Origin of the sequence: Clostridium sp. AF02-29 (genome assembly GCF_934835585.1) — a bacterium.
GTDB classification, from domain to species: Bacteria; Bacillota; Clostridia; order Lachnospirales; family Lachnospiraceae; genus Otoolea; species Otoolea fessa.
Map to the genome: position 1 here is coordinate 1 of NZ_CAKVZK010000005.1, position 57,671 is coordinate 57,671.

A 57,671-nucleotide genomic window follows, 5' to 3' on the forward strand; every position below is an offset into this window, starting at 1 on the left:
TCCTGCTGCCACCACGTTTTCTTACGGCACTTTCGGTTCCAAAAGTGCCTACCCATAAACAGTAACCTTCAAATTCTACTTTTATTTTACCAGCTTAGCACTTACACCAGATCCAGCGCCACTTCCATCATATTGGTAAACGTCTTCTCGCGTTCTTCTGCCGTCGTCGCCTCTCCGGTCACTGCCGAATCCGATACGGTCAGGATACAGATCGCATTTGCGCCCGCATAGGCAGCGTTGCTGTAAAGTGCCGCCGACTCCATCTCCACTGCCAGCACACCCATCTGCGCCCAGGTAGTTCCGGTCGGCTCAAGCGGTGGATTGTAGAACATATCGGAACACAAAATATTACCGACATGATATTTTAAATTTCTCTTTTTCGCAGACTCAACCGCCTTTTCCAGCAGCTCATAGCTGCACACGCAGGAATAATCCCCCGGCAGGCAAAACTGTTTTACATAGTTGGATGTCGTACAGGAGCCCATCGCAAAAATAAGCTCGCGCACCTTTACCTCCGGACGCAGCGCACCGGCTGTTCCGATCCGGATCAGATTCTTGCATCCATAAAAATGAATCAGCTCATACGAATAAATTCCCATCGACGGACAGCCCATGCCGGTTCCCATGACAGACACGCGTTTGCCCTGATAATAGCCGGTATAACCGTACATATTTCTCGTTGTATTGAACTGTTTTGCATCCGTCAGAAAATGTTCTGCGATATACTTTGCCCGCAGCGGATCGCCCGGAAGCAGAATTGTCTCCGCAATCTCGCCCTGCTTTGCCCCGATATGAGGGGTCGGTGTGTTCTGAAGTTCAGTCATATGAAATACCTCCTTTTTTTCTTTCTGTTTTGTTCTAGCTTCTCGCCCGGCTTCCCTTGCCGTCGCGGTGGCCTATTTTCAAACGGCTCAAATGAACCGGTTTTTCTTTATACATAACGATCGGATCGTCCTCGGTGCCGTCCAGCAGATGGATTGCCTCCAGCGACTCGGTACGTCCCAGCTTGATGCCGCGCACACCTTTCGCATTCTTCTTCATCTCCGATATCTCCTCGATCGGGAATCGCAGGAAGATACCGCTGGTTGTCTGGATGACCGCCTCTCTCATGCCGTCCGCCGACTGTACCGAGAGAAGCATATCATTCTCCTGAAGCTTGGTCGCCGCCACTGTCCGGTTATTTGTCTCAAATTCCCCGCCCGGCACGATCTTGATCATCGCATCTTTCGTTGCAAATAATAGCTTCTGTCCCTTTAACTGCGCCGCATTCACCACACAGACCGGACGTTCTTTGGTACCATCAAATTTACTCAGGTTATCAATCGGCACACCCTTATCGCGCAGCTTTCCAAACGGAATCTCCGTCACCTTCACCTGATGGAATGCACCCAGATCCGTAAACAATCCAATCTTATCCGTCGTATGGCACGACAGTACATACATATTCTCCGTGTCCACTGTCTCCCGGTTCCGCTCGTAGATCGACGGTTCCAGAATCTTGCAATAACCAAACTTGTCCAGCACGAACACGCCCGGTCTGGCGCTCTCCGCCGCCTCGTCATACACCGCCTCGCGTCCATCCTCGATCTTCGTCCGGCGTTCCACTGCAAACTCTTCCTTGATTGACCGAAGATCTTCTTTAATCACCTCGTCCATCGCCTCACGGCTGCCGAGAATCTTCTGGTATTCTTTGATCTTTCGAAGTGTCTCTTTGTACTCCTTCTGCAATGCCAAGATCTCCAGGCCGATCAGTTTATAGAGACGCATTTCCAGAATCGCAGATGCCTGTTTCTCCGTAAAATGAAGCTTCTTGGCGTCTTCCTCAAATCCCGGTGTGCGGAACTGTATTTTGGAAATATCGCCCTCCATCAGGCAGGCTTTCGCATCTTTCAGATTCTTCGAACCGCGCAGGATCGCGATAATCAGATCGATGCAGTCGCAGGCTGTGATCAGACCTTCCTTGATCTCCTTCTTCTCCTGCTCCTTTTCCAGAAGCACCTGATACTTGCGGGTATTATTTTCATACTGGAAATCCAGGTAATTCTTTAAGATTCCCTTTAAATTCAGCGTCTCCGGGCGTCCATTCGTGATCGCCAGCATATTGACGCCGAATGTATCCTCCAGTTTTGTCTTTTTATACAAAATATTCTGGATTTTCTCAATATCCGCATCTTTCTTGAGTTCCAGAACAATCCGGATTCCTTCTTTATTCGATTGGTTGGAAATATCCACCACATCGGCAAGTTTCTTGGACTCAACCAGATCTGCGATATCCGACAGACATTTATTGATGCCCGCGCCGATCATCGTGTACGGAATCTCCGTGATCACCAGCTTGTCCCGGTCAGAACGGCGTTTTCCAAGCTCCACCTCCATCCGGGCACGCAGCTTGATGCGCCCCATTCCCGTCTCATAGATCGCCGGAAGCTCACTCTTATTCGCAATGATGCCGCCTGTCGGGAAATCCGGTCCCTTTAAGACGCTCAGAAGCGCTTCCGTCTCCATCTCCGGCTGATCGATATACGCCATCACCGTATCGATGACCTCGCCCAGATTGTGCGGCGGAATGCTGGTACTCATGCCGACCGCAATTCCCTCGGCACCGTTAATCAGAAGATTCGGCACACGGACCGGCAGAACCTCCGGCTCTTTCTCCGTCTCATCGTAGTTCGGCACAAAGCGGACGGTCTTATCCAAATCCTTTAAATATACTTCCTCCGCAAACTTCTGGAGACGCGCCTCCGTGTAACGCATCGCCGCCGCCCCGTCGCCCTCGATAGAACCAAAGTTTCCATGTCCGTCTACCAGCGGCATTCCTTTCTTAAAATTCTGGGAAAGCACGACCAGCGTCTCATAGATCGAACTGTCGCCGTGCGGGTGGTATTTACCCATCGTATCACCGACGATACGCGCCGATTTCCGGTGCGGCTTGTCGTGCCCCAGATGCAGCTCCCCCATATCGTAAAGGACGCGGCGCTGTACCGGTTTCAAACCATCCCTCGCATCCGGGATGGCGCGGGCCGTGATGACACTCATCGAGTAGTTCATATAGCTGCGCTGCATTTCCTCTGAATATTCTGTCGTAATGATCGTTTCAGCCATTCTATTTTCTATCTCCTAAATTCCTGTCATATACTTTCATAATCGTAACTGTTCAGTGCCTTCACAGTTACTCATAATCTTTCTATTAAGCATCTATCTCCGCCTCATCCGCGTGATCGTAGATAAACTGCCGTCTCGGCGGCACGTCGCTTCCCATCAGCATCTCCGTGATCTCCGACGCCATCCGGGCATCCTCGATCTCCACACGCTTGAGCACACGGTTCTCCGGGTTTAACGTCGTCTCCCAGAGCTGTTCCGCATCCATCTCGCCCAGACCTTTGTAGCGCTGCAGGGTAAATTCTCCTGTGTGGGTTCTGCGGTAGCGCTCCAATGCTTTCTCATCGTATAGATACTCTTCTTTTCCCTTTTTCGGAATCACCTTAAATAACGGCGGCATCGCAATATATACGTGCCCGTTCTGAATCAATTCCGGCATAAAACGGTATAAGAAAGTCAGGAGCAGCGTATCAATATGGCTTCCGTCCACATCGGCATCCGTCATCAGGACGATCTTGTGGTAACGCAGCTTCGCAATATCGAAATCATTGCCATATCCTTCCGAAAAGCCGCAGCCAAACGCATTGATCATCGTCTTGATCTCGGCATTCGCCAACACCTTGTCCATCGAAGCTTTCTCCACATTTAAAATCTTGCCCCGGATCGGCAGGATCGCCTGATAGCGGCGGTTTCGTCCCATCTTAGCTGAACCGCCCGCGGAATCTCCCTCGACAATGAAAATCTCACATTTCTCCGCCTCGCGGCTCTCACAGTTTGCCAGCTTTCCGTTGCTGTCAAAGGAAAAACGGGATTTCGTCAGCATATTGGTCTTGGCGCGTTCCTCTGCCTTCCGGATCTTTGCAGATTTCTCCGCACAGGCGATGATCGCCTTTAATACCTCTAAATTCCGGTCAAAATAAAGCTGCAGCTCGTCCCCTGTCACGCTGAACACCGCTTTTGTCGCATCGGCACTCGCCAGCTTTGTCTTCGTCTGCCCCTCAAAGATCGGATCCGGATGCTTGACCGCCACAACCGCCGTCATGCCGTTTCTCGTATCCGGTCCTGTAAATTTTGTATCTTTTTCCTTCAGGATTCCCAGCTCTTTCGCATAGCTGTTGATCATCTGGGTAAAACGCGTCTTAAAGCCCGCCAGATGCGTGCCGCCCTCCTGTGTGAAAATATTGTTGCAGAAGCCAAGTACATTTTCCTCAAATGCATCGACAAACTGGAACGCCACTTCAACCTCGATCTGGTCGCTGACGCCCTTAAAATAAATTGGATCATGAATCGGCGTCTTCGTGCTGTTCAGCTCGCGCACATACGCCACGATGCCGTCCGGCTCCGAATAAGTCACCTTTTCAGCCTCGCCTGCCCGCTTATTCTCATAAAGAATCGTCAGCTTCGGGTTCAGATATGCCGTCTCATGCAGGCGGCTCTTGAGCCAGTCCGCCTTGAACCGCGTTTTTTCAAAAATCTCCGGATCCGGCAGAAAATTGATCTCTGTTCCGGTCTCTCTTGTCTTTCCAACCACCGGCAGAAGACCATCGATCAGCTCAACCGTCGGGATGCCGCGCTCATATGCATCGTGATGGATCTGTCCATTCTTATATACATTGACCTCCAGATGCGCTGAGAGGGCATTGACAACCGACGAACCGACGCCGTGCAGACCGCCGCTCGTCTTGTACGCATTGTTGTCAAACTTGCCGCCCGCGTGCAAGGTCGAGAGCACAATTCGCTCCGCTGCCACACCCTTTTTATGCATCTCCACCGGAATACCGCGTCCATTGTCCCGAACGGTGCAGGAGCCGTCCGCCTCCAGCGTCACGCGGATCTGGGAACAGGCGCCCGCCAGGTGCTCATCGACCGAGTTATCCACGATCTCATAGATCAGGTGATTCAGTCCCTTCGTTCCCACACTTCCTATATACATACCAGGACGCTTACGGACAGCCTCCAGCCCCTCCAGAACCGTTATGCTGTCCGCATCATACTGTGTTTTACCCATAGATTCATTCCTCCTGTGCCCGACCTTGGAATAATATTTACTGCCTTTTACACGTATGATGCAAACGGCAGCTTTTATTTCACTGGTCAAGCTGATTTCTTCCACTTATAATACGTATTTATTTTATGACTTTGAAATCATGCAAATAGAACATTCTAACTCTCTGGCATCACACCCGCCAGCCATTGTTTTATAGACTTTTCATTAGCGAAAAAGTAGTAAACCGTTCTCATTTACTATAAAATATTAGTAACTGTTCAGTACCTTCACAGTCACGCGCAAAAATCCATTAAAAATTGCCTGCGGCAATGGGATTTTTGCCTGCTAGCCCATGTTTTCGTACGGTCAGCGCAGTAAATGCGCGGACCTACTGAACAGCTACAAATATTATTACATAAATTCAAAAATTTTGCAACGCATTTTTCAGAACAAATGTTCGCTTTTTCAGGCAACCGGATTCCATGCCAGCACTGCCAGCTTTCTTTTATCCCAGCGCCACATCCAGAATCATCATCAGCACAAATCCAACCGCAAATCCGATCGTTCCCATATCGGAATGACTGCCCTGCGCCGACTCCGGAATCAGCTCCTCCACAACCACGTAAATCATCGCCCCTGCTGCAAGCGCCAGGAGAACCGGCAGAACCGGTTCCAGATAGCGGTACGCGGCGATCGTCGCAAGCGCCCCGATCGGCTCGACGATACCGGAGAGTGTTCCCATCGCAAACGCCTTTTTCCGGCTCATCCCCGACTCACTCCGAAGCGGCAGGGAAATGATCGCTCCCTCCGGGAAGTTCTGAATCGCAATTCCAAGTGAAAGTGCCAGCGCCGCTGCAAGCGTGATGCCGCTCTTTTCTGCTAAGAATCCGGCAAATACCACTCCGACTGCCATGCCCTCCGGGATATTGTGAAGTGTGACCGCCAGAACCAGCATCGTTGTCTTCTTGAGCCCGCACATATGTCCCTCCGGCTCATCACTTCCCAGATGCAGATGCGGAATCAGGCGATCCAGCAAAAGCAGCATCAGAATACCCACCATAAACCCAATGGATGCCGGCAGAAATGCCAGACGCCCCATCGCTTCGCACATATTCATCGATGGAATTAAAAGCGACCAGACCGACGCCGCCACCATCACCCCCGATGCGAACCCCAAAAGCGTTTTCTGGATGATCGGCTTTAACTCATTTTTCAAAAAAAAGACGCAAGCTGCTCCCGCCGTCGTACCGACAAACGGAATCAAAACCCCAAGTAGCGTATTATGATCCATATTCATTCCCTTCGCTTTCTTTTTTAATATCTGAGCGGTTCTTTCCCCGGAACCTTGTTTTTTTTCTTCTATTTCTCTTTGAGGTACCGGTTTGATCAAAGAAGTCATCTCAAGTTCCTCTGATTGAATATTCCTATTGTAGCATATGCACCTTTCTTTTGCACGGTTCCTTTTTATCATTAAGCCGATTTCATCCGCCAATCCCGGCTCAAATCCGATTCAAACAACCCTCTGTTTCGGCACCGGCATTCTTTCATATGTTTCGTTTACAAACGTTTTTTCACAAAACAAAAAAAGAACCAGAAACCAGGCTGTCCCTAATTTCCAGTTCTCTTTTCATTCTTTGAATACAATGATTTATCACTTTGTAATTTATTTCTGCTCAGAATTCTGTTTGATAAACTCATGAACATCGTTTACGCTTAAATTGCTCTCTTCGATCGCATCCAGTAATTCGCTTAATTCAGCTTTACGAATCTCAGCCGCTAATTCCTTTTTCTCTGCTTTCAGAGCTTTAACGGTTTCTTCTAATTTAGCCAGCTTCTCTTCTACCGCTGCCAGCTTCTCTTTGTTTACTTCTAATGCAGAACGTTTTGGTCCTCTCGGCATAATACATACCCCTTTCGTTTTCTTTGAGAATAGCACAAATCTCTTATTTGTGCAATATCGAACTTCCTTTTTTGAATGTCTTTCTCTCTGGACAAATTTCTTTTGCTTTATTATAATATCAGGTTGTATCCAAACGCAAGAAAAAAGGAGTTTGTATGAGTAATTCCAATACACAGAACGATTTCTCCAAAGGAAGTATCGTTAAAAATATCATGAATCTCGCAATCCCGATGACGCTGGCGCAGCTTATCAATGTCCTGTACAACATCGTCGACCGCATCTATATCGGGCGCATTCCCGATCACGCCACTCTATCTTTGACCGGCATCGGGCTTTCACTGCCAATTATCACGCTCGTCATCGCATTTGCCAACCTGTTTGGCATGGGCGGTGCGCCGCTCTGCTCGATCGAACGCGGGCGCGGGGATATCAAAGAAGCCGAGGCAATCATGGGAAATTCCTTCTCCATGATGCTCATTTCAGGTGTGCTTCTGACCCTTCTCTGCCTGATATTCCGCAAACCAATGCTGTATCTGTTCGGCGCCAGCGACGCTACTTATCCATATGCGAATGCTTACATTACGATCTATCTGCTCGGCAGCCTGTTCGTGATGGTCGGACTTGGCATGAACTCGTTCATCAATTCACAGGGCTTCGGGCGCATCGGCATGATGACCGTCCTTTTAGGCGCTGCCGCCAATATCCTGCTCGACCCGATTTTTATCTTTGTGCTTCACATGGGAATCCGCGGCGCGGCGCTCGCCACCATCCTGTCGCAGCTTCTCTCCGCTATCTGGATTCTGCGGTTTTTAACCAGTGACAAAACGATTCTGAAACTGAGACGTTCTTCCATGCATCTTTCCGCGCAGAGAGTCCGGAAAATCGTCGGTCTCGGTCTGTCCGGTTTTACGATGGCGATCACCAACTGCACCGTCCAGATCATGTGCAATGCAACCTTACAGGTATACGGCGGCGATCTCTACGTCGGCGTTATGACCGTTATCAACTCCATCCGTGAAATTGCAACTCTTCCAGTAACCGGCGTTACCCACAGCGCCCAGCCGGTGCTCGGTTTCAATTATGGGGCAAAAGAATACGGACGCGTTAAAAAGGCGATCGCCTTTACCTCTTTTATTGCAATTTTATATACGACCGGTATCTGGCTGATCGTCGATGGGTTCCCGGCATTCTTTATCCGCATTTTTAATCAGGATGCAGAACTCATCGCGGCAGGTATCCCAGCGATCCGCTTATACTTTTTCGGATTCTTTATGATGTCGCTCCAATTCTCCGGACAGTCGATTTTCGTCGGTCTGGGCGAATCCAAAAAAGCGATCTTTTTCTCTATTTTCCGAAAAGTCATCATCGTCGTTCCGCTGACAATCCTGCTGCCAGGTATGTTCGGAATGGGCACCAACGGCGTCTTCGCCGCCGAACCGATTTCCAACTTTGTCGGCGGAATTGCCTGCTTTGGAACGATGCTTTTAACGATTTGGAGGGAATTGACGAGGTTGCAGAAAGGGAAGAATTCTTAAAGATAGAGAGGTTATTTATTTAAATGAAAATGGCTAAAAGTTTGTGTGACGGGCTTTTAGCCATTGCTGTATATAACGATAGTTTTTACTATGTCAAAAATATACATTAATTTTTTCCATATGCTTCAATTCGACACGTATGTTCCTTACTTACCTTATCGTAATTAATTCCAACCAATAAAATATTTCCCGTATAATTTAAAATCGATTCTGGATAGTTCTTTTCTTTGATTTGCTGCAGCGCAGTCTGTGCATTCTGATTCCATTTAAGTTCAATTACCAGCGCCGGATAATCATTCTTGTACTCTGGTTTTGGTATAAATACAAAATCCGCAAATCCACGTCCTGTCGGTAGTTCCCGAACTGGTTTAAAATAATATTGCATCGAACTCAGATAAGCAATCGCGAGAACACTACTCAAAGAATTTTCATTATGATATTGAATAACAGATACATATTCATCATGAATCTTCCCGATCTGTGATGCTACTACTTTCTCATCCAAATCCAGTGTTGCATCCAACAACCTCTCCGACTCTTGCTGAAACAGAAACATCTCATTCCAGCGTTTACTTTCTACCGCCCTGGTCAACTCCTGCCGAATTTCTTCATTCGGAACAAACGCCATCCTTTTCGTCTGATCATAGCCTAAATACCCCAAATGAATCATATATGTCAGCACATCGTCTTTACTCTGAATATTCGAAATATCATTTCCAAATGTTGATGTATCTACCTTCACTTCAACTCCAGACAGCATTTCGATAATTGCCGTTTTCAGTCCGTCATAATCCATATTAATGAGCGGCACAATCGCCTCATAAGACGCGGTTTCCGACCAATAGCTCTTAAATTCACCATCTAACATGACACTCACAACTGCTTTGGGATTATAAACCTGACAATTTCTTAGAACATATCCATCATACCACGCCTTTACCTTATCAAATTCCATCTGATAGCGTTCTGAAAGTTCTTTCACCTCCGCCTCCGTAAATCCAATATACGGAGACAAGCGACCCGCGCTCAACATCGTAAATTCGTCAAAATTGTTCAGTGCCGACTGGGTTTTCTCTTTTTTAATAGGAAGAATGCCCGTCAAATAAGCAAGTTGAATATATTTGGTCGGTTCCGTTCCCTTAAACAATCCCCTCAGGAAACTTATATATTCATCCTGAATTTTCGAATTCGCCGCCATATCACGAATCAGAACATCCCACTCATCAATAATTACAACAAACTTATTCTTCGTTGCATTACAAATAAATGACAGTGCTTCTGGAAGCGAACACGTGTCACTCGGTATTGCTTCTGAATAGTATTTTCTTAATTCCTCAATCGTTTTCTCTGTAATATACGATACAACCCTGTCGGCACCCCCAGCAGCTCCTATACACCACTGGATATCCCAGTGAATCACATCATATCGGTTTAGATGTTCCTTGAAATCCGGGCTCTGACTAATTTCAAGTCCAGAAAACATATTCCCTGAATCGCAGCCCTTACTGTAATACGCTGTCAGCATATCCGCCGTAATCGACTTTCCGAACCTTCTGGGACGGCTATTGCAAATATATCCCTGCAATGTATTCATCACCTTATTGGTATACGTCAACAAACCTGTTTTATCAATATAGATTTCCGAATTCAACGCAACTTGAAACGCTGAATTATCCGAATTCACAAAAATCCCCATATTGACACACTCCTTTCGAAGCTGTTGCTTTGCCTGTTCATAATATTAATCATATTTATATGATTAATATTAACATTTGATAGTTTGAATGACAAGATCATCATTCAAAACGTTCCTCTACTTCTCAGCCATCCGAATCAGCAACTCCAATATTTTAATTGCCATCTCTTCTTCCCGCATCCAGCCATTATAAACATCCTTCATGTCCTTCAAAATTATGCTTTCATCCGCCATCTCATAAAAGCGTTCATTTACTTTTTTTATGACAGCTTCATCCGGCACATCCTCTTCCATAAAATACATACTCTCTCCATAAATTCCCTTCCTTTTACCACTCATAACATCCCCTAATACCACACTTCCAAAATTTTCTATTCTGCAAGGTGGCAGTTTGAATTCCTCTAAAACAGAATCAAGAATTCTCTTCACTTCATCCGATGCCCCTTTTCGTTTCGTCAAATAACCAGCCAGCGCTCCAAACAGGCGTTCCATTTGTCTCTTCAACTCCGCCGGGATCTGAAGATAACGGCTGTCCAATTCTATCTTCCGCCATTCAGCATACTGTGGATGCGGTTTCATCGTCTGATGCCCCGTCCTGAATTTAATAAGAGAAGGATATGGATTTTCTTTCAATATGTTTTTATGGATATTTACAAGTTCATCATAAAGCGGTCGATAAATTTCCTGCGCTCTTTTCCTATTCAATTCTTCTTTTCGCTGCTGTGCGTTGACCCATATAGACCCAAGCAATGAAAAAACAGCACCGACAACTGCTCCAAGCAATGTTCCGATTATACCTAATAGGGTTTGAGAATCTGCCCGCGTGAAAAGATTCACTTGTCCTAACAATGTCACAAACGTAAACAAAACAAGAATGACTCCACATATATAGATGCAGATTTTGAATTTACTGAAATAATATTTTAGCTTTAAAAATATCATAAATCCTCACTTCTTTTTGCAAAGATTTTTCTTGTATTGTATCATTTCAAAAAAGAATTTGCAAAGATTTACCCAATCTATTTTTCAACTTCTTTTCTTCTTGCATCCTCCCCTTACATATGCTATTCTATGAAAATAGCAATTCCAGCAAAGCGGTCACTTTATAAAAAAGAACGGCTGAGTTTTTACTCCTTAGTCGCTCTTTCATCCACACACATTTCCCGTCCGCTCATCCCCGCCATCACAATCAAAAACCAGAAAAATGACTGTCTGCAATTCATCAGCGTAAAACTTTCCGCCAACAATGCCAGCACCGCCGCGCGCTGTGCCCGATCACATCGAATCACATTTCGTACAATCCAATATACAAGCACCGCCGCCGGAATGATACCATACGAAAACCAGACATCAAAAAAACTCGAATGAATCTCATTCACATGAAATACGTCAAACACGCCCGGACTCAGCAGCTTCTCAAACCCATCATATGGAATAAACCGCTCAAAAAAGCCCTCTCCTGCCCCATATAATAAATACTGCGGTTCCAATACCAAGCGTTCTGCACTCCGATCATAAAGCAGATCATAAAGATTGCCATTTGCCAGTTTCCAAATCTTCTGCTGAATCCGCGAAAGAAGCGTGTAGCTCGTCTGGGAAACATCAAAATCAGCCCCTGGCAGGAGCCTATATACCCCAACAGCCAACAGCACCACAAAAACCGCGCCGCCTATCCACCACAGCTTTTTCCGCTTTGAATGGCAGCATCTGTCCCAGAAAAGCTGTCCGATAAGCACACAAAAGAATACAAGCAGACCGACAAACATCCCCGTTGATTTTGCCTTTCCTATCAAAAACACTCCCAACAGAAACATTCCCCAGAAGCCGATACGTGTTTTCGCCGTATAAATCGCTTTCCGCCGATCCCCCATAAAAAGTACCAGCATCATGGTAAAGATAAAAAATGCAAACTGGTTCGGATCATTGAAGGTTCCCATAAACCGGGCACCACCCCAGGATTCATGGAAATAACGCCCACGCCCAGAGAACAGAACAAGCAGCTGAAATACCATATTGATGCGGCAAATCCAGCACAAACCACGCATAAAGCCATCTGAATACAATGTCCGGAACATCCATATCAGACACGCGGAATAAATCCAATACATCGTATGCAGCGGGAACTCCCGATTGGAAGTCCGGATAAAATAGATTCCATTAATGATAGCGACAAAAATCAGAAAAATAACCCATGGGATATCTTCCCTGTAAAATAATTTTGTCCGGTTCTTCCATGCTCCATAAAATGTCATCACACAGGCAGCCGCGAAAAACAGATCTGCAATCCCAAGATTGCCGCTTGGAAAAATATAAAATTGTTTCAAAAAGACCGCTATGTAAAACAACCAACTTGCCACAATCTACTTCTTCCCTTTCGTAACAATTCTGCTTCTTTAATTATATCCATAAATTTTCCGGATAGCATCCAGCCGTTATCATCTGACTAAAACTTTCCTGCGCTGGCTCAATGTCTTCCTTATAAGTAATTCCAATCCATTTATCCGATGTAGAAAGTACCTTAACTGAAGCCGCTTCTTTTTCCAGCAATTCCGCTACGATATTCGGAAGGAGGTATTCCTTTTTCTCTGGATATTCACCTAGTTGATCTAGAAATCTAGGAAAACCTTCCCTAATATATTGTAAAAAATCCGGATATCCCGCCCACATATTCATCGAAACCATCGTGTCTGGTGTAATCCAGCCTTCTACTTCTGCATTATCGCACCGAATCTTGCCGTCTATCTTCTGAATCCCGGTTGTCTCAATTACTTTTTCAAGATGACCTGTATCATCCGCCACACAGACGCCTCTGGTCACAGCGCCATTCTCACTCAAAGTATTTTTCAGAGAAAATCCCGCCATCGCCAGAGCTATCTTTCCGTCCTCATGTTTTCCCGAAACCAGAAAATCATGCAGCTTGACAAATGCTTCCTTTCCATAATAGTCGTCTGCATTGATAATCACAAACGGCTCTTTCACGATATCCTTACAAGCCAGGATCGCCTGTCCTGTACCCCAAGGTTTCACACGCCCCGCTGGAACCTCATATCCTTCTGGCAGATCCTCCAACTCCTGATAAACATACTCGACCGGCATGACCTTAGACAATCGGTTTCCGATCACTTCTTTGAATTCTTTCTCAATTGCCTTGCGAATCACAAAGACAACCTTTGTAAATCCCGCTTCTTTCGCATCATAAATTGAAAAATCCATGATAATCTCCCCGTTGGGAGCCATTTTCGCAAGCTGCTTGATACCGGTTCCGAAACGGGAACCGATGCCGGCAGCCATGATGATGAGGGTTGTGTTCATTTTTTCCTCCATAGAATTTCTCTATATCTTAGTAAGTTATTTATTCTCTTCCTCACAGATAGTTGTCTTAGTATACGTTCTATCACTAATAATATAGCGAGGTCTGGCTTTCACTTCTAAGTATATCTTTCCAATATATTCACCCAAAATACCAAGACAAAGCAGTTGGACACCTCCTATAAAACATATTAAACTTGTCATACTTGCCCATCCATTTACGGTTTCTCCGATAAAATACTCCACAAACGACCAAAGCACTCCGATAAAACTTAATACAGCAATAACAAAACCAACTCCCGTTATCATTCGAATCGGCTTAATGCTAAGACTCGTAATGCCATCAAAAGCCAGCGAAAGCATTTTACTTAGAGGATAATGGCTCTCACCTGCAATTCTCTCATGCCTTTCATAATATACGATCGTACTTTTAAATCCAACCAGGGGAACCATTCCTCTTAAAAAAATATTTACCTCTTTATAATTTGCAAACTCCTGAAGAACCCGGGAAGATATCAGACGATAGTCCGCATGATTATAAATGACCTCCACTCCCATCCAATTTAATAGCTTATAAAAAGACTCCGCTGTAAACCTTTTGAAAAAAGTGTCTGTATCCCGCCTGCTTCTCACACCATATACGATTTCATTTCCTTTTAAATATTCTTCTACCATAGAATCCATGGCATTGATATCATCCTGACCATCACAATCAATCGATATTGTAATATCACATTGATCCTTTGATTCCATCAAACCTGCTAAAACAGCATTTTGATGTCCTCTATTACGGCTTTGTGATATACCAAGAAAGCAATCATCTTTCTTTGCCAATTCACATAAAATATTCCATGTTTGATCTTTACTTCCGTCATTCACAAACATAATTTTACTCTTAACTGATATAATGTTTCTATTGATTAATTTCATTATTTCCTGTTTGAACAACGGCGCCGTAATAGGAAGCACTTTTTCTTCATTATAGCAAGGGATTATTATATATAAAACAGGTTTATTTTTCATTATTTTCACTACTTTCTTTTTGCTTCACATTTTTTTGCAAGCGATCGTATAAAGCAAATAAAACACAGCCTACTGCACTTAAAGATATTCCAACTTTAAAGGGTGTATATTCGTATCGAAACTCTATTATATTTTCTCCTTTTTCAACTGGTATTGCTATTAACCCATTGCAATTATACATTTCTGCATCATATCCATTGACCTTTACTTTCCAAAAGCGATCATACGGTATGCTATAAAATGCAAATTCTTTCTTATCGGCTTCCAGTCTAATATTTAAAGTATTTTTTTTAGTTTCAAAATTAGAATTAGGATTTTTATTTTGTATCGTTCTTTTTAGCAGCTCCTCCCCCGCCAATTCAATATATTCCGGCGCATGTTTTAATTGTTTCTCTACTTTTTCTACATCCTGATCTTCAATTACTAAAGTATGAAGCATGACCAAAGCCCGTAGTTCCGCAGAAACTTTGTTAAATTCTGACTTTGTTATATATGAATCATATAAAGTTCCCATCGGAAGCGCCGCTTGATTTGCATATATATAAAAATCTTGATTATTCGCATTCTTTATATGCTTTATCAATTTCAGATTGCTTAATTTTTTCATCGTAACGATATATCTGGCACCCAATAATTCCTGCATTCCGACCGGACCAGCCGGAGACATATTTCCTCTGTTGATTCCAAGCGCACGATAAAAATCAAAAACAGAAGAATGGCACGTACTTATAAAAGAATTCGTTGATGGGAGTTCATTTGTCATACTAAGATTATAGTATGTATATCCAATTCCCTCATCAAAATAATATCTGTAGGGCAATACATTCCTTTTCAAAAGTGATGGAATCTCCGTCAAATAAGTAGAAACATTTTTAGAATACTGATTTGATTCAATACGGAAATTTATCCCAGTATTATCCAGCGCCCCATTCTGATAATCAAAAACACTTACTCCCAACAAACATACACTAAAAAAGATAGTAGCACCTTTATATATTTTTGTGCACTCGCTACGCTTGTTTTTGATTATGGCTGCAAGCACCACCACTCCCAAAACAGCACTCATTATATTAAGCACAAATCGGTGAATCCGAAAAATTTCTATACCGTCATAATGTATCCGTTTTAAGCAGCATAGCGCTATTGTAAACGTCAAAATGACACCCATAGAAATTATCAATCCATATTTTAAAGAATCTCTATATTTATCCGCTTTTTCACAAACTACGGCCGTTGCCAAAGACAAAAGTAAGGAAAACATAAACAGCCATCTTCCATATCTATCTGGTGAAAATGCTATAAATACGCTATTCAAAATTGGAATCACTGCCATTACAAAACAACATTTAATCAAAGAACTCAGCCAATTTTTCTCATGAAAAATATATGTCAATACAAAAGCCAATCCGAACAATGGTAAGTAAATTCCCCAGCTTCCCCAGTCATTAGACACAATTGCAGAATATGAATCCATTGATTCCGCTGGAAAAAAGAAAGCCCCTACTTCAATCAGCCATTCTTTTACCGTCATTAAAAACCAGTCCGATATTGGTAAAACAGCAGTTGCCCGCTTATTTCCCATCATGGACAAAAATGTCGGAACTACAATCACACCCGAAATCAGGCATCCCAAAATTCCTTCCCAGAAACAAGTTAAAATATTTTTTATCTGTCCTTTTTCACGCAAATTTGGAAGTAAAAAACGGAAAATATAATATAAAACTGTAAAGCAGGTAGTGCCCCAGAAAAATATCGGATTACATAACAAATTCACGGCACATGCCAGTGCAAAACATCCCTTCTTTTTATCCAATATCATTTTGTCCAAGGCAGCCAGCATAAATGGGAACAACGCTATCACATCCTGGAAATGATAAAAAACAATATTAATACATTGTGCTCCCGAAAATGCATATAACATCGCGCCTATCAATATAGCATCTTTTTTATGTAAGTATCTTTTCATCCACAATGCAGATGAATATCCTGCGACCGCAATCTTTAATATAAATAGCCATCCTATTACCCGTGGATACAATTCTGCCGGGAACAAAAGGGAAATCCAGTAAAATACACTTCCAATATTATAAAAGCCAAATGATTCTAGTAGATTTCCTCCCAAATCAATTCCCCAGCTCCAAGTTTCTCCCGACTTGATTGCCCTGTTCATCAGCATTCCAAACGGAATTTCCTCTGCCGAAAAATCATTTGACAGTGCAAAATATCCATGATTTAAAATCATTGCCGGGATCATAATGATTCCGGCAATCAAAGCACACATTATAAATGCCTCCAGCTCAGGATATCTGTTAAAATCAATCTTTTTTCTTTCTTTATATGCTGTGCACATCCATGCTCTCCTTGTGCAATAAATACTTTTCTAGTCCCTTTGGAAAATATCTCTTGTATAAACCTTTTCTTTCACATCATCCAGCGAACTGTCATAGCGATTTGCTACAATCGCCTGGCTTAATTGTTTGAATTTACTCAGATCATTTACAACGAGTGACCCAAAAAATGTCTCTCCATCCTTTAAAGTCGGCTCATATACGATCACCTTTGCCCCTTTTGCTTTAATCCTTTTCATAACTCCCTGAATCGAGCTCTGTCTGAAATTGTCGCTATTACTTTTCATTGTCAACCGGTAAACTCCGATAGTCACATTCTTTTCTTTCTCTTCTTCGAATTCGTTATCATCCTCATATCCATAATATCCGGCTAATTTCAATACCTGGTCGGCAATAAAATCCTTCCGGGTCCGGTTGCTCTCTACGATCGCTTCAATCAAATTTTCTGGAACGTCCGCATAATTTGCCAGCAACTGCTTTGTATCCTTCGGCAGACAATAGCCTCCATACCCAAAACTAGGGTTGTTATATTGGTTGCCAATTCTGGGATCCAGACACACTCCATCTATAATCTGCTGTGTATTCAATCCTTTACTTTCCGCATATGTATCCAGTTCATTAAAATACGCCACGCGCAGTGCTAAATAGGTATTTGCAAAAAGTTTCACAGCCTCCGCTTCGGTAAAGCCCATAATCAAGGTATCGATATTTTCTTTAATTGCACCTTCCTGCAGAAGTTCTGCGAATTGCTGTGCTGCTTTCTTTAACCGATCATCCTTCAAATCTGTTCCAACAATAATACGGCTTGGATATAAATTATCATATAAGGCTTTACTTTCTCGAAGAAACTCCGGACTAAAAATTATATTTTTACAATTAAACTTTTCACGAACAGAGGTTGTATATCCAACCGGAATGGTACTCTTGATAACCATAATTGCATCCGGATTATATTTCATAACCAGCTCAATGACAGCTTCAACTGCTGACGTGTCAAAATAATGTGTTTTTGAATCATAATTTGTTGGCGCAGCAATAACCACATAATCCGCGTTACTATATGCCTCTTTTGCATCAAGCGTTGCTGTAAGATTCAATTTTTCTTCTGCCAGATATTTTTCTATGTATTCATCCTGGATTGGTGATTTTCCCCTATTAATCAACTCTACTTTTTCTGGAACAATATCAACTGCCATTACCTTATGATGCTGCGCCAAAAGAGTTGCAATCGATAAACCTACATATCCTGTGCCAGCTACTGCGATTTTTAAATCTTCAAATTTTTTCATTTTCTATTGCCTCTTCTTTTTTACAATTAATTTCATTTGAAGTCTATATTCTTTATGCTTTTCTCCAAATTTTCAATTACTTGCAATCGAAATTCAAACTCTTGTCGTTCTTTCTCTGTCAACGTTTCCAATATTAATCCTGCAAAATAAGATATAATTGCTGTCACGGCTATAAAACCAGAAACAATTAATGTCGGAAAATTAGGGACAAACCCCGTTTGAAGAAATTTAATAGCAATCGGAAGAAACAGGAGTGCTGAAGCTAAAATTAATATCGTAGAAATTCTTCCAAAGAATCCCAGTGGATGATAGTTTTTATACAGTTTTCCAATCGTTTTTAATACTTTAAATCCATCCGAATATGTATTAAGTTTTGATTCGCTTCCCTCTGGTCTATCCCTATATTCAATAATTACATTTTCAATCCGCATATTTTTATCTACTGCATGGATCGTCATTTCTGTTTCAATTTCAAAACCTTTTGACAGAACCGGAAAACTTTTAACAAACAAATAACTAAATGCCCTGTATCCTGTCATAATATCTCTGATATCCGTTTTAAAAAGTCGATTAATAGAACCTCTAACAATACAATTTCCAAAATTATGAAATGGACGCTTATTTTCATCAAAATATGTAGATGATAAACGGTCTCCTACCACCATATCCGTTCTTTTTTTGAGCACCAAATTTGCCATTTGTTTTCCGTATTCCGCTGGATAGGTATCATCTCCATCAACCATGATGTAACATTGAGCATCAATCTCTCTAAACATCCGTCGTATGACATTTCCCTTTCCTTGTGAATACTCATGCCTAACCACAGCTCCTGCTTTGGTTGCTAAATCAGCTGTATTGTCACTAGAATTATTATCATACACATATATAACAGCTTCCGGAAGCTCCCTTTTCCAATCGGAAACTACTTTTTCTATCGTTTGAGACTCATTAAAACATGGGATTAATACTGCTATTTTATCCATATCGCTCTCCTTATCTTCACGTATGTGTTTCTTGTAATATTTCACTTTTATTATTTTTTATAAAAAACACATTAAAACAAACGAACACAAATGCAAACACTGTTCCTACTTGCGAACGATATGTAAACCAAAAATGAACCCAAGAATGCCCCGGACATGCTAAAAACCATACATACGGAGCACATCCTACTAATAAACAAAATACATATTTCGGTTTTTCCTTGAAAATTCTATATAACAAAAACAACAAAATACAAATGAGCATCATAATCAATATTTTTCCAAACAATGAATTCCAAGCAATTAAGTTTATTGGAAATATTTGCTTTATCTCTTTTGAAATAAGCTCTAATACATCTCTGCCGCTTTTCATATCATACTCAGATGATTGTATTCCATATTTCTTTGTTTCCAAATAAGCATCTAAAATAATATTTTTTCTTAGGATAATTGATGATAAAATCCATTTACTCATCCACAAGCCAAGATATCCTATTCACCAAGAAGCACTACACTTTAACAAAAAGACAAACTTGTCTTTTATCTGTTCATTTTCATGTTTAACATCTCTCTTTATCAATAACATATTCATAACTAATGTATATGATGCCATTGGCGTCACTAATAAATCCAAAAAGCTAGTCACTCCACCTACAACGAACATTGTAGCCGATTCATCATAGTCTTTTTTGCAAACAACTATTATACCTATTAATGCTACAAAAAAGCTTCCAAGGAAATTACTTGATGAACATAAAACAATCATATTCACCGACAATAAAGCCATCAAAAGAGAAAATCCAATTTTTTTACCAAATGTTTTCTCACTAATTCGGCAAGTACAAAAAATCAAAATTATAAATACGGCCTGGTAAATCAATCTAATTTGAGGTAATGTAAAAAACATCAACAATGGACGAATAAACACCTCACTCCCCATCCAATGCCTAGCATAGTCTCTATATGAAACTTTCTCATTTCCATCACTCAAAATTAATTGATTTAATGCTTCCAGAGGATTCATTCCTTTGAAAGACGCTCTATAATCTCCCATCGCTAAATTTAATACATTCTTTTGATTCGAAGCATATGCTACATTTAAATAAATAGCCTCTGAATAATTATCTAAACGTTGTGCTGCACTATCTTTTCCAGAATAAAACATTCTTGGATATACTCCCTCTTCATTTATCTGTTCCATAGAATTCCTTATATTCTTCTGAATTGGTTCATTTGGAAGTATATATATTATTGTTTTCAAAAAAGTAAATACTGCACATAACAAAATAAATAGTACTATGTATTTTTTCAAAAAAGCCGATATTTTTGAGTTTTTCATTTTAATATCCCTTTATTATTCTTTTTATTTTACCTGGTAGAAACATAATGCTTTTCCCAATTTTAAATGTAATTGTATTTTTTACATTCTCTATTGCTTTTTGAATTTCTTGATCAATATTTTGTTTTATACAGTCAGCACTCCACTTCTGCGCGCACCAATCCACAATATATAATTTAAATAGATTCTTTTCTTTTAATTCAAGTCCTTCTACTGCAAATTGTTCCTCTCGAGATAACTTTAAAAATCCGTTTCTTGCTTCTCCTAATACGTTTTTTTGCAATTCGAGTACACTTTCCAAACACAATTCATTTATAAATTTATCATTCAAAAAAAGAACCATATATATATAGCAAGAAAACAATCCATATGAATGTTCAAATGTGGTCCGTGTCGTCATAATAGAATTACTTCTATAACGCCTATTAAAAAATTGATTTGGCATATGTACTACTCTTTTTGCCATTATCATACATTGATATGTATATAAATTATCCTCATGAAGAATTCCGTTTACAAAATGTATGTTATTTTCTTCTAAAAATGACTTTTTTACCATTTGAAGCGGAACACTTGTCCGATAATCCCCATTTTTTTGCATTAAAGATAATAATTCTACTCCTGTATACACACCATTATATTTTGCGCTTCTTATATAATAGTCTATTGCCGCACTAACCGTTCCTTCTAAATCATCATCAACAAAGCTCCGGCCATCAAAGCATATCATATCAAGCGAATCTTTTTCAGCTCTAAAAAACAACTTATAAAGTGCATTTTTATCTAAAATATCATCGCTGTCCATAAAATAAATATATTTTCCATTTGCCAATTCAGCGCCCCTATTACGAGTGACCGAGAGTCCCGAATTTTTCTGTGTATATACTGATATTCTATGGTCTTTACTTGCCGCTTCTAACAACAGTTCCAACGAATTATCCTTTGAACCATCATTAATACATATAATTTCAATTTCATCTAACGTTTGATTCATAATACTATTCAAACATTCTTTCAAATAATTTTCCGTATTATACACTGGTATAACAACTGAAACTTTTGGAATATTTTTTTCTTCATTTTTTAATAAAAGTGTCAACTTATTTTCTTCATAATTTCTATTTCTTTTTTCAATGCATTCTAAAATATACTTAGTTCCTTTGCATTGATACAGATGTTCTAAATTAGAATAAAACGTTTCTTCTTGTTCCAACAAATTCATCCTTGTAAAATGTTCTTGCTGCATCTCTTGATATATTTTCACTTTTGCCTCTTTTGTTTTAACTGAATTTATATTATAAACACATCCAGCTAAAGTAACCTCTATAAAACTTTTCTTTACCTCTTCATAAATTCCTTTTTCATTCAGCGCATCAAACACTTGCTCATATGCTTCAAAAAACATTTCTGGATTTTTACTTTTTACACTTTGAAGATTATTCTTTTGTCCAATTCTATAACTTATTAAAACCTCATCTATATATGTAATTTTATTCGCTAACGCTAACGATAATAATACAAAAAAAGCATCATTTGTATGCTGCAATTCCTGAAACTGCAATTTTTCTCTTTCAATAAATTTTCTACTATATAATTTTGTCCATGGACACGGTGTCGTAATATTAAATATCTTTTCCGGTATATCCTTTCGTGAAAATACTGACTTATCTCCTATATACTCTTTCCGCAAAAAATCCGGTCTTTCTTTATGTTCTCCATTATCTACATTAAAACACTCCCCTCCAAACAAAACTATATCTGCATTTACTTTTTTCCCTTGTTTATATGTTTTTTCCAATAGTCCTCTTTCAAACAAATCGTCCGAATCAAGGAATATAACAAATTCTCCATTTGCTTGTTTCAATCCATTATTTCTTGCAACTCCAGCATATAAATTTCTTTGATGTAAAATTTTGATTCTATCGTCTCTTTTTGAATATTCTTCCAAAATTTCCAATGAACGATCCGTCGAACCATCATCTACACAAATAATTTCTATTTCTTTTAATGTCTGACATATTAAGCATTCAATAGCTTCTTCTAAATATGTTTCTGCATTATATACTGGCATTATAACCGAAACTTTAATTTCACTCATTTGTATTCCTCATTAAATGTTATTTTTTAGGACTTTTTTCGGCTCCATAAAGCCAATTTAATACAGCGCGGTATATATAGCAAATATTTTCCAACTCGAAATGTTATTGAATTTTTTATTGCTTTTATTTCATTTTCCAATCTCTCATCTTCTTTTCTTTGCTTTTCTTTTAACAAAATCACTTCGTCCCTAAATCTTCTATAAAACGGATATCCATACTTCTCTTTTCTATCTATTTCTAAACAATCATACACTCGTCTGATCCACTCTTCAATTTCTGTCTCACCCTCTATAATTCCACAACAAATTATCTCTCCAAACTCCTCCGTCATCCGAAACCACGTCAAATCAACTAGTCTTTCCAGATGATTTCTAACTGCCATATCCATATCCATATAGATACCCTTCAACAGCGCTATCCGTTTTTCTCTTGTCCATTTCAAATCTCTATGACCATAACGATATCGATACACCACTTTCTTTACCGCATAAAACTTTTCGGCAGTAATCATCGCTTTTACAAAAAATGGAGGATCCTGAAATCGAATCAATTTAGGGAAATACAACTGATGTTCTAATATAAATTCCCGGTTATACAAAAACCTATGATACCCAAAATCAAACTGCCAATCCTCATATTCGATCACACCCTCATTTGGAAACACATATCCAAAATACTGTTCCGGAAACTCTGTCCTGACCTCTCCCGTTCTATCGTCGTATTCGCTAAACTCCCCACCGCATATATGACATCCGCTTTTTTCTGCTTTTTCAAAAAGGACCTCCAGAATATCCTCCTCTGGATACCAGTCATCTGGATCCATAAAAATCAGATATTTGCCGGAAGCCTTTTTTATCCCGTTATTTCTTGCTGTCGAAACTCCCAGATTTTCCTGACGAATCGGCAAAATTCTGGCATCTGCTTTCGCATATTCTGTCAGAATCTCCCATGAGCGATCCGTTGAACCATCATCAATACATACTACTTCTATCTCTTTTAAGGTCTGTCTCAAAATACTATCCAGACATTCTTTCACATATACTTCCATATTATAAATAGGAACAATTACTGATACTTTCGTCATACTTTCTCCTATCATTTCTATTTTCTTTGTTCCATATATGCATCACAGACAGTCTGTACTTCTCCCGCCATTTTAAGTACGCCATGATCCAACCACGCTGCATGATCACAAAGTTTTTTCACTGTCTCTATATTATGTGACACAAATAATAAAGTTGTTCCACCCTCCAGCATGTGACTCATGCGTTCCATACATTTCTGTTGGAAAAGGAAATCACCTACTGCCAGAATTTCATCAACAATTAAAATCTCCGGCTTTACCATCGTTGCAATCGAAAAACCAAGTCTGGCAGACATACCTGATGAAAAGTTTTTAATTGGTGTATCAAGGAAATCATGTAATTCTGCGAAATCCACTATTTCATCAAAATGGTCATCCATAAACTTTTTTGAATGTCCCAAAACAGTTCCATTTAAATAAATATTTTCCCGGGCAGTTAAATTCGAATCAAAACCGGCTCCTAACTCAATCAATGGGGCAATTTCTCCATGTACTGTAATACTCCCTTTATATGGTTTTAAAATCCCACTGATCGCTTTTAAAAGCGTTGATTTTCCCGAACCATTCATACCAATCAGCGCCCATGCTTCTCCTCGTTTTATTTTAAAAGAGACATCTTTGACCGCCAAAAACTCTTGAAATATCAATTCTTTTTTTATCAACTTAATAATGTATTCTTTCAGGTTATCAACCTTTTCACTTGCCATATTAAAGCGTATGGTCACATGATCTATTTCGATTGCATAATCTTCCATTCCAACACCTGTTCCTTAAATATATAAAATAAAATCATCCTGTTTTCGTTTAAACATCAAAATCCCAAAGAATAGCATAATGAATGCTATTAGCCAACCACCTAAAAAAACACGCGGTCCCGGAAAATGACCGTAATAAACTAAATCTCTAAATTGTGCCACATAATAGTACAAAGGATTTAATCCTTTTACTACGAAAGCGACACTGCTTGGAAGAGACTCCACAGGATAAAAAATCGGAGTTAAGTACATCCATGCTGTAATAATTGCCTGATAGATATACTGAATATCTCGGAAAAAAACATTAAACTCTGCAAGAAAAAATCCAAGTCCACAACAAAAAATATAGATTTGAAGTACTACTAACGGAAACAAGAAAAAAGTCCAATAAATCCGGGCACGTGTTACAAGCATAACAATAAAAAGGGCACCAAATGAAAAAAGCAGATCTACCATACAACTTGTCACTTTAGATAATGTAAAAATATATTTTGGCACATACGTTTTCTTCAAAAGTGCCGCATTACCCGTAACAGAAGTCATCGCCTGGTTCGTCGATGTGGACATAAAATCAAACAACATCTTCCCCGTAAACAAATACACCGGGAAATTTTCAATATTCCGGCTGAACATCGTCGAAAACACAATCGTCATAATAATCATGACAAACAACGGATTCAGCACACTCCACAGATATCCCAGAAAGCTGCGTCGATATTTCAGTTTTATGTCACGGCTTACCAGCTGTATCAGAAGATCTTTGTATTTCATAAAAACATTGATCCGGTCAATCCAAGCCCTCATTTTTTGCTTCCTTTCTCTATCTCCAAATACTGTTTCCATGCGTCCATGGATGTGAATTTTTGAATTTCCTTCTGGTACTTCTCAGCTGCTGTTTTATGCTTTTTCATCAGTCTCCATGCGTCACGGTAAAGCCCACATGCAAGCCACAACTGTTTCCACTCTCTCTTTGCTAGAACTGCTTTTCCCGAAAATGGCTCAAACAACACAACTTTTTTCTTTCGAAATGCCTGAAATGGAGACTCAACTGGCGATAAAGCGATTATTTTTTTATCCGCAGGAAGCAGCCAGCCATTAAACGTCACTTTTTTTATCAGATTCGCCGCTTTTCGCGCCGGACTGAAGTATTCGTCTACCGTTTTCACTTCATAGGAATCCCGGTAGTCATCCGCATATTGTTTAATCCGACGATAGTCTTCTTCCCCTAATTCTTCCTTCAGATTTTCAATCGGTTTCAGCGCGACCTGTTCCCGGAGCCAGTTATTCAGCTTTTCTGCATCCGTTTTATATAACCACTCCGGCCCGCGGCAGAAATCATAGAATGCCTGATACGCCAATCGCATTTCTCCGTAGCGAAATTCAATGATATCCACTGTAATACGTTTCCAAATCCATTTAAGGATCTCTGTCTGACTTCTCTCCTGTTCGTTCAAAGCTGTTGTGATTAATGTGTTTCTCACATCGTAATACGTATTTACGCCTGTAAAGGTAAGTTCAAATCCCTTATGCCATACGCCAAATCCATTTAAAAAGACAATTCCTGCTTTCTGGTTCCGAATGCCAAATTCGATATCATCATGGTGAAGGAACAGCGGAATCGGCAGGTTATCCGGGCGCACAAGATTTAAACTCATGCAGCAGCACCACCAACCGGAATATGGCATATTTTTATGAACCGCTTCACACATATATTTATCCGTACATACGTGAAAATCTCTTAAATCTGCCAGCGGGAAATCGTTCTGTACCACGAATTCTTTGAACCACTCTCCGGCTGCCTGCTGAATATACGGAAAATCCTCCCGCCACAGGCTTCCGCCCAAAGTAATATCCTCCCACTCATCCTTCCGCATCCCCAAAAATCCATATGCCCGCACAAAAAGCTCCGGATCCATCACAGCGTCATCATCCATCATCTGCACATGCGTCAGTCCCAGGCGTTCTTTCTCCTCGATCGCTTCAATCATGCCCCTCGTAAAGCCGCCGGCGCCGCCGACATTTCGGTTGGGAATGATGCGAATTGTATCTGGATGCTGGTCAGCCAGGCGGCTGATTTCTTCGTGTTCCGAGAGTGTTCTCCCATTATCCACTAGCCAATAGCAGAGATTCATTGATGCATTTTCCGGTCGCTCTAAAAAGCGGAGAACACTTTTTAAATTTCGCAGCACATACGGTTCGCGTTTAAATGTACAGACAACCGCCGCGATGCGAACCGGCTTTTCCTCCTGGCATTTTCCCTCATACCACCCAGACAGCTGCGGTACAGCTGATTTGCTGCTTATTCCTGGTTTTACTGAAAACCAGAACACACCTTTATCTATCTCCTGATACGGAAATTCCAATGTCAGCGGCTCCGGCTGTCCGCTCAATTCGATTTCACGAATCATGGTTTCGTCATGCATCAGCCGGACTGCCTGGCAATCGCCCACTTCCAGATGCAGCGTCAGTGTTTCCTGATTTGTATATTTTTTTCTTTTTTCTATATAAAAGAGATTGAAATAGCCATTGAAATCAATCCACTCACCATTCCGGTGGAAATACAGCTCTTCTTCCCTGCAAATGTCCGGTTCTGGGAACCGTATATTCTGTAATCTCATCCGCTCTTCTCCTTCTTTTGTTTCGTCAGAACTGACGTTTCTGATGTTTCAGCGCCCAAACCGCCGCCCCATACAACCGATACCGGCTCATCCGGAGTGCCTTTACCGCCTTATTCCGGTTTGCATGGTAAATTCCCGGATATTTTTCCAATAATTCTTTGTCAAACCGAACCAGCTGATTTCTCACCTTTTTATCCGCCGGAAGGCTCAAAAGGATCTTGACTCTTCCTGCCGCTACGCGGGCGATTCCGCTCTCGATATAGCGCAGTTTTTCCTCGGAGCAGTTAATTTCTCCATTCCGGCATTTCTGATAAAATGCACACAGGGATTCCAGCACCCGGTCGTAATTTTTCTTGTTCTGCACCATTTTTTCCGGGCTGACACTCTGACCTACACGTCCAATCCGGTACTGGTAGACAAAATCCGGCAGAAAGGACACGGTCCGCACCCACGGAATCGGATACAGGATGTATTCCGCATCGACGTAATAACAATGTTCGTCGATCGAAAGCGGCATCTGTCTCAAAATCTCTGTCCGCCAGGTAATCCCATGCATTTTCATATAAACCTGATCAGCGATACCATCCAAAACGTATGATTTTCCGTATTTCACACCCTTGAATGGCTCTTTCATCTCCGCCTTACTCGGAAAAGAGGATTCCTCCCCGCTTCCATTGTCAAACCGCCAGTAAAAGCCGCTGACAACCGCATCATCGCTGGTATGTGCCAATGCATCTAATAAATTTGAAAATGCCTGCGGCTCGACCCAGTCGTCGGCATCGACGACCTTTAGATACCGGCCGCGCGCCTCCCGGATGCCGCAATTAATGCCGGAACCGTGACCGCCGTTTTCTTTATGAATCACACGGACTGTATCGGGATAGATTTTTGCATATTGATCTGCAATTTTTCCGGTGTGATCTGTCGAACCATCGTCTACCACCAACACTTCCAGGCACGACTGCCCATTTTTCTGGTATCTCGCATCCGGTTCTGTCTCTCCTTTCTCCATGTCTGAAATTTCAGGTTTTTCAAGAACTAGACGTTTGTTTGTACATTCGTCACAGAGAGAGTCCAATGTGTATTTAATATATTTTTCCGCGTTATACGCCGGGATGACGACTGTCAGAAGCGTTTCCATTGTCCGCCACTCCTTCCGTACTTTCTTTTAACATCATGATCTTCGGGGTCATCAGCATCAGCTTCAGATCCAGAAGCAGAGAATAATTCCGTATGTAGGTCAAATCCAGTTTCAGCTTGTCATAGGAAGTCGTATTGTATTTGCCGTAAACCTGAGCATAACCAGTCAGTCCCGCTTTCATTTTCAGGCGATAGCAAAATTCCGGGATCTCTTCCTCTATCTCCGCCGCCAGCTCCGGCCGTTCCGGGCGCGGTCCCACAATCGACATCTCGCCTTTCCAGATATTAAAAAGCTGCGGAAGCTCGTCCAGACGGGTTCTTCGAAGGAAATGTCCGACCGGCAGAATCCGGTCATCATTTTCAGCCGCCAATCTGGCGCCTGTTTTCGCTTCTGCATTCTGAATCATCGTCCGGAATTTGCAGATCTGGAACTCTTTTCCTCCCTCTGTCAGCCTCGTCTGCTTATAAAACACTGGTCCCCGGTCGGTCAGATAGATTGACAACGCCACCAGCAGAAAAAATGGCGATAAAACAACGATTCCCAATCCTGAAAAGAATAGGTCAATCGCCCGTTTTACAAACCGCTGTCCCCCGGAAATTCCTTCATTTCTGGACAGAAGAAGCGGGCTGTCGAAAATATCCAGTTCTTCGGACGTCCGAATCAGAATGTCTGAAAGTTTCGGCACCGTATAGGTACGGATGTCCTCTTCAAAACATTTTTTCAACAGTGCATTCCGGCCCTTGGCCGGAATATCGCCGATAATCAAGGCGTCAAATGCTCCTGCTTCCCGGATGATCGCCTCCATTCCCGCCCGGATATGAATCGCTTTCGCCAGGTAATATTTATCCTCGCGCGAATTAATTTTTTCCATCAGATGAAATGCCGGACGATCGCCGCATACCAGAAGCATTCTTCTCGGCGGAAACAGCAGCCGGTACAGCCGCTGAAATAAATATGTCCAGACGATCGCCGCCAGAAGCTGTACCAGCGTCATCGCCAGCAAAATCCGCGGATCGTGAAATTTCTTATCCAGCAATGAGATTTGTATATAGGTAATAATATTTAAAAGCCCGATCGACAGTATCTGGGAGCAAAGCAGATTTCCCTTTTTCAGATATCCGATCCGGAATCCCCCATATGTATATAGGAAGAAAAACAAAATTCCTGCATACAGGGCGATCATCAGCCAGTTTCCTCTTCTCCAAAATGGAAATTCAATTAATTTATTGAAATAACCGTTCCAGACGCATCCATAAATTCCCGTCAGGACAGCCATCAAAATGACCGCGCCTCCCATTCGGAACAGCCTCTTGAATGGTTCGTATTGTCTCAAAATCGTATCCTCTCGCAACTGTCTGCTTTCTCACAGGCAAACTCCGCGTACAAATGTACGGTTCTTACCAAACAGTTACTTTCTTTCATCTTTTTTTATCCTGAACTATCAGGCGTGCATTCTTTCCCGCAACTTTTTCTGATACAAATAGCCGCGAATCCCAACCGGCAGTATGCTTGCCGCCACACGCACAGCACAGTTACTTATATATTCAGGAAATGTCAAAAATCCACTTTTATAAAAATGGGTCTGCAGACGTATATTTTCTCTCGCATACGCCAGACCGCCGCGCCGCTGCATCATGCCATTTCCCGTTCTCGCGTATACCAGCACATCCGGCAGATTTTCCGCCCGATAACCAGCCTGCAGCATCCGCACCCATAGTTCGTAATCTTCGGCACCCTTCACGGCACGATAATTGCCAACCGCTAAAACAGCGTCCCGCCGCATCATAACCGCCATGTGGTTCATCGGGTTGCGCTTGCGGGCAAATATAAGAATCTCCTCATAACCGCACGGCAGCGTCCGGGTACCGGTGATACAACAATCTTCTGGAATCTCCACCGGCTCTTTCGGTGTATCTATCGTCCACTGCATATTTGCTGCTTTTTCCAGCGAATCCATCTCAAACTCGGCAATCGCCCCGCTCGCCAGCGCCAGCGCTGGGTTGCCTCGGAACTGCACCAGCTGCTTTTCACATCGTTCCGGACAGGCGATATCGTCGCTGTCCATGCGGGCAATCAGATTATTTCGGCAGCTTTCCACCCCTGCTGCCAGTGCCGGTCCTATGCCGCGATTTTCCGGCAGACGCACGATTTTCACCTGTTCGGACCATGTTTCTTCTAATTTTCTGATTACTGCATCGAGTTCTTCCGTCAGCGGACCATCGCAGACCAGGACAAACTCATCCGGGGAAACACTCTGTTTCATCATGCTGAGCGCCGCCCGGTAAAAATAGAACGGATTTTCCTTTCGGTAAACAGGCATCAGAACGGAATACTTCATATCTAAACTTCTCATATGCCTGCCACCTGCTCCCGGTTTTCATCGCCTTTTACACGGATCGCCAGTTCGACCCGCCGTGCTGCTCCCAGCATCGGTATCTCCAGCGTCACAACCCGTTTTCGGATTCGTTTCCGCACGATCTGTCCCAGCGACTCTCCCAATATGCCTTCCGCCGACACGAGCTCTCCCGCCTCGTTTACCTGTACGAGAAATCGTCTTACCGTATGCTGCGGATCCTCTCGAAGCAGACGTTTCAGGAAATCTTCCTCCGCCTTTTCCAACGGTACTGCCTTCTCATCGAGCGGAAGCTTCGCAGAACCAGCCAAAATTCCTATCTTCTGTTCCAGTTCTCCCGCATCATCCGTATCCACAAAGATATATCCCGGAAACATCGGCTCCACACCGATGTGATAAATCCCGCCCATCCGCCAGGACCGTTCTTTAGACAGCACAAAACAGGGCTTATCCGACTCTCCCGAATAAACCCGGTTCAATTTCTCTGCCATCTCAGCTTCTCTTCCTGTAGGCGTTTGTACTGCGTACCACATACCGAGCTTCTTCCTCTCGTTTTTACAGTTTTCGCAGAATACCTAGTTCTGCGAAATTTGGAGGAAATTTCAGAGACACAAAAGGAGCTTTATTTTGACAATATTGATTTTTAAATAGTATTAATTGGAAATTTGCTAAATAATTGATCAGAAATGCGTATCTTAATAATTTCATAATAGATTCTTGGGAGAAACTTCTATTGAATTCGCTCTAAAAGCATAGTATAATGAACAAAGATTTCGCAGAACTAGGTATTCTGCGAAATCTTTATTGTTTGATTTATTTTGCAATACTATACATTATATATACACATTATCTTTATGCTCAAATTGTGTATAATTGCCCTTACTTAGTTTTTTAACATACAAAAAGCAGAGATGGATCTTTTTATGATTTCATCTCTGCTTCCCAATTTTCTTATTCTTTTATGTCCTACCGAATTTTCCGATAGAACCGTATATCCCTTAATACCGTTATCTTAGATCCTTACTTTTTCTTCACCATACACCGTTTCTTAAAAAACGAAATGCCATAGCAGAGTACCTGATCGTAGTCATCCTCATACTCCTTCGCATACATTCTGTCATCAATCTGCCACAGAGCTGTATCGCACTCACTTTCTAATTTTTCCAGATTTTTCGTATACTTTGCCTCAAAGACTGCAACCCGTGCATTGATGGAATCGTAGACGACCACATCACTGCGCCCCTCTCCATGCTCCTTATTGGAATCCACCATATACCCAGCACCGGTAAAGATTCCAGCGAGAAAAGCATGGTAAAAATCTTCCCGATAATCATGGTAACTGATCGTGCGCCGCAGCAAAGCATTCATCTCTCTTGTAATGCCCTCGCTGTCACCGTTCCAGACCGCATCAAACAGGGCATTCCGATCACATTTCCTGGTGCTGTTATCGAACCATTTGATAACGATCGTTTCAAAGATCTCTTTAATTTCCGCATTCGGAATCATAAGGGCAGACATGCCATCTGGTAGTTCATCCTTATAATCAGCTCTGTGCGCTTTCGTTAAGTATCTTGTCAGATACAACATGCTCTGTTTTTTATCGCTTATTTCAAATATAATAATTATTTCTGTCTCGCCTTAAACGCCCGGTCAATCTCCCGCTTCGCGTCCTTTTTCGCCAGATCGTCTCTCTTATCATACAGCTTCTTACCGCGTGCCAGGCCAATCTCTACTTTTACGAGACTTCCCTTAAAATACACCTGCAGCGGCACCAGCGTATATCCTTTTTCTTTGATCTTTGACATCAGGCGGCGGATCTCCAGTTTGTGGAGAAGGAGTTTCCGCACACGCAGCGGATCTTTATTAAAGATATTTCCCTTCTCATATGGGCTGATATGCATGCCGAATACATACACCTGACCGTCGCTCTCGATCTTGATAAATGCTTCCTTGATGCTGCATTTACCCATGCGGATCGATTTGACCTCGGTACCGAATAACTCGATCCCGGCTTCGAATTTATCATCGATAAAATAATCATGGTAGGCTTTCTTATTGTTCGCCACCATCTTGATTCCTGCTCCCATTTTAATTCCTCTTTCCCTCTCTACTTTTTACATCTTATTTTACAATCTCCTACTTCCAATACACCGCCGGCATAAAATCAATCGTCCTCGCATACCGGTCGCACGCAGTCACGCGGACGCGGATAGTCTGACCGAGTTTGTACGTCTTTCTCGTCATCTCTCCGACCAGCTCATAGTGTGCTTCGTCAAATACGAAATAGTCGCCACGCAGTTCATTGACATGAACTAATCCTTCAACCGTGTTCGGCAGCTCGACATAGAAGCCCCAGTTGGTGACACCGGAAATGACTCCCTCGAATTCTTCTCCGATGTAATGTTCCATGTACTGGACTTTCTTCATCTTATCTGTTTCGCGCTCGGCTTCGTCAGCGCGGCGCTCCAGGGCCGAGGTCTGGACTGCCACTTCCGGCAGGATTTTTTCAAAATGGGCAGTTTTTCGCGCATCCATATTGCCGTGCAGGCACTCTTTGATGATCCGGTGGATCTGCAGATCCGGGTAACGGCGGATCGGGGAGGTGAAATGGGTATAGTATTTCGCCGCCAATCCAAAATGACCGGAGTTCAAGGTCGAATATTTCGCCTGTTTCATGGAGCGCAGCGTCAGACGGCTGAGCAATGCCTCCTCCGGCGTGCCCTCGATCTTTTCAAGCAGCTTTTGCAGCTCTTTCGGGTGGACTTCGCCGCCCGGCATCCGCAATGTATATCCAAAGTTGTTGATGAACGTGCCGAGTTTCGCCATCTTCTCCTCATCCGGTTTCTCATGGATTCGGTAGAGGAACGGCATTTCCTGCCAATAATAGTCCTCGGCTACCGTCTCATTTGCCATCAGCATGAAATCCTCGATAAGCTTCGTCGCCGCGTTGCGCTCATACGGCTTGATCTCGATCGGGCGTCCTTTGGCGTCGAGTAAAATCTTGCTCTCTGGAAAGTCGAAGTCAATCGCACCGCGCTCCTGGCGCCTCTTGCGGAGAAGCTGCGAAAGTTCTTTCATTTGCAGGAATAAATCCACAAATTCCTTATATTTCTCCTTTGTCTCTGCATCATCATCCGTGATGATCGCATTGACCGCCGTATACGTCATCCGGCGATCGACGCGGATCAATGTCTCTGCAATCTCATGTCCGATCACGACGCCTTTGTCATTGATCTCCATGATACAGCTCAGCGCCAGGCGATCTTCGCCCTGATTCAGGGAACAGATACCGTTTGAGAGTTTATGCGGCAGCATCGGAATGACGCGGTCGGTCAGATACACGCTCGTTCCGCGCTTTAATGCCTCGCGATCAAGCGGGCTGCCCTCGCGGACATAATGGGTCACATCCGCGATGTGTACACCGAGCCGGTAACCCTGCTCCGTCTTTTCCAGCGTGATCGCATCGTCGAGATCCTTCGCTTCCTCACCATCGATCGTAACTGTCGGCAGATCTCGCAGATCCTTGCGTCCCGCCTTGTCCTCCTCGCGGACGGTATCCGGGATCTCTTCAAGCTGCGCCATGACCTCCGACGGAAATTCTTCCGGCAGACCGTATGCTTTCACGATCGATAAAATATCGACTCCCGGATCGTTCATATGTCCGAGAATGCTGGTGATCACGCCCTCCGGCTTCTTATCCGGGCCGTTTCCGTAATCCTTGATCTTCACGATGACCTTATGACCGGTCACTGCGCCCGCGTCACACCCCTGCGGGATGAAAATGTCGCGTGAAATCCGTGGATTGTCCGGGATCACAAAGCCGAAACCGCCGTTTTTCTCATACAGACCGACCAGCTCCTGATTGGCGTGCTCCAGAATCCGCACGATACTTCCCTCGGCTCTGCGTCCGCCGTCGCTCTCCTGCTCAATCACAACCAGCACCTTATCGCCGTGCATCGCGCCCTTTGTTTTTTCACGCGGAACGAACACATCCTGCTCACGTCCCTCGATTGTCACAAAACCGAAGCCCTTCGGGTGTCCCGAATAAATACCTGCCTCTGAAAATGTCTCCGGGCGTCCCAGCTTGCCCTTGCGGGACATGCTGATTTTTCCCTCTTCCAGCAGATGATCGATAACCCGCTGCAGCTCCCAGCGCTGTTCCTTCGGAATATTTAAAAGAAGTGCCAGCTCCTTCAGCTTCATCGGCACGTATGCCGGTTCATTCATGACATCCTGAATCATCTTGCAGCGGCGGGTAAACTCCTCCTCGGAAGCACCAGCATCCTCACGCTCCTTCTTGCCGCGCTTTTCGCGCTTCTTATTCATCCCACGCTCAAACTTCCGATCACGGTCTTTCTTTTCCGCTTTATCCTTTTTCCGGCGCACTGATTCCTCTTTCGGACCTTTCGCACGCTCCGGCTTTTTCTTCTTTTTTCCGTACCTCTCTTCCCACTCGCCGATCAGCCCATCCCCATCAATCTGGCGCTGTACGCTGCTCTCCCGGCTTTCTCCGGACATTTTCTCTTCCCGCGCTTCTTCTTTCCGCATCGCAAACCGCTGTTCTGCATTCTTCCGGATCGTCTCCAGCATATCATCCGAGAGCTTCATCTCCGTCTGCTGACGTTTTTCAAACGTCTCTCTTTCTCTCCTGCGATTTTCCGGCATTTTCTGTCCTTCCTCTTTCTGTGAAGCTGCCGCACTCTGCATCTGCGCCTGGCGCTTCTGCTGTTTTGCGTATTTCTGAGCCTCGCTTCTCTTTATTTTTCCCATGATTTTATCAAATATGTTCAAATTTATCTCACTTCTCTTTCTCAATATGAAAAAAAGGCTGCCACGCGACAGCCTCTTAAAGGTTCCTTACAGGAATTTCAAATTCAAAACTAATGCAAGGATCAGCCACAGAATTGCAGCATATTTGGTCAGCTTCTCCAGCTTTCCTTCCATAGAACGGCTTTTATTTCTGCCCCAGTAGCTGTCAGCCATACCGCCGATGGAACCGGACAGACCTGCCGATTTGCCCTCCTGCAGTAGGATTACCGCCGACAGGAATACACAGATAATAATAAATATGATCGTAAGGATCGTCTTGATCATCTTCGCACCTCCTGAATAAACATAGTAATCATAGCATATTTTCGGCGGAAGGACAACTGTTTTTTTCCCGACTTCAACCCGGGAATTTGCCGTATTTAAATGCGAAGCCACGGCAAATTCCGTTACCGGGCTTGATTTTATCTCCCGTCGTGCGATACAATAGAGTTCTATCACATTTACAATCAGCGAAATCCTTTTTTTCATGGGAACAGCTATTTTTTATCATAAAATGAGTCAGGAGGGTTCTATTTTGAAAAAATTCACTTCGGCGTTTGGGCGTCTGTTTCTCTCTGCCGTCCTTATTTTTCTGGTGTTCTACACCATGATGCCAGCCATCAATCTGCACGATCAGGATTTCATCGTATTCCTGATTATCTGCATTCTGATTGTACTGGCAGTCAACTTTATGGAAAGCATTCTCATATTTCTGAAAACAGTGCAGCAAAACCGCGGCGTTGAGATCGTGCGCGATCCTGTGACTGGACGGATGGTTCTGCGGCGCAAGTACGCCGACGCCTCCGGCAGTCCGTTTGCCGGTTTTAAGGCGATGGGACGCCCGTGCAAATATGGCACGATCGCGATCGCTGTCCTGATCTTCTTTTCCCTGATCGCCTCGGCGGCGGGCATCCAGCTTTTTAATGCGTCCCGCTACCGCGATCTGATCACCGTTACCGAGGGCGATTTTGCCTCAGATGTCGCAGAGCTTGGCATGTCGCAGATCCCGGTCGTTGATAAGGACACCGCCTCCCGGCTCGGAAGCAAAAAGCTCGGTGAGATGACCGACCTGGTCTCCCAGTTTGAGATTCAGGAAAATTACACACAGATCAACTACAAGGGGACACCGTACCGCGTGACGCCTTTGCGCTATGCCGACCCGATCAAGTGGCTGTACAACCAGAAGAAGGGACTTCCGGCATACATTGCTGTCAATATGGTCGATCAGAATACTGATCTCGTCTGGCTGTCCTCCGGCATGAAGTATTCCACCAGTGAATATTTCTTCCGCAATATCAACCGCTACATCCGTTTCTGCTACCCGACACGGATGTTTGAGACGGTCTCCTTCGAGATCGACGACGATGGAAATCCATACTGGGTGGCGCCGACCATCGCCTACCGGATCGGCTGGTGGAACGGCAAGGACATCGACGGCGCGATCCTCGTCAATGCTGAGACCGGCGAATCTAAGTGGTACGCCAAGGCGGATGTCCCACAGTGGATCGACCAGCTCTATGATTCGAACCTCATCATGGAACAGCTCGACGACAACGGCAGATTTCAGAATGGTTATTTAAACTCTATCTTCGGTCAGCGCGGCGTGCGTCGGACGACCTACGGCTACAACTATCTAGCCATCGATGACGATGTGTGGCTGTACACCGGCATGAGCTCTGTAACCTCAGATGAGTCGAACATTGGCTTCGTCCTCGTCAACCTGCGGACGAAAGAAACGAAATTTTACACCGTTCCGGGCGCCACCGAGCTCGCCGCAATGGATTCCGCGCGCGGACAGGTGCAGCACTTAAATTACAGTGCGACCTTCCCGCTTCTCTTAAATATTTCCGGACGACCGGCATATTTCATTTCCCTGAAAGATGCTGCAGGGCTTGTGAAAATGTATGCGTTCGTCGATGTCGCGCAGTACCAGATCGTCGGCACCGGACAGACGATCGATGAGGCGAAGCGCAATTACCGTGAGACGCTGGGACAGGAGGAAATCGAAGATCCGACTGCCAAGGAACCGGCGGCAAGCGAGAATGTCTCCGGCACGGTCGAGGCGATCGAGAATGTCGTCATTTCCGGCAACACCTACTACTATTTCACGCTGACCGATGACCGCACCGACAGCATCTACACCGCTGCGATCACCGTTTCCGAGCGGCTTCCATTCGTGCAGGCGGGCGACTCCGTTTCCTTTGAGTGCGTCGAGAATGGTTCTACAAAAGAAGTTATAACCTGGAGGTAAGATAACATTGAAAAGTGAAGATATGATTTTAAAGGCAGCCATCGTGCACATCCTTGATTCTTCGGTGGGAATTCCGGTTCTCTCCGACCAGAGCATGGAGGTCGGACCCGATTTTTCCGACTTCCTGAAAGCGCATATCGAGAAAATAACGGAAAGTGACGATGTCAAGCACTGTACATTTGCAGAAGGATCCGAGGTCAAAGAGCTGCTGCAAAACTGCACCCCGGACAATTTCGTCGAGACGAGCAAACAGCTCGCCGAGCGCCTCTACGACATCATGAATGCGAATATTGACATTCCAGCCGCCGATGTGGCGATGACCGTGTTCGGCTGCAAGGGCAAGGATTATCTGGCATTCTTAAAGATGAACTACAAGACCTCCTACACGCATCAGACCAGGGAAACGGACGGCGGCAACAGCAACGAGATCATTTTACAGCGCGCACTGCTTCCGGGACAGGGACAGCGCCTCTCCGAGGCGTTTGTCCTCGATCTCTCCGACGGCTCCCTGATTCTGGCTGAGAAAAAATATGAGGTCAACGGCGAAAAATGCTTCTATTTCTCCGAGCTCTTCCTCGAATGCCGCGCCCCGCTCTCCCAGAAATCCAAACTCGACATCGTCACCCGCGCCGTCGATCAGGTTGCCAAAAAATATTACGGCGACGAGGATGCACAGAAAAAGATGGAAATCAAAGACATTATCTGTAATGAATTAGAGGAACAGGGCGAAATCAAGGTGTCCGAACTGCGCGAAAAAGTATTTCCCGGCAGCCCGGAGATGCTCGAGGAGCTGGATGAAAAACTCGACCGCTACAACCTCTCCTACGAGACGGTCGCGCCGAAAAATGAGCAGACGATCAAGAAATTCCAGAAACAGAAGCTGTACACTGACACCGGCATTGAGATCACGATCCCGATGGAAGAATACAGAAATCCCGACCATGTGGAGTTTATCACCAACATGGACGGGACAATCTCGGTGTTGATTAAAAATATTGGGATGCTGAGCAGTAAATAGCATCTCACACAAAATTTATTTATCGGCTGATTCAAACGATTGCGATACATAATAACAGAAACATCCATCAGTCATGCCGCTGATCAAATCTTGTATACACCTCACAGAACCGCGCCGCAAACGACGGCTCGCGTCCACCCGCATACAGATGAGAAACATCCCCAAAACTGCTCATGCGGAAGGATGCGACGCCGGAGCGGCGCTCTTCTGTATAGAGCACCGTCACCGACGACGGCGCCGCACAGGTTCCGTGCCAGAGCTGCATCGGAGAGATATTTAAGAGATGGGAAAGCAGGACGCACTCGACGCCAAAATGACAGAATAAAACAATCGTGTCCTCATTCGGTGCCACGGCCCGGTAAAACAGTCCATTTCTCACATATCCGTGCCGTCTGAGCAGCCGGTCAAGCGCTCCATTCACCCAGTCGTACTCTTCTTTTACATGGGCGTTCTGAAAGATTTCTGTTTCATGCCAGTGATCCTTATCAAAATACTTCGGCTCCGCCATCCACGCATCCGGCAGCCAGTCCCAGACACAGTGCCCGGAATCCTTTCCCGGATGTACCGCCTGCGGGGCAAATTCACGCAGCCAGCTGCAGGTTTCTGCCGTGCGGCAGGCTTTTTTTAAGGTCAGGGACGCCGTGTCCTTCGCACGCCCCAGCGGCGATACATAATAAGCCGCCACCGGAATCGGCGCCAGACGGTCTGCCAGAAGCTTTGCTTCCTCCCAGCCAGCCGGGGTCAGGGAATCAATTGAGTAATCAGGATCCGCATGGCGGACAATCAGAAGGCGCATAGGAAAACTCCTTTCGTAAAGAAATGTTACAAAACCAAAAAGCGCGGTGCTCATGACCAAGGGATGTATCTGGGCGCGGGCAAAATCAGAGCATCTTCCGATACTCCTGCTTCCACCCATTTAAAAGTTCTTCCGCACTCTCCATCCGCCGGACCGGATTGCGGTCAAACATCGTCTCGACCATGCGGACATTCCCGCACTTCTCCGCGGTCTGGTTCGCCTCGTCGAGTTCCCGTTTCCAGATCTTCTTCTGTTCCGGCGTCATCGCAGCCGCATGCCGCTCCTTAAGCTCCAGCTTCGGGTCAATCAAGGCAAGCTGGTACAGGTGCTTCAGCATCTCCGGGCTCTTGTCGAAATTGTAGGCCATTTCATAAGCGGTAAACGCTTTCTCAAACCAGAAAATCCCGGCATACGCCGCCCCGATATTGTTCCAGATCTTCGCAGTAAATTCGTCAGTCAGCGATTTGACCCGCCAGTCCTCCAGAATCCGGTTGTAGTAATAGATCGCCGTCCCAAACTGCCGCAGGCGGAAATAGTAATCCGCCGTCTCCTTCCGGAACTCCGCCGCATTCATTTTGCGAAATGCCGCCAATTTCTGGCGGTATGCCGCAATCTCCTTTGCCGTATAATAACAGCACTCCTGCAGAATCACGATCGGCAGCTCGTCCTGGCTCTCGCCGCTCCGCTGCCATGCCTCCAGTTTGCCGGCCAGAAACGAAAGTCCCAGCTCCGAACGGATAAACTCAATCAGGCGGTCATCCACAAATCCATCCAGCACCAGAAGCGGATTCTGATAAATGACATAACACAGCTCCTGCGATGATGCGATATGGACGCCCAGCCGTTCTATGTAAAAAGGATGTCGAACCGGCTCCTGCCGGCAAAGTATCAGACTCATAATGAAACCTCTTGTTTAATCATCCGGTTTGTCGCCGGAAACAATTCTCCAAATCCCAAATCACGTATCATGACGATCATCGTGTCTTCCCCGGTAAATCCAAATGCCATCTCGATCCGGGTCGTCCGGTCCGGGCGTTTCGGGAATCCCTCGAGCGGAATCTTCACCGTCTTCTTTTTGCGCGGTTCCAGCGGCTGGAGTGAAAATTCTACCTCCGGCGTGCCCGACACGATAAATTCCGCCGTCATTTTCGTCTCATACCAGCTGTCCCCGGCGGATGCCAGCACCAGCTGTCCCTCTTTTTCACGCTCCTGAATCTTTAAGGAAACCGTTGTTTTCAGCCGCCCCTCACAGATACAGGTAAAATGGTACGCACTCTGCGCTTCACAGAGATCTTCCGAGCGGATCAGCGCCCCTCGGGTAAATACATCCATCTCCGCAAACACCCGGCGCCGTTTGCAGATCTGCTGCATAAAATCTGCCGCCCAATCCGTCTGTGCAAATCCCCTGCCGGTCAGGATGATCGCTGAAAACAGGCGCTTCTGCATCAGCCGTTCCGCACAGGAGGAAAGGATCCGGTCTGCCATATGGATGCCCGCGTCGCTGTCCAGCACATTTAAGTGGAATGACTCCTCCAGTTCCTCCTGATCCGCGACCACCTGCATCTGGCGCAGCCCGCGCTGCACTCTCAATTCATAATAATGAAGACCATTCTCCGAAAGTTCAAACATTCCCACCTGGTTGCTCCAGACTTCCCGTTTCTGGCTCATCACGTAATATACAAAGCTCTCCGCGTGACTGATCACATGCACCCGGCTCCGGTCGATTTCCAGAAAATCGGCACAGTACATCAGGCAGTCCACCAGCTTTACCTCAAGCTTTGGCACCGTGATCACCAGGTTTTCTATCTCTTCTTTTCCGGACGCCTGTCTGGGAATCGCAAGCACCTGCTTCAGGAACATTTTCAGCAGATATAAGCCCTCGTAGCGGACACCGTCGATCGTGGCGGTGCCGTCCTTCATCGCCAGGGAAAGCAGCTTATCTTCCACTACCATGCCCTCTAACGCGCCCCCGGCACTCTCCTCTGCCACCCGCCAGACGTCCGAATCCGGTTCTTTTCCGATCCGGGTCGGAACCGACCAGATCGTCTCCTGACCCTGACAGGATATATGTGTGCATGAATCACACAGATCCATGCCAATTATAAGTCCATTCATCTATCGTTTGTCCGTCTGTCCCTTTCCTCAGGCGATCGGGAAAAGTGCGCTTACCGCCGCATCTCTCTTCTGGTACTCCCGCATCTTTTCCCGAAGCGCCGTCTCGTTATTTACTTTTAAAGAAAGACTCATCTCATTGAGCGCCGCAAACCGGCTTTCCCGGCTGCGTCCCGGAATCTCCCGGCAGGAAATCTCTCCCTTTTCTTTCGTCTTCCGGACGCCGTCCTCTTCCTCTTCGATCTGATATTCCAGCGTCTCGCCCTCAAAAATCACCTTTTCACGAATGTAAATATCCCGGTAAACGAGACGCATTTCCTCATAGTGGAACTCTTCCTCCTGCGGCAGAATCCGCAGCCGCAGATACGGGCGCACCGCCCGGTTTCCGTGATACTCGATGATTTCTTTATCTAAAATATTGCCCGGGATATGGATAAACCGCGCCAGATCTTTAAAATAGGCAAAAATCATGCCCGCATCTAAAAGCACATCCACCACCGACTGGCACAGGCGCCGCTGTTCCTCCGAAAGCTCCGGCAGCGTCGCATAATACTTTGTCAGCGCCAGCAGATAAATATCCGGGATCCGCTCCCGATCCGAGCTTCCCTGCACAGCACCCTCCAAAAATGCGAACACCTTGTCGTCCGTCGGACGGTTTTCCAGAAAATATTCCACGCTCTTGACCGTGAAATACGCTCGCACGACAATTTCCCCTGTTTTCTTGCGTGACGCATAAAGCTCGAACACCCGGTCTAACTTTGCTGTATTGCCGGTAAAGAGCATCTGCGCCACCAGCCGTTCCTCCAGATCGTACGTCTCCACCCGGAGCCGCAGCCCCTGCATCAGGACGCGGTACATCTGATCCACCGTACCGTTGAAATGTTCGCAGAGATAATCGAGAATCACACTGTCCGGCTTCTCGTGTTCAAAGACATACCAGGTCAGATAAAGCAGGTGGTCATCCCGGTCAAAGAGATTTTGAAGCAGCATTCTCCCGCAAAGCCGCAGCAGCAGATTGACCGGCAGACCTTCCAGACCATACCGGCACACCATCTCATACGCCTCGCTGAAATGCCCGCACCGGATCAGCGTCCCGCAGACGCCGTTTCTCTCATCCCGCGTCAGCTGGTCCTTGTCAAGACTCAGAAGGTATGAAACACTTCCATCCTTTTTCTCATCCTCAATCCCATCCGCCATCCTCTTATAATACCGCACGATCGCTGACAGCACCTTTGCCCTAAACAGCGGGTGCAGCTCCATCTTCTGATCCGCGTGCTCCAAAAGGATCGCATCGTCCCCGGTCAGTACCTCCTTGCGGCAGGCTTTTGCACACGCATTCATAAAGAGGAACGGATGCATCGGATTCATTTCAAAACAGGTCTGTAAAAGTTCCTCCATATCCGTAAATACCGGCTGGATGGCGCAATTTACCCGCGCATACCGCGTCTCATTTTCATCCTGGAATAGAACCAGATCGCGCTCCGAAAACAGCGGCACATACGCCGTGCCCTCGTTCAGCACATACGCGTCCTCCGTCATCTGCTCCTCATGGCGCACCACCACGTATTTCATCGCCGGTTCCCGGCATTCTACCCGGCAGGATTTCAAAATCCCCGGCAGGACACGCGCCATCTGCGTATCGATCAGTTCCGGATAGATCAATTTCCGGTACAGGACCGCCAGGGCACCGTCTATCCGTTCCTTGAAAAGCTGATCCACCGCAAACTCTTCCATCGCCCGCTCGTACATCCGGTAAATATCCGAATCCGGCGTTCCATATGTAAGAAGGTTCGCATAAAGCTTCGCCAGTGACCCCGCATCCAAATTTGCCGAATACGAAAAGTATAAAAATACCTCACGCGACATCAGGCGGTCATAATTCTCCGGCATCGCATATAAATAATATTCATACAGGCGCGTCAGACTCAAATCTGCCTCCAGCGCCCGGCTATACCATTCAAAACAGGCTGTCTCCCGGCAGTCTCCCCGGATCAGCATTGCACAGAGCGCCTCCAAAATCTCCGTCTCCGGATACAGCCCGTAAAGTTCCGTCAAAAGGCGTCTGTAAAACTCCCGGTACGAACGGGACGCACGCATCACCCGGACCGCCGCCAGTGCCAGCTCGCGGCTGATAATTTTCCGGCGTGCCCCATAGTACAGGGCATGAAGCTCAAAATTGCCCGCATTGTCTAAAAGGATCGGATCACTCTCCAGAAGTTTCAGTCCCGCCGCATAGAGGAATGGGCTGTGACAGCCGTCCTTAAACTCCTGCTCCATGCTGATCAGCACCGTAACCGGATTTTTCTGCAGTTCCTCATCCAGACGCAGAAGCATCAAATAATAAAACAGGCTGCTGCCCGTCTCCTCCGACGCATACTGCTGCAACAGGCGGATCAAAGTGTCCTTCTGCTCGGCATTGCCGGTCAGCGTCACGTACAGATAGCGGTACAGGCAGTTAAGCTTCCGGTCGCCCGATATTTTAAGCGCCGCTGAATCCTGCAGTTCCTTTAAAATCGTCTGCGCTTTCTCGCGCCGATCAGTCAAAAGGTATAATTCCGCCTGCAAAAGCCGCAGTCCCGCGTCATAGTGCGTCATTTTCATCAGATCCAGCTCCCGCTGCATCTGGTGAACCGCCTCCGTGCCGCCGATCCCATTTTCATACGCCAGACGGGCAGTCAGATAATTTCCAAGCTCTTTCTGGAATGACATATGTGCCCGGTCGCATCCGCCCGCATCGGCAGCCGATGCCTCGATCGGGATCCGCACTGTTTCTCTGGCAGTGTGAATCAGGACGGCACCGAAATTCTTTCCGGCATGCAGCCGTTCCGCCAGAATCCGTACCGGAAGACGGAGCAGACCATCTTCAAAATCCGCCTGCGTCGCACTCTTCTTCGGCAGATGGAGGAACTCGCCGTCTGCCGTCACCTCCAGGTACACACTGCCCCAGTTATCCATCCGTATCTCGATCGTGTCCTCGGCATTCTCAGCCAGCTCGGCATATACGCGCGCCCTGCCCGGAATCGTCAGACCGACCGGCTTTTTCACGCCCAGTCCAACCAGAAATTCTTCCATAAAATTTGCCCGGCTGCCGTGCCCCTTCAGGCCGTCATAGAGTGCCCGCACATGCAGATCCTGCATAAACGGCACTTCCACAAAATCCGGGTACTCCAAAAGCCGGAGCGCCGTCTCCATATCATTTTCCGCGATGTGCAGAAAATCTTCCGCCGTTTTCAGATCACCTAAAGTCTTCCCGGCGTCTGCCACCTCGACGTGAAACTCATACGGAATCTCCTCTTCCCCGCAGTTTGTCACCAGATAAAAAGAACCCGTGATCGTGTCGCCTGCCGTCAGGAACGAAGTGTCCACTTCATATACGATCCGGCACCGGAGTCCGCCAAACGAATTGTTATCCCCTGGAATCCGCACCCGCAGGTTCGAGGAATACACAAACCCCTTCACACTTAATCCATTTTCGCTCCCGATCCATAAATTTCTCTGCATCAGGGTATTCATCCGCAGCGTCTCGTCTATCTTTTCAGGCGACCAGGTCATCTTCGGCTGTTCCGAATCGATGATTCCCTTCGCCAGCCGGTTAATTCTCTCTTTCATTCCTATCACCTGCCGTTTCATTATCCTGTCCCGGTAACTGCTTCGTCTTCCCACAGTTCCGTCGGTTCGAAATCTCGTACCTTATATCATACCATATTTTGTCTGCATTTACATCAGGGAATTGGAGAATTTCGCTGATTGCCCATCCGGCATTTTTATAGAAACAAACGCTATCGTTTTCTAATTTTTCTTAATTTCCTAATCCCAGTCGCCCACATACAGGCGTGTGCCAGTCTGCCAAGCTGTTGGTTCATAGATCGTCCAAATTGGATATGGATATGCTTTTCCTTGCAGAGAATCATCTATTGCGATCGTCTGATCAACGCCATTGGTGCCTGTTTTGGACGACAGGTCAGCGGCACCTGTCCTGGTAATACTGAAATAGCTGTCCTTTACAGAGTTGCTGTCTACATAAGGTACGCCGATGATTGCTTCGCTTAACTTCGGCAGATACCAGCATTCTTCCGGAACCGAAAGAATGCCAGCTTCCAGCTGTGCGCCCTGCCACCAGGTATTGTTCAACTGACCAATATAGTGTCCAAGGAACATTGAGGTTCCAGCCGCTTTCACACTTCCTGTTGTGTAGCAGTTCGAAAGAACCAGTTTTGCAGAATCATATTTTCCAAATAAACCGCCTGCGATGGCATTATATGTATTCGTTCCACACACATCCGCTGCACTGAAACTCTGTATTACCGAAATCGGACCATCCATCCACCCCACGAGACCTCCGGCACACCAGCCGCCTGACACATTCTTTCTATCTGACAGCACTTCCGCACCACTTTCCGTATAACCGTAAGAGCGGTTCCGTCCGCCGACATAACTGTTTTCAATGCGGAATTCTTTTCCGGCAGTTCCGCCATTCTGGTTGTTTTTCAGGTATCCATACAAACCTCCGGCGGTTCCAGTTGTATCCACATACCCAGAGAAGAAGCTGTTTTCCAACTTCATCTGACCAGAGCTCTCGGCAAAGCCGACCAGACCTCCGCTAGCATCGGTTCCCTGTATCCGTGCATTTTTTCCTGAAACATATACGTGATTCATCACTAAATCACTTACTTTTGCTTCCCCGATCAAGCCTCCGGTTTTTCCTCCACTTATTTGCAGCGTCGGTGCATCTACAACTACATGGTCGAGTGTCAGACTGCCACTATTCGTGCTTCCAACCACCGCGCCTGTTGCCAGCGTTCCAGAAATCCGGGATTTTTCTCCATATATATGGATATTTTTAATCGTTAGATAGCTGTCCGCCGAAGTGCCTGCCTGTGCCACCAGCCCTGCTGTATTCTGCCCCTGACAGGAAATGTCCGGATCCTTCAGATTCAAGTTTGATATCGTCAGATGATCCGTCTTCTGAAATAAAGCCGCACCATTCCAGGCAACAGGAGTTATCTTTAAGCCTGCAATCGTATAACATTCACCCAGTTTTGCTTTTTCTTTCTCATCCACCTCCGCATCATAAGAGATAATATCCGGGTTGTTAATCGGCCAGAAACTTCCACCTTCATACTTGGAATTTCCCGGACTGTAGATCGTCATCTCTCCGTATGCATCTTTCACCTCTTTACAATACGCTTCCGTCTGCGAGGTAATCGAATCATCCTCCTGCCAGAGAATATTATCAGTCTGGATGACCCGTGTGATCTTTAAACCACCATAGCCTTCTCCGCAGAAATTCAGATTCTGCAGATGACGTCCATTGGCAACCTTAACCGTATAGGTATCCGTTCCATCATCATTGGGTTCAATTACATCAGCAAAACAGCTGTTGAACTTATATGAGAGCTTTGTATTTTCTGTCGGTGGATAGCCATCCTCGCTCAATTTTACGATCACATTTTCTCCATTTATGTAACCGCCCGGCTGATAACCTCCCCAGGTACCCAGACTACAGAAATTTCCACCCTCACGTGATAAATCATCCAGATAGAAACGCAATTTCAACTTTTTCTCTTCCGTTATGCCTATTTCAAAACGATTTACCCTGTTTTCTGCAGCAAAGCTCGTCCAACTGCCATTTGCCTCATTTTCTGCACAGCTGGCAGCTTTCTCTTCCGTATCTACAAAACAAAATTTCGATCCCGTTCTCAGAGTATTTTCCTGCAAATCACCAGTATTGACTTGGAGAACATACCACATCGTTTTACCGCTCAATTCGCCGGTAATCGAAAATATCAGATGTATTCTCTGATTTTCTTCAAGCGGAGACGGAGAGACATAATCGATATGCAGCCTGTTTCCAGTATGCAGCGCCTCTTCGTTCTCACCCTTGTCCCAGTCCCCGACATGGTTATTCAGAAACCATGAAAATCCCTTTGAAGCGTCCTGCGCAGTAAGTTTTTCCGCTACTTTCTGGATCGTCGGCATCGGATAAATCGGTATTTCTGCCTTCTTTAATTCCGGATCATACGGATATGTATTCCGCTTTTCCTCCGTATCTTTATTTTCTTCCTCACTGCTATCTGCATTCGGATCCTTTACACCAAACAGACTTGCAAGAGCCTCGTCATATGCAAGCACATACTTCTCATTCACCTTACTGCACACATAGCACCCCGGATAAACTGATTTTTTGTTCGTTCCTGTACCACTCGTCTCCGATGGAAGTATTCCATTCGTTCTACTTGCATAATCATAGAACGCAACAAACGCAGGTGCTTTCATCGCCGGATCCTCTGTTTCATCCGCCGCCGTACCACTTCCACCTTCCGTTTCATCCGATTTTTCCTCAGCCGTCGGCGAATACACCGACGCCGATACATATGTATTCGCTATCTGACTGTCTGCCGGAAGCTGTGCGGCGAGACCCCCTGCGAATCCGCCGGTATATGCCGCTACGTTATAACGTCCGGTAAGATTCTCAAAAGCTGTATTGGCGTTTGCCCCATTCCCTGGTTTTTGGGAGGTATCAAACTTCTTGTTTGCTGTATGACCGCCGACATAACAACTCTGAATCTGCACCGTGGAACCGCTTGCGGCGGCTGCAGCTGCTGCTTTCTCAGCAGTTCCGACCAGACCGCCGGCATACATACCTTCCACATAGAGTGCCGCTGCGCTGTCGGTCAGGGAAATTTTTCCCTTTGCCGTGCCGATCAGGCCGCCCGCCGTTCCCTTTAAAGCGCGGATCCGGTATTTGCTTTCTTCCTCCAGCTTCAGATCGGCTGCTTTTTCTGTGCTGCTTCCCAGCTTATCACGGAAATGATTCTCCGCCAGCGCATCCTGGACGGTCAGACTGCCGCCCTCAAATGTGCCGATCAACGCACCGGCAGAAGCGCTGGTCTGCTCTGCCTGCACCTGTGGATATTCCACCTGCACTTTTTTTATTTCCACCGTTGGCAGCTTTATAGTTCCCCGGGAATCCGTTCCCGGCGTCACCGCGCCGATCAAAGCGCCTGCATTCGCCTTCGTCCGGACCACTGGCTGGCAGATCAGCAGGTTTTTAACACTCATATCCTGCGTTACCGTTCCAAACAGTCCGCCCGTCCCATCTACTGCTGTGATTGAACTTGCCGCCGTTTTTCCTACCTGCAGACCATCAATCCGGTATGTATTTCCCTGATAGTCCAGTGGATACGGCAGGCTAAGCGGAAGATAGCTTCCCGCCTCCGTGGTATATGTCTGTGCCGTCGGGTTCGTCCGATCTGCATTCGTTTCATCCGTCACCCGGTAGGCAATCGAGATGGTTCCCGCATTCTGATTCAAAAAATTCGAGCCAAATGCCGTATGCAGCTTCGCCACATGTCCGCAGTAACCGCTCTCGTCCGCAGTGTTTTCTCCCGCTTTCCAGGTCAAATCGCTATTCTGCATCGCCGTAACCGTTTTGGATGTAGTCACCGCTCCCGTGTACAGCTGATCCGGATCCCAGCCTGAAACCCGCTCATCCAGATTTTCCAGATGGCGGAAGCTGCCAATCCCCACGCTTCGGTCTGTACCGATCGATGCAAAGAGGCTGCTGCCTGAATCTGTATTGCTCGTCTTAACCTGCGAAAGCGCTTCATTGTTGAAAACCTGCGCGTACACAAAGATATTTTCGCCCGGAATAAAGGAGGCAAAACCTCTTTCATCCTGCTGAAATGTCATATCCGTCTGTGCCGGCTGGTTGAAATCCATAAATTTGAATCCTGTACTTCCGCCCGTGCCGGCTGGCGCCGCTATGTCATCCAAAATAACCTGATACGTTCCATCCGAATCGCCCGAAGTTCCGTACACCTTCGCCACACGCGCCGAACGGCTGCTTCCCGGGGCATTGATCTCGATGTAGCCGGTTGTACCGCTCTTTTCTCCCTTTACAAACAGGCTCAGCGAATGTTCATTTTTATTCGGATCCCCGATTTCCGCATATAAAATATCATCATTCACCAATTTCACTGTCGGTGCCTCGAATTTCTCCTCCGGCAGTTCCGGAACTTCCAGATTTCCTGATGCGTAATATCCGATCGGCAGCTTCTGATCCTTATAATTGGAGTTAGCACCCGTAAACCGCTCCCGTTTTCCGGCATCAGACGCCGCCAGAAGTGCCTCGCTTCCGATATCTGTCTGCACAAACTGATAATGATCCGAATACCACACCTCGCGGACCAGTCCTGCCTCCGGATCATAGAAAATAAGATAGCTCCCGTCTGCACGGACAGTCTCATCAATCGATCCAAACGGAAGAAGGCGCTGCCGGATCTCCTCGGTCACATTCGCAGACACCAACGCTGTCTCACCGCCAGACTCTTCTTGTTCCGATTCAGGCTGCCCTGCCTGTTTTTCCGGCACATAGAGAACCGCGTAGATATTTCCCTCTTTCTCCTCCGCCAGCACTGTATTTTCTACCGAAATTCCCAGCTTTGCCTGCTTTTGATCGTCCGAAAATTCCCCCTGTGCCTCCATATGGAGCAGACGCGGAATTGTCCCATTGGAGACTTCCAGTGTCAGATGATTCTGCGCCGCCAGAAAGATCTCCTTCGCTGTCTGATCCATCTCCAGACGGCGGAGCTTTCTCTGGTAACGAATCACCACAACAAAAGAAAGACTGGCAAGAATACCGACAATCGCAATCACCGTCAAAAATTCCGCCAGCGTAAACGCCGCCCTTCTCTTCTGTTTGTTCTGTCTCTTCTGCTCCATCTGTCCTCGTTCCTCTTTTAATTTTATTTCTGATCCAGGTTGACCGCACGCACGATCAGGTTAATCGGCTTTACCACCGCTTTCCGGGAAGTTCCCATCGTATCTTTTTTCCGGTAGATCGCCAGATTTTGAACCGTAAAGCACGCCGTCTCCTCCGAATAGGTATAGCCGTCAAATGCCGTATAATATTCATCCGAGATCGCCGCCTGCGTCAGCAGAGGTATCTTATTATACGCATCATCGTAGGTATAATCCCCATACCATTTTTCAATGCCCGTGCCAGACCAGTCTGTCGCACTAAAGTGCAGCCACAGGTGGCTGTTTCCACTCCGCAAAAGAGGTGTTACCATTTCTCCTGTTTCGGAAGTCCCAGCAGAATTTTTCACTTCCAGCGCATTGGCAAATTCATCGGTCATCAGCTGCGCCGTGAGCGACAGCGCCTGCTCTGCATCTGCCTGATCCTGCGTCCTCTGGTAAACATTTTTTACCATCATCACGCCGCCTCCAAGCACCGTGCCGATCATTCCGAGAATCACAATCGCCGCCAGCAGCTCCGTCAGCGTCATACCGTTCTTTGACCGGAGTTTTTTCTGACATACTGAAAAGAGCTTGCAGTGACCCTTGGATGCCGTCTGTTTCTGCTGCCTGCAATGCCTATTTCTGCATCCGCGGCATTCACTTCTCTCCTGTCCCATCTCTGTCTCCTCTATCGGTATCTGTAAAGCAGATCTTGTAAGTTTACCTTTTCCTCTTCTGCATCCGAATCAGCCTGGCTCACATACAGTACGATCGGATACTGTCCCGTCCGGTAATTCGTCTGTGTGCCTGTCTGGTAGGCATTTGACGCCAGGCTTTTCTTCATGCCGCCGGTTCCAGATGCCTCCAGCTCCAGAACATATCTGCCCGACGCCTGTTCCGCTGTCCGGTTGTTCTCCAGCTGATTGCGGCTGTCATAATAGCCCGCCATCTGCTCTTCGCCCTGCTGCAGCATCCTGCCGGACGCCAGAAATGCACTCAGAAACAGCGTCATTCCCAGTGCAATCACAAGAACCGATATCAGTACCTCTGTCAGCGTCTCTCCCGCATTGGCACGCAGCTTTCTTCCAGCTGCCCATTCCATTCTACTTATCATCCTGCAGCAGCTCCTTCTCTATTGTTCCGTTCTGCCAGCGGATCGTCGTGATGATGGTCGTCGTCGTGATCGTGTAGGAATCATCGTCATCCGAATCTCCGTCATCGCCCGCTACTGTGACCGTCTCACTCTCGGAGCTATGTGCTGCTTCCAGCTCCAGCCGTTTCTCGCACCGCTCTTCCTTCTTATCATCCGCCGTTACCGTATCTGAGATAACCGCCTTGATTTTATAATCATCCGTCATCCACAGGCGTACACTGGTCTTTAACGGGTCAATCGTGTTCCCGCTCGTTCCGTCTTTCTTCACTGACAGGGTAAAATCTTTGTACGCTATTTCTTCCTCCGATGCATTCTCCCCGTCTGCCAGCTTCCGATACTCATTATTTCTATAAATATCCACGATCAGTGAATTGAGAACCGCGCTATTCGCACTCTCTGCGCTTGACAAACCTGAATCCGTTCCATAGAATTTTTGCCACGTCGCCTCATTATCCGTGTTTTTCCGGCTGCCGACGTAGTAGCAGTAAAAATCATCCTCATCGTCTTCCTCGTCATCCCGGCTGTCATGCACGATCACTTCCTTGATCTTGACTATATTCTCCGTCTTCTGCAGCTCATCCCGCAAAAATGCCGCCGCCGAGTCCACCGCATACCTCTTCTGGTCCTCCCTCGGGAGGTGGCGGATCTTTCCAGCCGACGCGGAAGCGGACGCCAGAATGATCGACGCGCCCACCCCGCAAAACACAAAAAACAGGAGCGCCGCCATCAAACTGGCGCCATCCTGATTTTTCATACGCCAGAAAACCTGCCTCCAGATTTCCGGGCGTTTTTCACTGTTCTCTGCTTTTTTCATGCTTTATTCTCCCAGCGCCGCCTCTGCCGCTGTCTCAAGGTCAGAACGCTGCAGGTTCGACACATCCGCATTTGCCAGTCCCGACGGTGCCTGCGTCTCCTCCGGTTCCAGCTCCAGGCCTTCTTCTGATTCCGCATCGTAGCGGGTCTCAAAATAAGTCAGCTGGAACGCCACCGCCACTGAGTGGATGCGGATATCCTCTAACTCTTCATTTTCCAGATCTTTATCATCCTGAATGCTCAGATCCTCGATCAGACAGCGGTACGGTCCTTCGACCACCTCATGAAGCATTGAAACAGCGTGATCAAACGAATCTGCCGTAAAAGAAATATTCATCGCGCGGCGGATCTCCATTCCGTCCACCTGCGGCTCTGAATACTGGAAAGTAAAATCATACGCATTCGCAAAAATACGGTTCAGCTCCTCCGTCTCCGTCTTGAAATGATTGTAGGCCGGAACCATCGGCGCATTCGATGCCTTGTTTTCCTCGATCTCTTCCTCCATCTGCCGGATCTGCATCGCTTTCATCTGCTCCAGCTGAATCTGGGCATCCAGCTCCGCCGTGTCCGCCGCCTCAATCCGCCGCTGCACCGGCAGGTAAAATCCAGCATAGTAGCCGCCCGCGATCAGGGCAAAGACTACAACCAGCAGCACTATTTTCTGTGTTTTTGTTAATACATATTTCCCTAACGAATTCATTCTTCTTTGCCCTCTTCTGGTTCGTTAAAAAATACAGCCATTGACACTCCCACCTGCTTCAAGGATGCCAGAACTCTCTCTTCGCCATCTTTCTTCACTGTTTCCTCCAGCGAAGCGGTCACATAGCGCGCATTCGGATCCGCCTCCGCATCACGGACCAGCTGCGGAAAGAGTGTACCATTGGGAATGGTTCCTTCCAATGACATCTGATCCGAGGTGATCGAAACACTCGAAACTGCCGTCAGCGGGAAAATCTGTGATTTCAGGGAATCCAGCATCATCCGGCGGTCCGGAAGCTTACTCTCTTCCTCATTCAGATACCCATTTCCATAATGCGCGTACTCTGCCAGGACCTCACCGTACACCTCGTTGGATTTCTCCAATGTACGAAGCTCCTTCTCTGTCGCCGCATAAACCGCCTCTGCCCGGTCTGCCTCCTGCAGGGGAAGCATTACGCCAAATCTCGAAAATCCGTAGACAAAAACCATAAAAACGGCAAACGCGCCCAGCTCCGCCGCTATTTTTCCTTTTTTAGTCTGCTTCTGATACAGATTGATGCGCCGTTTTTTCGGATACTTCGGACCGCCAATCTGCATATTCGCGATTGATTTTAAATCAGCCACCGCTCTTCCTCCTTATGCAAGTAATACACCGTATGCCTGCGGGCTGTCGATCCACTCGTCTTCCTCATCCAGAGAGACCCCCGGCAGAAGCTCCGCCACACTCCGCACCGGCAGATCCAGCGTTTCTTTCAGCGCATCAATCAATTCCCCGTATCGTGCGCCTCCGCCGCAATAATAGAGGCTGTCGATCGTATTATTCACATTGTTGAAGCTATAAAAGTTCAAAACTCGCATGACCTGGACGGCGCGGGTCCGGTACTGCTCCTCCAGCACAGCCGCCATCTTTTCTTTGTCGGTCTCCTCGCGGTTTTCTTCCTCCACCTCAATTCCCAGTTCTTGCATCTTGTTCTTATCCCCCAAACGGATCTGCTCGATCTCCTCACAGCCCGGCTCCATGGTACGGGTAATATCATAAACCCCCTCACGGAAGAAATGAATCCGCAGCGCCTGGGTTCCCAGATCCAGAACAGCGTAATCCTTTCGCTCTTGTGCATACTCCAGAATCCGCTCCAGGCCAAGCACCGCCGGGACCAGGCCGACGAGCTTCAGGCGCGCCATCTTTGCCAGCTTTTCAAACTGCTGCGACAGCGTCTTCGTGCACGCCGCACCAAGAAGATCCATCGTCCTCTCTTTCGTCTGAATCATCGCGTAATCAAAAACATACTTGTCCATCTCATCGCCGATATAGTCATGAAACTCATACGGCAGGTTCAGCCGGAGCTGTTCTTCCGTCATCAGCGGCATCTCAAACCGCCGCACATACACATCCTCCTGACGGATGACAAATACCACATTCCGGCACTGGATCGCATATTCCTTCAATAAATCCTTTATCAAATCCGCACAGACGTGCATATCGGTCAGATCCATTCCCTGAACCCGCTCGCTGATGAACTCTTTCAGTTCACCCTTTTCCGCATATGCAATCTTGATACGGTAATGTCCAATTTCAATTCCTAAACAATTCTTCATCTCTGCACTCCCCTTAAAAGAGTTTTATCGTGTACAGCTTACAAAAGCCACAGCCCCCTATACCATCCTGTCAGTTGTTCACCAAACAGAAGCATCAGAAAGAAAGCTGTCGCAATCGCCGGTCCAAATGGGATTTTCCCCTTTCTCCAAACCAACGAACATCCGATTCCAAGCACACAGCTGAGAATCAGGAAAAACAATACCTCCCAGATAGAACGAAGGTACAGCCCCGTCACAAAAAAGAGCTTGATATCCCCGCCTCCCAGGCTTTCCTTTCCCGTCAGGCGGTCAAATAAAAGTGAAAGTGCCAGCATACCGCCCGACAAGCCAGCCCCCGTCAGAACACCACGCAATATCTGTGCGCCCGTTTCCGGCAGACAGACTGCCGTTCCGAAAAAAATCAGGACTCCTGCCACCTGCAGGCGATCCGGTATGATCCACGCATGCAGATCCGTGAGCGTCAGGCACAAAAGCACAATCCACAGAAGTATCCCCCGCAGTGCCAGCACCGAAACATCGAACCGGTACACGATCAGACAGCACGCGATCCCCGAAACAAGTTCCGCCCAGAACGATTCCGCCGGGATCTTTGCCCCACAGTAACGGCATCTGCCCCGCAGACACAGCCACGAAAACAACGGCACCAGATCCGGCACGCCCAGCACATGCCCGCAGGCATCACAGTGCGATCTCCCCTTTAGGATCGAAGTTCCCGCAAGCATCCGCCCCGCCAGACAGTCTGTGAAACTGCCAAGGGCACAGCCGAGGATAAATGTAATAGTTAATATGTAAATCGTTAAAAATGTGGTTTGATGCAGCATCGCCGCGTCCTCTCCTGTCTTTTGCAATTCTTTGATTCATTATAACAGAATTTGCTTATTCTGTCTCCGGGCGCCTTTAGCAAAAATGGATGGGAAACCCCATCCATTTTGCCACGTATGTGTTTTTTACTTATACTCTATTATTTCGCATATAATGTAATTTCTGCACCATTAATTGTACCCGCTTCGGATTGCGGTTTTACTTTTACATTAATTACTTTATACTGTACACTGCCCTTTTCATCATCTATTACTTTCTCAGCTACGCCTTCCGTTATACTAGTAATTGACTCAACAGTACCTGTTGCTAAATCATAATTATAAATAACTTCACCTGTAGCATTTGTATCCATCTCATCTGTCATATACTCCGCAACCGCTGCCGCTTTCGCAGCTCTCAGATTTGCCTGATTTGTAGCCTTTCTAGCCTTGCTCAGCTGTGCCGTAAATACCGGAATCGAGATTGCAACCAGGATACCCACGATCGCAACAACCACCAGCAGTTCAGCCAGTGTGAAACCTTTTTTGTTCTCACGAACTTTCTTGATTAAGCCCTTCATAAAATCATTCTCCTTATTGTATAGTATTTTATTAATGAACAGAGAATTTTCTCTGCGCCATCCAGCCTCTGCCGTATCACATTTTACATGTGTGCAGTCAATTCTTACATCAGATCATACATTGTAAAGATAGGCAGATAAATCGACACTACAATGATACCCGCAAAAATCGCAAGCACCACCAGCATCGCCGGTTCCAGAAGCGCCAGAAGCCGCTGGATTCGGTAATCCGCCTCGTTGGTGTAATAATCGGCGACATTGTCCAGTGTCTCCCCGAGTTCACCGGTTTCTTCTCCGACGGAACACATATCGACCATCGTCGGCGGGAAATATTTCTTTCCCTGCAGACATTCCACCAGGCTGCGCCCCTGCTCGATTCCTTCGCGCATGGAGCGGACATCCTCGCTCAGAAGTGCATTGTCCATGACCTTCGCCGTCGTGTCAACCGCCTGGTTGATCGTGATACCCGCTGCCAGAAGCACCGACATTGTATTGGCAAACTGTGCTGCGCCGTTCATCTGGTTGATCACGCCCACAAGTGGAAGGGATAACGCGATCTTTGCTTTCTGAATCCGCCCCTGCGGCGTATTGCCATAGACCTGCGAACCAATCTTCAAAAACACCAGCACCGCCAGCATCAGCAGCCACCACTTCGCGAAGAAATGGGAAGTCGCAATCAGCATCCGCGTCATCAGCGGCAGCGTACCACCCAGATCGGTAAATACATCTGCCAGTGTCGGGATAACCTTCGCCATGACGATAATCAGGACAACCACCGCAATCGCAACGACGAACAAAGGATACGTCATCGCTCCCTTGATCTTCTCCGTCGTCTTGTAGGACTTTTCGTAAAACTTCTGAAGCCGGTCAAAGGATCGTTCCAGTGTACCGGACTGCTCGCCTGCCCGGATCGTCTCGATAAACGTGAGCGGAAAACGGTCGCTATACTTTTCCAGCGCCGACGCAACGGTACTTCCGGCAGCTACTTCCTCTGCCGCAGCCCCCATGATCTTCCGGATCCGCTTGTCCTCATTCTGATCTGCCAGCATACGCATCGCGCGCGCCACGGTCATACCCGAATGAAGAGTGATCGCAAACTGCGAACACAGGATCGCCAGCTTCTTCGTCTTGATCCGCCTGCTTCCGATCTCCATCTCCAGGAGACTGCCGTCATCAGGTCTTTTCTTCTCTTTCTTCTGACTGATGCTCAGAAGAATCGGATAGTTTTCCCGGATTCTGGAAGCGGCTGCCGCTTCACTCTCAGCCTGGAGCACTCCCCGGACTTCTTTTCCATCCCGTCCCAGCGCTTTATATGAAAAATTCGGCATCTCTCATACCTCCAGCCACAGGATTCAGCTGTACGCCATCTGTATGTACATCGCCATCTGTATCCTTTTTATGATCATTTTAACATCTTTGTTTATTTTTGTAAATACGCCGTCAACCTTTTGGATGTTTTATACAAAAACACACATCCAGATCCGCTTGTTTTTTTGCCGTTTTCTCTATACGTGCTTTGTTTTTGCTAATCTATTTTTGTATATATTTTTCACCAACACATCTGACTTTTCTTTCTTTTCCAGACTATTTCTGGTATATAGATCATCAGGGCGGAAATGGTACGTCCCGCCCTGACACTCCCAAAAGAATAGCTCCCGTTTCTTTTTATCTTCTCTCTTATTTCTCGTTCTTCTTATCCAGCATCTCTTCCATCGTATGCCATCCCAGCACCGCGCATTTGAC

General features: G+C 45.9%; 46 protein-coding genes (1 of these 46 running past the window's edge). 3 read left to right on the plus strand and 43 right to left on the minus strand.

Annotated features, from left to right (window positions below):
- Positions 1-101 precede the first annotated feature (101 nt).
- The 5 genes from deoD to PUQ60_RS02310 all read right to left on the minus strand — a co-directional run bounded on the left by deoD (position 102) and on the right by PUQ60_RS02310 (position 6,986).
- Positions 102-824, minus strand: a complete 723-nt coding sequence (gene deoD, locus PUQ60_RS02290; RefSeq protein WP_118472827.1) for a purine-nucleoside phosphorylase — start codon at positions 822-824, stop codon at positions 102-104.
- A 34-nt stretch (positions 825-858) separates the two neighbouring features.
- Positions 859-3,102, minus strand: a complete 2,244-nt coding sequence (locus PUQ60_RS02295) for a DNA topoisomerase (ATP-hydrolyzing) (protein ID WP_118472828.1) — start codon at positions 3,100-3,102, stop codon at positions 859-861.
- A gap of 85 nt (positions 3,103-3,187) precedes the next feature.
- Positions 3,188-5,107 (minus strand): DNA gyrase subunit B, encoded by a 1,920-nt coding sequence (locus tag PUQ60_RS02300; protein WP_118523004.1) that lies wholly within the window; start codon positions 5,105-5,107, stop codon positions 3,188-3,190.
- Positions 5,108-5,591: 484 nt separating this feature from the next.
- On the minus strand, positions 5,592-6,377 hold the full coding sequence (locus PUQ60_RS02305; protein WP_118491150.1) for a ZIP family metal transporter: 786 nt from the start codon (positions 6,375-6,377) through the stop codon (positions 5,592-5,594).
- Between the two features lie 372 nt (positions 6,378-6,749).
- The gene (locus PUQ60_RS02310; RefSeq protein WP_022360338.1) at positions 6,750-6,986 is read right to left on the minus strand and encodes a hypothetical protein; all 237 of its coding nucleotides are present in this window, start codon (positions 6,984-6,986) and stop codon (positions 6,750-6,752) included.
- A 155-nt stretch (positions 6,987-7,141) separates the two neighbouring features.
- Here PUQ60_RS02310 and PUQ60_RS02315 point away from each other — a divergent pair, with 155 nt between their 5' ends.
- Positions 7,142-8,521, plus strand: coding sequence for an MATE family efflux transporter (locus tag PUQ60_RS02315; protein ID WP_273401226.1), 1,380 nt, complete (start codon positions 7,142-7,144; stop codon positions 8,519-8,521).
- A gap of 106 nt (positions 8,522-8,627) precedes the next feature.
- Here PUQ60_RS02315 and PUQ60_RS02320 read toward each other — a convergent pair whose 3' ends face one another.
- The 23 genes from PUQ60_RS02320 to secG all read right to left on the minus strand — a co-directional run bounded on the left by PUQ60_RS02320 (position 8,628) and on the right by secG (position 35,652).
- Positions 8,628-10,217 (minus strand): AAA family ATPase, encoded by a 1,590-nt coding sequence (locus PUQ60_RS02320; protein ID WP_273401224.1) that lies wholly within the window; start codon positions 10,215-10,217, stop codon positions 8,628-8,630.
- Between the two features lie 117 nt (positions 10,218-10,334).
- On the minus strand, positions 10,335-11,159 hold the full coding sequence (locus PUQ60_RS02325) for a hypothetical protein (protein ID WP_273401221.1): 825 nt from the start codon (positions 11,157-11,159) through the stop codon (positions 10,335-10,337).
- A 185-nt stretch (positions 11,160-11,344) separates the two neighbouring features.
- Complete coding sequence (locus tag PUQ60_RS02330; RefSeq protein ID WP_273417137.1) at positions 11,345-12,574, minus strand: hypothetical protein; 1,230 nt, start codon at positions 12,572-12,574, stop codon at positions 11,345-11,347.
- A 40-nt stretch (positions 12,575-12,614) separates the two neighbouring features.
- Complete coding sequence (locus tag PUQ60_RS02335; protein WP_118472881.1) at positions 12,615-13,529, minus strand: sugar phosphate nucleotidyltransferase; 915 nt, start codon at positions 13,527-13,529, stop codon at positions 12,615-12,617.
- Positions 13,530-13,565: 36 nt separating this feature from the next.
- Positions 13,566-14,549: a glycosyltransferase family 2 protein gene (locus PUQ60_RS02340; RefSeq protein ID WP_118472833.1), complete on the minus strand. Its 984-nt coding sequence runs from the start codon at positions 14,547-14,549 to the stop codon at positions 13,566-13,568.
- Complete coding sequence (locus PUQ60_RS02345) at positions 14,539-16,899, minus strand: YfhO family protein (RefSeq protein ID WP_118472834.1); 2,361 nt, start codon at positions 16,897-16,899, stop codon at positions 14,539-14,541. Before PUQ60_RS02345 ends, PUQ60_RS02340 begins: the two co-directional genes overlap by 11 nt.
- Positions 16,900-16,929: 30 nt before the next feature.
- Positions 16,930-18,186: a nucleotide sugar dehydrogenase gene (locus PUQ60_RS02350; protein ID WP_118472835.1), complete on the minus strand. Its 1,257-nt coding sequence runs from the start codon at positions 18,184-18,186 to the stop codon at positions 16,930-16,932.
- A 32-nt stretch (positions 18,187-18,218) separates the two neighbouring features.
- Positions 18,219-19,169, minus strand: a complete 951-nt coding sequence (locus PUQ60_RS02355; RefSeq protein ID WP_118472836.1) for a glycosyltransferase family 2 protein — start codon at positions 19,167-19,169, stop codon at positions 18,219-18,221.
- Positions 19,170-19,185: 16 nt separating this feature from the next.
- Positions 19,186-19,644, minus strand: coding sequence for a hypothetical protein (locus PUQ60_RS02360; RefSeq protein ID WP_273400862.1), 459 nt, complete (start codon positions 19,642-19,644; stop codon positions 19,186-19,188).
- A 21-nt stretch (positions 19,645-19,665) separates the two neighbouring features.
- A complete protein-coding gene (locus PUQ60_RS02365) occupies positions 19,666-20,508 on the minus strand; it encodes a hypothetical protein (RefSeq protein ID WP_273400864.1) in 843 nt (280 codons plus the stop codon).
- Position 20,509: 1 nt separating this feature from the next.
- Positions 20,510-22,606, minus strand: a complete 2,097-nt coding sequence (locus PUQ60_RS02370; RefSeq protein WP_118472838.1) for a glycosyltransferase — start codon at positions 22,604-22,606, stop codon at positions 20,510-20,512.
- Positions 22,607-22,632: 26 nt separating this feature from the next.
- Complete coding sequence (locus tag PUQ60_RS02375; protein WP_273400866.1) at positions 22,633-23,691, minus strand: glycosyltransferase; 1,059 nt, start codon at positions 23,689-23,691, stop codon at positions 22,633-22,635.
- A gap of 17 nt (positions 23,692-23,708) precedes the next feature.
- Positions 23,709-24,446: an ABC transporter ATP-binding protein gene (locus PUQ60_RS02380; RefSeq protein ID WP_118490660.1), complete on the minus strand. Its 738-nt coding sequence runs from the start codon at positions 24,444-24,446 to the stop codon at positions 23,709-23,711.
- A gap of 15 nt (positions 24,447-24,461) precedes the next feature.
- Positions 24,462-25,250, minus strand: a complete 789-nt coding sequence (locus PUQ60_RS02385) for an ABC transporter permease (RefSeq protein ID WP_118490658.1) — start codon at positions 25,248-25,250, stop codon at positions 24,462-24,464.
- Positions 25,247-27,064 (minus strand): glycosyltransferase, encoded by a 1,818-nt coding sequence (locus PUQ60_RS02390; RefSeq protein ID WP_273400868.1) that lies wholly within the window; start codon positions 27,062-27,064, stop codon positions 25,247-25,249. The genes PUQ60_RS02385 and PUQ60_RS02390 overlap by 4 nt, the downstream gene beginning before the upstream one ends.
- A 25-nt stretch (positions 27,065-27,089) precedes the next feature.
- On the minus strand, positions 27,090-28,076 hold the full coding sequence (locus tag PUQ60_RS02395) for a glycosyltransferase (RefSeq protein ID WP_337376340.1): 987 nt from the start codon (positions 28,074-28,076) through the stop codon (positions 27,090-27,092).
- Between the two features lie 91 nt (positions 28,077-28,167).
- Positions 28,168-29,538, minus strand: coding sequence for an exopolysaccharide biosynthesis polyprenyl glycosylphosphotransferase (locus PUQ60_RS02400; protein WP_273400872.1), 1,371 nt, complete (start codon positions 29,536-29,538; stop codon positions 28,168-28,170).
- Positions 29,539-29,646: 108 nt separating this feature from the next.
- Positions 29,647-30,558, minus strand: coding sequence for a glycosyltransferase (locus tag PUQ60_RS02405; protein WP_118490650.1), 912 nt, complete (start codon positions 30,556-30,558; stop codon positions 29,647-29,649).
- Positions 30,555-31,091, minus strand: coding sequence for a transcription termination/antitermination NusG family protein (locus PUQ60_RS02410; RefSeq protein ID WP_118472846.1), 537 nt, complete (start codon positions 31,089-31,091; stop codon positions 30,555-30,557). The genes PUQ60_RS02405 and PUQ60_RS02410 overlap by 4 nt, the downstream gene beginning before the upstream one ends.
- Positions 31,092-31,578: 487 nt before the next feature.
- Complete coding sequence (locus tag PUQ60_RS02415; protein WP_333549112.1) at positions 31,579-32,064, minus strand: PD-(D/E)XK nuclease domain-containing protein; 486 nt, start codon at positions 32,062-32,064, stop codon at positions 31,579-31,581.
- A gap of 116 nt (positions 32,065-32,180) precedes the next feature.
- Positions 32,181-32,645: an SsrA-binding protein SmpB gene (gene smpB / locus PUQ60_RS02420; RefSeq protein ID WP_022358767.1), complete on the minus strand. Its 465-nt coding sequence runs from the start codon at positions 32,643-32,645 to the stop codon at positions 32,181-32,183.
- 49 nt (positions 32,646-32,694) lie between these two features.
- Entirely contained in the window at positions 32,695-34,800 is a 2,106-nt protein-coding gene (gene rnr, locus PUQ60_RS02425) for a ribonuclease R (protein ID WP_273400883.1), read from the minus strand.
- Positions 34,801-35,415: 615 nt separating this feature from the next.
- Complete coding sequence (secG, locus tag PUQ60_RS02430) at positions 35,416-35,652, minus strand: preprotein translocase subunit SecG (protein ID WP_107000428.1); 237 nt, start codon at positions 35,650-35,652, stop codon at positions 35,416-35,418.
- A 250-nt stretch (positions 35,653-35,902) separates the two neighbouring features.
- Between secG and PUQ60_RS02435 the strand changes: the two genes are divergently transcribed.
- Complete coding sequence (locus PUQ60_RS02435; protein WP_273380899.1) at positions 35,903-37,618, plus strand: CvpA family protein; 1,716 nt, start codon at positions 35,903-35,905, stop codon at positions 37,616-37,618.
- Between the two features lie 7 nt (positions 37,619-37,625).
- Positions 37,626-38,636: a nucleoid-associated protein gene (locus PUQ60_RS02440; protein WP_117795671.1), complete on the plus strand. Its 1,011-nt coding sequence runs from the start codon at positions 37,626-37,628 to the stop codon at positions 38,634-38,636.
- A 67-nt stretch (positions 38,637-38,703) separates the two neighbouring features.
- On the opposite strand, the gene PUQ60_RS02445 is transcribed toward PUQ60_RS02440, so the two are convergent.
- The 15 genes from PUQ60_RS02445 to sufU all read right to left on the minus strand — a co-directional run.
- Positions 38,704-39,432 carry a histidine phosphatase family protein gene (locus PUQ60_RS02445; RefSeq protein WP_273380898.1) on the minus strand — a complete coding sequence of 243 codons (729 nt, stop codon included), beginning with the start codon at positions 39,430-39,432 and terminating at the stop codon, positions 38,704-38,706.
- 85 nt (positions 39,433-39,517) lie between these two features.
- Positions 39,518-40,330 carry a hypothetical protein gene (locus PUQ60_RS02450; RefSeq protein ID WP_273380896.1) on the minus strand — a complete coding sequence of 271 codons (813 nt, stop codon included), beginning with the start codon at positions 40,328-40,330 and terminating at the stop codon, positions 39,518-39,520.
- Positions 40,327-41,547 carry a DUF5716 family protein gene (locus PUQ60_RS02455; RefSeq protein WP_273380894.1) on the minus strand — a complete coding sequence of 407 codons (1,221 nt, stop codon included), beginning with the start codon at positions 41,545-41,547 and terminating at the stop codon, positions 40,327-40,329. Before PUQ60_RS02455 ends, PUQ60_RS02450 begins: the two co-directional genes overlap by 4 nt.
- Positions 41,548-41,574: 27 nt before the next feature.
- On the minus strand, positions 41,575-45,153 hold the full coding sequence (locus tag PUQ60_RS02460; RefSeq protein WP_273380893.1) for a DUF5717 family protein: 3,579 nt from the start codon (positions 45,151-45,153) through the stop codon (positions 41,575-41,577).
- A 198-nt stretch (positions 45,154-45,351) separates the two neighbouring features.
- Entirely contained in the window at positions 45,352-50,268 is a 4,917-nt protein-coding gene (locus PUQ60_RS02465) for a type II secretion system protein (RefSeq protein ID WP_273400877.1), read from the minus strand.
- Positions 50,269-50,291: 23 nt separating this feature from the next.
- Positions 50,292-50,963, minus strand: coding sequence for a type II secretion system protein (locus tag PUQ60_RS02470; RefSeq protein WP_273381203.1), 672 nt, complete (start codon positions 50,961-50,963; stop codon positions 50,292-50,294).
- An 11-nt stretch (positions 50,964-50,974) separates the two neighbouring features.
- Positions 50,975-51,400 carry a hypothetical protein gene (locus PUQ60_RS02475; protein ID WP_273381205.1) on the minus strand — a complete coding sequence of 142 codons (426 nt, stop codon included), beginning with the start codon at positions 51,398-51,400 and terminating at the stop codon, positions 50,975-50,977.
- A complete protein-coding gene (locus PUQ60_RS02480; protein WP_273381207.1) occupies positions 51,390-52,253 on the minus strand; it encodes a hypothetical protein in 864 nt (287 codons plus the stop codon). The genes PUQ60_RS02475 and PUQ60_RS02480 overlap by 11 nt, the downstream gene beginning before the upstream one ends.
- Positions 52,254-52,256: 3 nt before the next feature.
- Positions 52,257-52,952: a hypothetical protein gene (locus PUQ60_RS02485; protein WP_273400879.1), complete on the minus strand. Its 696-nt coding sequence runs from the start codon at positions 52,950-52,952 to the stop codon at positions 52,257-52,259.
- The gene (locus PUQ60_RS02490) at positions 52,949-53,575 is read right to left on the minus strand and encodes a hypothetical protein (protein ID WP_273393776.1); all 627 of its coding nucleotides are present in this window, start codon (positions 53,573-53,575) and stop codon (positions 52,949-52,951) included. Before PUQ60_RS02490 ends, PUQ60_RS02485 begins: the two co-directional genes overlap by 4 nt.
- 12 nt (positions 53,576-53,587) lie before the next feature.
- Complete coding sequence (gene pilM, locus PUQ60_RS02495) at positions 53,588-54,547, minus strand: pilus assembly protein PilM (protein WP_273381212.1); 960 nt, start codon at positions 54,545-54,547, stop codon at positions 53,588-53,590.
- A 38-nt stretch (positions 54,548-54,585) separates the two neighbouring features.
- The gene (locus PUQ60_RS02500; protein WP_273381214.1) at positions 54,586-55,368 is read right to left on the minus strand and encodes an A24 family peptidase; all 783 of its coding nucleotides are present in this window, start codon (positions 55,366-55,368) and stop codon (positions 54,586-54,588) included.
- 140 nt (positions 55,369-55,508) lie between these two features.
- A complete protein-coding gene (locus tag PUQ60_RS02505) occupies positions 55,509-55,928 on the minus strand; it encodes a prepilin-type N-terminal cleavage/methylation domain-containing protein (protein WP_273381216.1) in 420 nt (139 codons plus the stop codon).
- Between the two features lie 104 nt (positions 55,929-56,032).
- Positions 56,033-57,256, minus strand: coding sequence for a type II secretion system F family protein (locus tag PUQ60_RS02510; RefSeq protein WP_273400881.1), 1,224 nt, complete (start codon positions 57,254-57,256; stop codon positions 56,033-56,035).
- A gap of 349 nt (positions 57,257-57,605) precedes the next feature.
- A protein-coding gene (gene sufU, locus PUQ60_RS02515) for a Fe-S cluster assembly sulfur transfer protein SufU (RefSeq protein WP_118472860.1) crosses the window boundary here: on the minus strand, positions 57,606-57,671 show its final stretch. 369 nt of this gene lie beyond the right edge of the window; 66 of the gene's 435 nt are visible here — the last part of the coding sequence; its start codon lies beyond the right edge, outside the window; its stop codon occupies positions 57,606-57,608.

Bases quoted from the DNA above. Each gene is read 5' to 3' on its own strand.
- deoD (WP_118472827.1), bottom strand. From the start codon at position 824: ATGACTGAACTTCAGAACACACCGACCCCTCATATCGGGGCAAAGCAG.
- PUQ60_RS02295 (WP_118472828.1), bottom strand. From the start codon at position 3,102: ATGGCTGAAACGATCATTACGACAGAATATTCAGAGGAAATGCAGCGC.
- PUQ60_RS02300 (WP_118523004.1), bottom strand. From the start codon at position 5,107: ATGGGTAAAACACAGTATGATGCGGACAGCATAACGGTTCTGGAGGGG.
- PUQ60_RS02305 (WP_118491150.1), bottom strand. From the start codon at position 6,377: ATGGATCATAATACGCTACTTGGGGTTTTGATTCCGTTTGTCGGTACG.
- PUQ60_RS02310 (WP_022360338.1), bottom strand. From the start codon at position 6,986: ATGCCGAGAGGACCAAAACGTTCTGCATTAGAAGTAAACAAAGAGAAG.
- PUQ60_RS02315 (WP_273401226.1), top strand. From the start codon at position 7,142: ATGAGTAATTCCAATACACAGAACGATTTCTCCAAAGGAAGTATCGTT.
- PUQ60_RS02320 (WP_273401224.1), bottom strand. From the start codon at position 10,217: ATGGGGATTTTTGTGAATTCGGATAATTCAGCGTTTCAAGTTGCGTTG.
- PUQ60_RS02325 (WP_273401221.1), bottom strand. From the start codon at position 11,159: ATGATATTTTTAAAGCTAAAATATTATTTCAGTAAATTCAAAATCTGC.
- PUQ60_RS02335 (WP_118472881.1), bottom strand. From the start codon at position 13,529: ATGAACACAACCCTCATCATCATGGCTGCCGGCATCGGTTCCCGTTTC.
- PUQ60_RS02340 (WP_118472833.1), bottom strand. From the start codon at position 14,549: ATGAAAAATAAACCTGTTTTATATATAATAATCCCTTGCTATAATGAA.
- PUQ60_RS02345 (WP_118472834.1), bottom strand. From the start codon at position 16,899: ATGTGCACAGCATATAAAGAAAGAAAAAAGATTGATTTTAACAGATAT.
- PUQ60_RS02350 (WP_118472835.1), bottom strand. From the start codon at position 18,186: ATGAAAAAATTTGAAGATTTAAAAATCGCAGTAGCTGGCACAGGATAT.
- PUQ60_RS02355 (WP_118472836.1), bottom strand. From the start codon at position 19,169: ATGGATAAAATAGCAGTATTAATCCCATGTTTTAATGAGTCTCAAACG.
- PUQ60_RS02360 (WP_273400862.1), bottom strand. From the start codon at position 19,644: ATGAGTAAATGGATTTTATCATCAATTATCCTAAGAAAAAATATTATT.
- PUQ60_RS02365 (WP_273400864.1), bottom strand. From the start codon at position 20,508: ATGAAAAACTCAAAAATATCGGCTTTTTTGAAAAAATACATAGTACTA.
- PUQ60_RS02370 (WP_118472838.1), bottom strand. From the start codon at position 22,606: ATGAGTGAAATTAAAGTTTCGGTTATAATGCCAGTATATAATGCAGAA.
- PUQ60_RS02375 (WP_273400866.1), bottom strand. From the start codon at position 23,691: ATGACGAAAGTATCAGTAATTGTTCCTATTTATAATATGGAAGTATAT.
- PUQ60_RS02380 (WP_118490660.1), bottom strand. From the start codon at position 24,446: ATGGAAGATTATGCAATCGAAATAGATCATGTGACCATACGCTTTAAT.
- PUQ60_RS02385 (WP_118490658.1), bottom strand. From the start codon at position 25,250: ATGAGGGCTTGGATTGACCGGATCAATGTTTTTATGAAATACAAAGAT.
- PUQ60_RS02390 (WP_273400868.1), bottom strand. From the start codon at position 27,064: ATGAGATTACAGAATATACGGTTCCCAGAACCGGACATTTGCAGGGAA.
- PUQ60_RS02395 (WP_337376340.1), bottom strand. From the start codon at position 28,076: ATGGAGAAAGGAGAGACAGAACCGGATGCGAGATACCAGAAAAATGGG.
- PUQ60_RS02405 (WP_118490650.1), bottom strand. From the start codon at position 30,558: ATGAGAAGTTTAGATATGAAGTATTCCGTTCTGATGCCTGTTTACCGA.
- PUQ60_RS02410 (WP_118472846.1), bottom strand. From the start codon at position 31,091: ATGTGGTACGCAGTACAAACGCCTACAGGAAGAGAAGCTGAGATGGCA.
- PUQ60_RS02415 (WP_333549112.1), bottom strand. From the start codon at position 32,064: ATGATTCCGAATGCGGAAATTAAAGAGATCTTTGAAACGATCGTTATC.
- smpB (WP_022358767.1), bottom strand. From the start codon at position 32,645: ATGGGAGCAGGAATCAAGATGGTGGCGAACAATAAGAAAGCCTACCAT.
- rnr (WP_273400883.1), bottom strand. From the start codon at position 34,800: ATGATTCAGGATGTCATGAATGAACCGGCATACGTGCCGATGAAGCTG.
- secG (WP_107000428.1), bottom strand. From the start codon at position 35,652: ATGATCAAGACGATCCTTACGATCATATTTATTATTATCTGTGTATTC.
- PUQ60_RS02445 (WP_273380898.1), bottom strand. From the start codon at position 39,432: ATGCGCCTTCTGATTGTCCGCCATGCGGATCCTGATTACTCAATTGAT.
- PUQ60_RS02450 (WP_273380896.1), bottom strand. From the start codon at position 40,330: ATGAGTCTGATACTTTGCCGGCAGGAGCCGGTTCGACATCCTTTTTAC.
- PUQ60_RS02455 (WP_273380894.1), bottom strand. From the start codon at position 41,547: ATGAATGGACTTATAATTGGCATGGATCTGTGTGATTCATGCACACAT.
- PUQ60_RS02460 (WP_273380893.1), bottom strand. From the start codon at position 45,153: ATGAAAGAGAGAATTAACCGGCTGGCGAAGGGAATCATCGATTCGGAA.
- PUQ60_RS02465 (WP_273400877.1), bottom strand. From the start codon at position 50,268: ATGGAGCAGAAGAGACAGAACAAACAGAAGAGAAGGGCGGCGTTTACG.
- PUQ60_RS02470 (WP_273381203.1), bottom strand. From the start codon at position 50,963: ATGGGACAGGAGAGAAGTGAATGCCGCGGATGCAGAAATAGGCATTGC.
- PUQ60_RS02475 (WP_273381205.1), bottom strand. From the start codon at position 51,400: ATGATAAGTAGAATGGAATGGGCAGCTGGAAGAAAGCTGCGTGCCAAT.
- PUQ60_RS02480 (WP_273381207.1), bottom strand. From the start codon at position 52,253: ATGAAAAAAGCAGAGAACAGTGAAAAACGCCCGGAAATCTGGAGGCAG.
- PUQ60_RS02485 (WP_273400879.1), bottom strand. From the start codon at position 52,952: ATGAATTCGTTAGGGAAATATGTATTAACAAAAACACAGAAAATAGTG.
- pilM (WP_273381212.1), bottom strand. From the start codon at position 54,547: ATGAAGAATTGTTTAGGAATTGAAATTGGACATTACCGTATCAAGATT.
- PUQ60_RS02500 (WP_273381214.1), bottom strand. From the start codon at position 55,368: ATGCTGCATCAAACCACATTTTTAACGATTTACATATTAACTATTACA.
- PUQ60_RS02505 (WP_273381216.1), bottom strand. From the start codon at position 55,928: ATGAAGGGCTTAATCAAGAAAGTTCGTGAGAACAAAAAAGGTTTCACA.
- PUQ60_RS02510 (WP_273400881.1), bottom strand. From the start codon at position 57,256: ATGCCGAATTTTTCATATAAAGCGCTGGGACGGGATGGAAAAGAAGTC.